At 74.6% G+C, this 54,733-nt stretch carries 53 protein-coding genes and 3 pseudogenes (2 of these 56 only partly in view); 31 read left to right on the top strand and 25 right to left on the bottom strand.

Translation table 11 applies throughout. From position 1 onward, the window contains the following. The 6 genes from IE332_RS18460 to IE332_RS18435 form a co-directional block, all read left to right on the top strand. Positions 1 to 134: the 3' portion of a YegP family protein gene (locus tag IE332_RS18460; RefSeq protein WP_189917543.1), read on the top strand. It extends 55 nt beyond the left edge of the window; only the last 134 of its 189 coding nucleotides appear in the window; the start codon falls outside the window, past its left edge; it ends in the stop codon at positions 132 to 134. Positions 135 to 254: 120 nt separating this feature from the next. After that, a complete protein-coding gene (locus tag IE332_RS18455) occupies positions 255 to 1,556 on the top strand; it encodes a glycosyltransferase family 4 protein (RefSeq protein ID WP_189917541.1) in 1,302 nt (433 codons plus the stop codon). Beyond that, positions 1,553 to 2,848: a glycosyltransferase gene (locus IE332_RS18450; RefSeq protein ID WP_189917539.1), complete on the top strand. Its 1,296-nt coding sequence runs from the start codon at positions 1,553 to 1,555 to the stop codon at positions 2,846 to 2,848. Before IE332_RS18455 ends, IE332_RS18450 begins: the two co-directional genes overlap by 4 nt. Further along, positions 2,823 to 3,707: an SGNH/GDSL hydrolase family protein gene (locus IE332_RS18445; protein ID WP_189917537.1), complete on the top strand. Its 885-nt coding sequence runs from the start codon at positions 2,823 to 2,825 to the stop codon at positions 3,705 to 3,707. Before IE332_RS18450 ends, IE332_RS18445 begins: the two co-directional genes overlap by 26 nt. Positions 3,708 to 3,900: 193 nt before the next feature. After that, a complete protein-coding gene (locus tag IE332_RS18440) occupies positions 3,901 to 5,013 on the top strand; it encodes an NUDIX domain-containing protein (RefSeq protein WP_189917535.1) in 1,113 nt (370 codons plus the stop codon). 120 nt (positions 5,014 to 5,133) lie between these two features. Next, a complete protein-coding gene (locus IE332_RS18435; RefSeq protein ID WP_189917533.1) occupies positions 5,134 to 5,559 on the top strand; it encodes a DUF6188 family protein in 426 nt (141 codons plus the stop codon). A 96-nt stretch (positions 5,560 to 5,655) separates the two neighbouring features. On the opposite strand, the gene IE332_RS18430 is transcribed toward IE332_RS18435, so the two are convergent. The 7 genes from IE332_RS18430 to IE332_RS18400 all read right to left on the bottom strand — a co-directional run bounded on the left by IE332_RS18430 (position 5,656) and on the right by IE332_RS18400 (position 12,166). Continuing rightward, positions 5,656 to 6,030, bottom strand: coding sequence for a hypothetical protein (locus IE332_RS18430; RefSeq protein WP_189917531.1), 375 nt, complete (start codon positions 6,028 to 6,030; stop codon positions 5,656 to 5,658). A gap of 107 nt (positions 6,031 to 6,137) precedes the next feature. Continuing rightward, positions 6,138 to 6,533 (bottom strand): roadblock/LC7 domain-containing protein, encoded by a 396-nt coding sequence (locus IE332_RS18425; RefSeq protein ID WP_308437579.1) that lies wholly within the window; start codon positions 6,531 to 6,533, stop codon positions 6,138 to 6,140. 82 nt (positions 6,534 to 6,615) lie between these two features. Further along, positions 6,616 to 7,743, bottom strand: a complete 1,128-nt coding sequence (locus tag IE332_RS18420) for an ADAM 12 protein (RefSeq protein WP_189917521.1) — start codon at positions 7,741 to 7,743, stop codon at positions 6,616 to 6,618. Between the two features lie 217 nt (positions 7,744 to 7,960). Continuing rightward, entirely contained in the window at positions 7,961 to 8,344 is a 384-nt protein-coding gene (locus tag IE332_RS18415) for a hypothetical protein (RefSeq protein ID WP_189917519.1), read from the bottom strand. Positions 8,345 to 8,938: 594 nt separating this feature from the next. After that, complete coding sequence (locus tag IE332_RS18410; protein WP_229928703.1) at positions 8,939 to 9,958, bottom strand: LLM class flavin-dependent oxidoreductase; 1,020 nt, start codon at positions 9,956 to 9,958, stop codon at positions 8,939 to 8,941. Between the two features lie 138 nt (positions 9,959 to 10,096). Then, complete coding sequence (locus tag IE332_RS18405; protein ID WP_229928702.1) at positions 10,097 to 10,795, bottom strand: DUF2269 domain-containing protein; 699 nt, start codon at positions 10,793 to 10,795, stop codon at positions 10,097 to 10,099. A gap of 171 nt (positions 10,796 to 10,966) precedes the next feature. Then, positions 10,967 to 12,166 (bottom strand): peptidoglycan-binding protein, encoded by a 1,200-nt coding sequence (locus IE332_RS18400; RefSeq protein WP_189917517.1) that lies wholly within the window; start codon positions 12,164 to 12,166, stop codon positions 10,967 to 10,969. A gap of 358 nt (positions 12,167 to 12,524) precedes the next feature. On the opposite strand from IE332_RS18400, the gene IE332_RS18395 reads away from it, so the two are divergent. The 4 genes from IE332_RS18395 (at position 12,525) to IE332_RS18380 (ending at position 17,396) form a co-directional block, all read left to right on the top strand. Continuing rightward, complete coding sequence (locus IE332_RS18395) at positions 12,525 to 13,892, top strand: DUF6271 family protein (RefSeq protein ID WP_189917515.1); 1,368 nt, start codon at positions 12,525 to 12,527, stop codon at positions 13,890 to 13,892. Next, complete coding sequence (locus IE332_RS18390; RefSeq protein ID WP_189917513.1) at positions 13,889 to 14,386, top strand: GNAT family N-acetyltransferase; 498 nt, start codon at positions 13,889 to 13,891, stop codon at positions 14,384 to 14,386. The genes IE332_RS18395 and IE332_RS18390 overlap by 4 nt, the downstream gene beginning before the upstream one ends. Positions 14,387 to 14,492: 106 nt before the next feature. Then, the gene (locus IE332_RS18385) at positions 14,493 to 15,833 is read left to right on the top strand and encodes a hypothetical protein (RefSeq protein ID WP_189917505.1); all 1,341 of its coding nucleotides are present in this window, start codon (positions 14,493 to 14,495) and stop codon (positions 15,831 to 15,833) included. 462 nt (positions 15,834 to 16,295) lie between these two features. Continuing rightward, positions 16,296 to 17,396: a hypothetical protein gene (locus IE332_RS18380; protein WP_189917503.1), complete on the top strand. Its 1,101-nt coding sequence runs from the start codon at positions 16,296 to 16,298 to the stop codon at positions 17,394 to 17,396. Positions 17,397 to 17,399: 3 nt separating this feature from the next. Here IE332_RS18380 and IE332_RS18375 read toward each other — a convergent pair whose 3' ends face one another. Together IE332_RS18375 and IE332_RS18370 are read right to left on the bottom strand one after the other, a co-directional pair. After that, positions 17,400 to 18,047, bottom strand: coding sequence for a response regulator transcription factor (locus IE332_RS18375; protein ID WP_189917501.1), 648 nt, complete (start codon positions 18,045 to 18,047; stop codon positions 17,400 to 17,402). Beyond that, a complete protein-coding gene (locus tag IE332_RS18370; RefSeq protein WP_189917915.1) occupies positions 18,032 to 19,336 on the bottom strand; it encodes a sensor histidine kinase in 1,305 nt (434 codons plus the stop codon). The genes IE332_RS18375 and IE332_RS18370 overlap by 16 nt, the downstream gene beginning before the upstream one ends. Positions 19,337 to 19,582: 246 nt before the next feature. On the opposite strand from IE332_RS18370, the pseudogene IE332_RS18365 reads away from it, so the two are divergent. The 9 genes and pseudogenes from IE332_RS18365 to IE332_RS18330 form a co-directional block, all read left to right on the top strand. After that, positions 19,583 to 21,193: pseudogene (locus IE332_RS18365) on the top strand (AMP-binding protein); the annotation flags it as partial. 15 nt (positions 21,194 to 21,208) lie between these two features. Further along, positions 21,209 to 21,610, top strand: coding sequence for an acyl-CoA thioesterase (locus tag IE332_RS41015; protein ID WP_229928719.1), 402 nt, complete (start codon positions 21,209 to 21,211; stop codon positions 21,608 to 21,610). Positions 21,611 to 21,683: 73 nt separating this feature from the next. Further along, positions 21,684 to 24,056 carry an oxidoreductase gene (locus IE332_RS18360; RefSeq protein ID WP_189917496.1) on the top strand — a complete coding sequence of 791 codons (2,373 nt, stop codon included), beginning with the start codon at positions 21,684 to 21,686 and terminating at the stop codon, positions 24,054 to 24,056. Positions 24,057 to 24,131: 75 nt separating this feature from the next. Continuing rightward, positions 24,132 to 25,112 (top strand): carbon-nitrogen hydrolase family protein, encoded by a 981-nt coding sequence (locus tag IE332_RS18355; protein WP_189917494.1) that lies wholly within the window; start codon positions 24,132 to 24,134, stop codon positions 25,110 to 25,112. Further along, entirely contained in the window at positions 25,109 to 26,230 is a 1,122-nt protein-coding gene (locus IE332_RS18350; protein WP_189917492.1) for a cupin domain-containing protein, read from the top strand. The genes IE332_RS18355 and IE332_RS18350 overlap by 4 nt, the downstream gene beginning before the upstream one ends. Before the next feature lie 65 nt (positions 26,231 to 26,295). Continuing rightward, the gene (locus tag IE332_RS18345; protein ID WP_189917490.1) at positions 26,296 to 27,189 is read left to right on the top strand and encodes a fumarylacetoacetate hydrolase family protein; all 894 of its coding nucleotides are present in this window, start codon (positions 26,296 to 26,298) and stop codon (positions 27,187 to 27,189) included. Positions 27,190 to 27,204: 15 nt separating this feature from the next. Continuing rightward, positions 27,205 to 27,963, top strand: coding sequence for a maleate cis-trans isomerase family protein (locus IE332_RS18340; RefSeq protein ID WP_308437578.1), 759 nt, complete (start codon positions 27,205 to 27,207; stop codon positions 27,961 to 27,963). Between the two features lie 149 nt (positions 27,964 to 28,112). After that, complete coding sequence (locus IE332_RS18335) at positions 28,113 to 29,054, top strand: PaaX family transcriptional regulator (protein WP_189917488.1); 942 nt, start codon at positions 28,113 to 28,115, stop codon at positions 29,052 to 29,054. Further along, on the top strand, positions 29,051 to 30,685 hold the full coding sequence (locus tag IE332_RS18330; RefSeq protein WP_189917486.1) for an amidohydrolase: 1,635 nt from the start codon (positions 29,051 to 29,053) through the stop codon (positions 30,683 to 30,685). Before IE332_RS18335 ends, IE332_RS18330 begins: the two co-directional genes overlap by 4 nt. A gap of 33 nt (positions 30,686 to 30,718) precedes the next feature. Here IE332_RS18330 and IE332_RS18325 read toward each other — a convergent pair whose 3' ends face one another. The 4 genes from IE332_RS18325 to IE332_RS18310 all read right to left on the bottom strand — a co-directional run bounded on the left by IE332_RS18325 (position 30,719) and on the right by IE332_RS18310 (position 33,539). Beyond that, entirely contained in the window at positions 30,719 to 31,237 is a 519-nt protein-coding gene (locus IE332_RS18325) for a universal stress protein (protein ID WP_189917484.1), read from the bottom strand. A gap of 105 nt (positions 31,238 to 31,342) precedes the next feature. Then, on the bottom strand, positions 31,343 to 31,960 hold the full coding sequence (locus tag IE332_RS18320) for a hypothetical protein (RefSeq protein WP_189917482.1): 618 nt from the start codon (positions 31,958 to 31,960) through the stop codon (positions 31,343 to 31,345). 51 nt (positions 31,961 to 32,011) lie between these two features. Next, positions 32,012 to 33,109 (bottom strand): LuxR C-terminal-related transcriptional regulator, encoded by a 1,098-nt coding sequence (locus IE332_RS18315; protein ID WP_189917480.1) that lies wholly within the window; start codon positions 33,107 to 33,109, stop codon positions 32,012 to 32,014. A gap of 10 nt (positions 33,110 to 33,119) precedes the next feature. Further along, positions 33,120 to 33,539, bottom strand: coding sequence for an ester cyclase (locus tag IE332_RS18310; RefSeq protein WP_189917471.1), 420 nt, complete (start codon positions 33,537 to 33,539; stop codon positions 33,120 to 33,122). Positions 33,540 to 33,716: 177 nt separating this feature from the next. Between IE332_RS18310 and IE332_RS18305 the strand changes: the two genes are divergently transcribed. Together IE332_RS18305 and IE332_RS18300 are read left to right on the top strand one after the other, a co-directional pair. Further along, on the top strand, positions 33,717 to 34,358 hold the full coding sequence (locus IE332_RS18305) for an alpha-ketoglutarate-dependent dioxygenase AlkB (protein WP_189917469.1): 642 nt from the start codon (positions 33,717 to 33,719) through the stop codon (positions 34,356 to 34,358). 126 nt (positions 34,359 to 34,484) lie between these two features. Continuing rightward, positions 34,485 to 35,243 (top strand): VOC family protein, encoded by a 759-nt coding sequence (locus IE332_RS18300; RefSeq protein WP_189917467.1) that lies wholly within the window; start codon positions 34,485 to 34,487, stop codon positions 35,241 to 35,243. 72 nt (positions 35,244 to 35,315) lie between these two features. Here IE332_RS18300 and IE332_RS18295 read toward each other — a convergent pair whose 3' ends face one another. The 3 genes from IE332_RS18295 to IE332_RS18285 form a co-directional block, all read right to left on the bottom strand. After that, the gene (locus tag IE332_RS18295; protein WP_373313762.1) at positions 35,316 to 36,215 is read right to left on the bottom strand and encodes a carbohydrate ABC transporter permease; all 900 of its coding nucleotides are present in this window, start codon (positions 36,213 to 36,215) and stop codon (positions 35,316 to 35,318) included. Between the two features lie 2 nt (positions 36,216 to 36,217). Beyond that, the gene (locus IE332_RS18290) at positions 36,218 to 37,141 is read right to left on the bottom strand and encodes a carbohydrate ABC transporter permease (RefSeq protein WP_189917465.1); all 924 of its coding nucleotides are present in this window, start codon (positions 37,139 to 37,141) and stop codon (positions 36,218 to 36,220) included. A gap of 145 nt (positions 37,142 to 37,286) precedes the next feature. Then, positions 37,287 to 38,642, bottom strand: a complete 1,356-nt coding sequence (locus IE332_RS18285; protein WP_189917463.1) for an extracellular solute-binding protein — start codon at positions 38,640 to 38,642, stop codon at positions 37,287 to 37,289. A gap of 386 nt (positions 38,643 to 39,028) precedes the next feature. Between IE332_RS18285 and IE332_RS18280 the strand changes: the two genes are divergently transcribed. After that, a complete protein-coding gene (locus tag IE332_RS18280; protein WP_189917461.1) occupies positions 39,029 to 39,835 on the top strand; it encodes an IclR family transcriptional regulator in 807 nt (268 codons plus the stop codon). A gap of 49 nt (positions 39,836 to 39,884) precedes the next feature. On the opposite strand, the gene IE332_RS18275 is transcribed toward IE332_RS18280, so the two are convergent. Next, on the bottom strand, positions 39,885 to 40,424 hold the full coding sequence (locus IE332_RS18275; protein ID WP_189917458.1) for an Lrp/AsnC family transcriptional regulator: 540 nt from the start codon (positions 40,422 to 40,424) through the stop codon (positions 39,885 to 39,887). Positions 40,425 to 40,469: 45 nt separating this feature from the next. Here IE332_RS18275 and IE332_RS18270 point away from each other — a divergent pair, with 45 nt between their 5' ends. The 3 genes from IE332_RS18270 (at position 40,470) to IE332_RS18260 (ending at position 43,196) form a co-directional block, all read left to right on the top strand. Then, positions 40,470 to 41,396: an NAD-dependent epimerase/dehydratase family protein gene (locus IE332_RS18270; RefSeq protein WP_189917456.1), complete on the top strand. Its 927-nt coding sequence runs from the start codon at positions 40,470 to 40,472 to the stop codon at positions 41,394 to 41,396. Next, a complete protein-coding gene (locus IE332_RS18265; RefSeq protein ID WP_189917454.1) occupies positions 41,393 to 42,307 on the top strand; it encodes an aldo/keto reductase in 915 nt (304 codons plus the stop codon). Before IE332_RS18270 ends, IE332_RS18265 begins: the two co-directional genes overlap by 4 nt. 178 nt (positions 42,308 to 42,485) lie before the next feature. Further along, positions 42,486 to 43,196 (top strand): alpha/beta hydrolase family protein, encoded by a 711-nt coding sequence (locus IE332_RS18260; RefSeq protein WP_189917452.1) that lies wholly within the window; start codon positions 42,486 to 42,488, stop codon positions 43,194 to 43,196. A gap of 57 nt (positions 43,197 to 43,253) precedes the next feature. Here the strand turns inward: IE332_RS18260 and IE332_RS18255 are convergent, their stop codons facing one another. Beyond that, complete coding sequence (locus IE332_RS18255) at positions 43,254 to 43,778, bottom strand: universal stress protein (RefSeq protein WP_189917450.1); 525 nt, start codon at positions 43,776 to 43,778, stop codon at positions 43,254 to 43,256. Positions 43,779 to 44,002: 224 nt separating this feature from the next. Further along, positions 44,003 to 44,683, bottom strand: coding sequence for a TetR/AcrR family transcriptional regulator (locus IE332_RS18250; protein ID WP_189917448.1), 681 nt, complete (start codon positions 44,681 to 44,683; stop codon positions 44,003 to 44,005). 156 nt (positions 44,684 to 44,839) lie between these two features. On the opposite strand from IE332_RS18250, the gene IE332_RS18245 reads away from it, so the two are divergent. Beyond that, positions 44,840 to 45,658 carry an MOSC domain-containing protein gene (locus tag IE332_RS18245; protein ID WP_189917446.1) on the top strand — a complete coding sequence of 273 codons (819 nt, stop codon included), beginning with the start codon at positions 44,840 to 44,842 and terminating at the stop codon, positions 45,656 to 45,658. 217 nt (positions 45,659 to 45,875) lie between these two features. Here the strand turns inward: IE332_RS18245 and IE332_RS18240 are convergent, their stop codons facing one another. Further along, positions 45,876 to 46,268: a ribonuclease gene (locus tag IE332_RS18240; protein ID WP_189917444.1), complete on the bottom strand. Its 393-nt coding sequence runs from the start codon at positions 46,266 to 46,268 to the stop codon at positions 45,876 to 45,878. Positions 46,269 to 46,562: 294 nt separating this feature from the next. On the opposite strand from IE332_RS18240, the gene IE332_RS18235 reads away from it, so the two are divergent. Both IE332_RS18235 and IE332_RS18230 read left to right on the top strand, forming a co-directional pair. Further along, positions 46,563 to 48,200 carry a carboxyl transferase domain-containing protein gene (locus IE332_RS18235; protein WP_189917441.1) on the top strand — a complete coding sequence of 546 codons (1,638 nt, stop codon included), beginning with the start codon at positions 46,563 to 46,565 and terminating at the stop codon, positions 48,198 to 48,200. A gap of 584 nt (positions 48,201 to 48,784) precedes the next feature. Then, complete coding sequence (locus IE332_RS18230) at positions 48,785 to 49,159, top strand: aggregation-promoting factor C-terminal-like domain-containing protein (RefSeq protein WP_229928701.1); 375 nt, start codon at positions 48,785 to 48,787, stop codon at positions 49,157 to 49,159. A 166-nt stretch (positions 49,160 to 49,325) separates the two neighbouring features. On the opposite strand, the gene IE332_RS18225 is transcribed toward IE332_RS18230, so the two are convergent. Beyond that, positions 49,326 to 49,769, bottom strand: a complete 444-nt coding sequence (locus tag IE332_RS18225; protein WP_189917908.1) for an HD domain-containing protein — start codon at positions 49,767 to 49,769, stop codon at positions 49,326 to 49,328. Between the two features lie 370 nt (positions 49,770 to 50,139). Between IE332_RS18225 and IE332_RS18220 the strand changes: the two genes are divergently transcribed. Further along, the gene (locus IE332_RS18220; protein WP_189917437.1) at positions 50,140 to 51,066 is read left to right on the top strand and encodes an AEC family transporter; all 927 of its coding nucleotides are present in this window, start codon (positions 50,140 to 50,142) and stop codon (positions 51,064 to 51,066) included. Positions 51,067 to 51,096: 30 nt separating this feature from the next. Here IE332_RS18220 and IE332_RS18215 read toward each other — a convergent pair whose 3' ends face one another. Further along, positions 51,097 to 51,561 (bottom strand): MarR family winged helix-turn-helix transcriptional regulator, encoded by a 465-nt coding sequence (locus IE332_RS18215; RefSeq protein WP_189917906.1) that lies wholly within the window; start codon positions 51,559 to 51,561, stop codon positions 51,097 to 51,099. A 171-nt stretch (positions 51,562 to 51,732) separates the two neighbouring features. Here IE332_RS18215 and IE332_RS18210 point away from each other — a divergent pair, with 171 nt between their 5' ends. Then, positions 51,733 to 52,587, top strand: coding sequence for an alpha/beta fold hydrolase (locus tag IE332_RS18210; RefSeq protein ID WP_189917435.1), 855 nt, complete (start codon positions 51,733 to 51,735; stop codon positions 52,585 to 52,587). A 36-nt stretch (positions 52,588 to 52,623) separates the two neighbouring features. Here IE332_RS18210 and IE332_RS42570 read toward each other — a convergent pair. The 3 genes and pseudogenes from IE332_RS42570 to IE332_RS18200 form a co-directional block, all read right to left on the bottom strand. Continuing rightward, positions 52,624 to 52,752 (bottom strand): annotated as a pseudogene (locus IE332_RS42570) (IS982 family transposase); the annotation flags it as partial. A gap of 88 nt (positions 52,753 to 52,840) precedes the next feature. Then, on the bottom strand, positions 52,841 to 53,392 hold the full coding sequence (locus IE332_RS18205) for a DUF1707 SHOCT-like domain-containing protein (protein ID WP_189917433.1): 552 nt from the start codon (positions 53,390 to 53,392) through the stop codon (positions 52,841 to 52,843). Positions 53,393 to 53,556: 164 nt separating this feature from the next. Further along, a complete protein-coding gene (locus IE332_RS18200) occupies positions 53,557 to 53,820 on the bottom strand; it encodes a dsRBD fold-containing protein (protein WP_189917431.1) in 264 nt (87 codons plus the stop codon). Between the two features lie 318 nt (positions 53,821 to 54,138). Between IE332_RS18200 and IE332_RS18195 the strand changes: the two are divergent. Beyond that, positions 54,139 to 54,733 (top strand): annotated as a pseudogene (locus tag IE332_RS18195) (DMT family transporter) (its annotated part continues 245 nt past the right edge of the window); the annotation flags it as partial.

Below are 54,733 nucleotides of genomic sequence, written 5' to 3'. Positions count from 1 at the left end.
TCAAGGCGAGCAACGGGTCGGTCGTGGTGACCGGGGACCCGGAGGAGAGCAAGGACGACTGCCTGAAGAGCATCGAGTCGATCCGCAAGCTCGCGCCGTACGCCGAGCTCAAGGAGGCCGCCGGCTCGCTGTGAGCCCGGAACGGCGGCAGGTGACGGGGGACGCGGGTCGGTGGTGCAAATCGCCGACCCGCGTTCGCTTGTACGACAGATCCCTTTGGCCGGGTGCACGCCGGGCAGGGACAGAACACTGGCATGCGCGTCGTCATCGTCACCGAATCCTTCCCTCCCGAGGTCAACGGGGTCGCCCACAGCGTGCTGCGGACGGCCGAGCATCTGGTCCGCCGCGGCCATCAGCCCCTCGTCGTCACCCCCGCGCCGGCGCGGGGCGCGGAGTGCCCGCCGGAGAGCTTCGGGAGCGCCGGGGCGGCCGCGATCCCCGTGGTCCGCATCCCGTCGATGCCGCTGCCGGGGTACCCGCAGGTGCGGATCGCCCTGCCGAGCCGGCAACTCGCGGCCGCGGTCGCCGGGCACCGGCCGGACATCGTGCACCTGGCCAGCCCGTTCGTGCTCGGCGCGCGCGGGATGCAGGTGGCCGCCCGGCTCGGGGTGCCCGCCGTGGCCGTCTACCAGACCGACCTCGCCGGGTACGCGCACGCCTACCGGGCCGGCCGGGGCCTCGGGGAGGCCGCCGCGTGGCGGCGGATCCGGGCCGTGCACCGGGCGGCCGCCCGGACGCTGGCGCCGTCCACACCGGCGGCGCAGGACCTGACCGCGCACGGGGTGCCCCGGGTGCAGCTGTGGCCGCGCGGGGTGGACTCGGTGCGGTTCCACCCCCGGCACCGGGACGAGGCACTGCACCGGGCTCTCGCGCCCGGCGGCGAGGTGCTGGTCGGCTACGTGGGGCGGCTGGCGCCGGAGAAGCGGGTCGACCTGCTGGCGGCCGCCTCGGCACTGCCCGGGGTGCGGGTGGTGATCGTCGGGGACGGACCCACGGCGCCCGGACTCAAGGCCTCGATGCCCGGCGCGGTCTTCCTGGGCCGCCGGACGGGTGAGGAACTGGCCCGCTGCTTCGCGACCCTGGACGTGTTCGTGCACACCGGCCCGCTGGAGACCTTCTGTCAGACCATCCAGGAGGCGATGGCGAGCGGGGTGCCGGTGATCGGCCCGGCGGCGGGCGGCCCGCTGGACCTGGTCGGGCACCACCGCACCGGCCTGCTGGTACCGCCCCGGGACGGCGCGGCCGTGGCCCGGGCGGTCGCCGAACTGGCCGCCGACCCGGCGCGGCGGGCCGCGTACGGCCGGGCCGGCCGGGCGGAGGTGACCGCCCGCACCTGGGAGGCGGTCGGCGACCTGCTGCTGCGGCACTACGCCGAGGTGCTGGCGGAGCACCGGGGGGTGCCGGTCGGGTCCCTCGCTCCGCTGCTCTCCCCCGCGGTCGCGGGGGTCGTCGCTTCTACGGACGGTGCGGTCTCGACCGCCGGGGGCGCTGGGATTGGTGCGGCCGCCGGGGGCGAGGCGGCCGGCAGCGCGCTGCCGGAGGAACTGCCGGCATGACCTCCGCCCCGAACCGCGAGGCGCTCACCATCGTGCGGCTCGCCAACTTCGTCACCCCGGTCTCCGGCGGCCTGCGCACCGCGCTGCGACACCTCGGCGCCGGGTACCGGGCCGCCGGGCACCGGCCGGTCCTGATCGTGCCCGGGGAGCGGCGCTCCGAGGAGGAGACCGAGCAGGGCCTGGTGGTCACCCTGCCCGGCCCGGTACTGCCGGCCAGCGGCGGCTACCGGCTGCTCACCGACCGCCGGGCGGTGGCCGCCGAGCTGACCAGGCTCACCCCCGACCGGCTGGAGGTGTCCGACCGCACCACGCTGCGCTGGACCGGCGCCTGGGCCCGGCGGCACGGGGTGCGCTCGGTGATGGTGTCCCACGAGAGCGCCACCGGGGTGCTGCGCACCTGGGGCGTTCCCGGACCGTTGGCCGGCACCGCCGCCGACCGGCTGAACGCGGCGACCGCCCGCGCGTACGACTCCGTGCTGTGCACCACCGACTGGGCGGCGGCCGAGTTCCGGCGGATCGGCACGCCGAACCTGGTCCGGGCACCGCTCGGGGTCGACCTGGACGCGATGCGGCCGCTGCCCCGGACCGAACGGGCCGTCGAACGGGCCCGGTACGCCGCGCCCGAGGAGGTGCTGCTGGTGCTCTGCTCGCGGCTCTCCGCGGAGAAGCGCCCCGAGCGGGCCGTCGAGGCGCTGGCCGCACTGCGGGCGCGCCGGGTGCCGGCCGTCCTCGTGGTCGCCGGAACCGGCCCGCTCCGGGAACGGCTGGCGGACCGGGCCGCGCGGCTGCGGGTCCCGGTGCGCTTCCTCGGCCACCTGAGCGGCCGCGAGGCGCTGGCCCGACTGCTGGGGTCCGCGGACGTGGCGCTCGCACCCGGGCCGGTGGAGACCTTCGGGCTCGCCGCGATGGAGGCCCTGGCCTGCGGCACACCGGTGGTGGTCAGCCGCTCCTCCGCGCTGCCCGGCCTGGTCGGGCTCGCCGGGGTGGCCGCCGTCGACACCGGCGCCGGGTTCGCCACCGCGGTACGGCAGTTGCTTGACCGGCCGGAGGGCGTACGCCGGTCCGCCGCCCGGACACAGGCGGAACGGTACGGCTGGCCGGCCGCGGTGACCGCGTTCCTGGCGGCGCACGGGGTGCGGAGCGGAGAGGGCGCGGGACCGCACGGCGCGCGGAGCGGAGACGGCACGGAACCGTACGGCGTGCCGAGCGGAGACGGCACGGAACCGTACGGCGTGCGGAACGGCGAGGCCGGGGAAGGGGGTCAGGATGAGCGTGCTCGGCACTGGACCTGACCGGGTCACCGGGGAGCGGTCACCGGCGGGCGAGTTGGCCCGGTTCGTCGCGCTCGGGGACTCGCTCACCGAAGGGGTCGGCGACTCGACGGGCGAGGGGTGGCGCGGCTGGGCGGCCGTCCTCGCCCATGCGCTGCTCCCCGAGGGCCGGGAGGCCGAGTTCACCAACCTCGCCTACAGCGGGGCGCTCACCAGTGATCTGACGACTCGCCAACTTCCCGACGCGCTGGCGGCCCGGCCGCAGCTGGCCGCCGTGGTGGTCGGCGGCAACGACACCCTCCGGGCCGGCTTCGACATCCGGCGCACCACCCTGGAACTGGACGCCACCCTGGGGGAACTCTCCGGCCACGGCGCCGTACTGCTCACCGCCTGCCTGCCCGACCCCGGCACCCTGCTCCGCCTCCCGGCCCCGCTCGCCCGGCCGTTGGCACGGCGGATGCGGGCCGTCAACACCGTGGTGCACGCCCTCACCGCGCGCCACCGGGCGGTGCACCTGCACCTCGCCGACCTGCCCTGGCTGGAGGAACGACGGCTCCTGAGCGTCGACCGTCTGCACCCCAGCGCCGAGGGCCACCACCTGATCGCCCACCGCTTCCACGGACTCCTCGCCGAGGCCGGACACCCCCTCGGGCCGCCGCCCTCCTCCGCACCGGCCGAGCCCCCGCCCGGACTGGCCGCCGACCTCTGGTGGATGGCCACCCGGGGCACCCGCTGGGTCGCCGCCCGCAGCACCGACCTGCTGCCCGGGCTGCTGGCACTGGCGGCCTCCGAGACCGTCGCCCGTCTGCGCGGCGCGAGCGGACGGCACGACGAGCAGATGGCCCGGGCGGCGGCTCAGGCACTGGCCTCCCTGGGGTAGCCCCGCGCGGGGGCGGTGGCCCGCACGGCGCCGCCCGGGGGCGCTCGTCCGTACGGCGTCACCCGGCGGTGGTGATCGGGGCGGCGGCCGGGTGGGAACCATGGGGGTGGCCGCGGTTGTCGTGACCGGGGAGAGCACGACCGGGAACGACATGACCCGGGAGGGCCGGGAGAGCGTGACGGAGGGAGCCGGGGTGGAGAACGCGGAAGCGGGCGGCCGGGGGATTCTGGCGGCGGCCGGGGTGCTGTTCCCGGACCGGGAGGGGCGGCTGCTCGTGGTGCGGCTGCCGTACGACGGGAAGCATCCGGTGGCGATCCCCGGCGGCGGCTGGGAACCGACGGACCGGTCGCCGCGGGAGACGGCGCGGCGGGAGATCGCCGAGGAGCTCGGGTTCACACCGCGGCTGGGGCCGCTGGCCTGCGTCGACTGGGCGCTCCGCGAGGACCGTCCGCCGATCGTCGCCTACCTGTACTGGGCGGAGCCGCTGACGGAGCAGCAGGCGGCGGTGATCCGGCCGGACGCGGCGGAGGTCGGCGGATGGACCTGGCTGACCACCGACCGGGCGGGCCAGGCCCTGCCGCCCCTGCTGTCGCGCCGGGTGACGGCCTGCCTGCGGACACCCCGGGCGGCCGGGCCGCTGGAACTGGAGGACAGCCGGCCGGTCGGGCACACCCTGCGGGAGCTGCCCGCCGACGGGCCGGTGCCCGAGTACCTCGGACTCGCCGCCGCCCCGGAACTGCACCCCGAGGTCGAACAGCGGCCGGAGCCCCCGCTCGACCGGGACACCTACTACGCCACCCGACCGAGGATCCGGGCGAAGGCCCGGGCCCTGTTCACCGACACCGCCGGGCGGGTGCTGCTGGTACGACTGCGGCCCTGGGACGGCCCGCGCGGCCAGGAACCGTACTGGACGCTGCCGGGCGGCGGCGTCGAGGCGGACCGGGAGACGCCCCGGACGGCGGCCCGGCGGGAGATCCACGAGGAGCTCGGCTGGGAGGTCGAGCCCGGCAAGCTGCTCGCCCTGGACTGGCAGCCGGGCGCCGCCGCCGATCCGGCGGCGAACCCCGCCACCGGCCGGGACACCGCCGTCCTGGTGTACGTGTACGACGGGGGCACGGTCACGGACGGGATGCTCGGCTCGATCGTGCTGCAGGAGGCGGAGCTGGTGGAGTGGCGGCTCTGCGATCCCGCCGAGGCGCGGACCCTGCTGACCGGGCCGTCCTGGGGCCGTACGGCCGCCGCACTGGCCGCCCGCGCGGGGACGGGCGGACCGGTCGAGCTGGTGGGCGGGCTGGCGGCGGACTAGCGGGAGGGGGGCCGGTCGGCGGGGGGACGGCCGGTCGGGGCGGGCCGGTGGCCGGTCGGGCGGTCGTTCGGTCGGGCGGCAGGAAGTGATGGCGGGGCCCGGGTGGGACAGACTGAGGGCATGCAGAACGCGATCACGGAGGTGCTGGCCGGCCGTCTGGTGGAGTCGGTCAGCGGGGGCGGACGGCTGGACCTGCGGCTGGCGGGCGGGGTGACCGTCCGGGTGGCGCACGAATTCCGCTTCGCGGCGCCGTCGTTCACCGCGCCGGAGGAGGTCGGGCACTTCTTCCCGGCACTGACCGTCCAGCCGAGCGCCCCGCTGCTGGCGCTGGTCGGGCGGACCGTCGACACCGCGCTGATCACCCTGGCCGGCGGCCTGGAGCTGGGCTTCGCCGGGGGCGGTGCGCTGTCCGTCCCGCCGCACGCTCAGCTGGCGCCGTGGAGCGTACTGACCGCCGGGGGCGTGGCGTGCGCGGGGCTGCCGGGCGGCGAGGTCCGCTGGGAGGAGCAGGGAGCGGAGCACGCGTCCGGGCCGGGGACGGGGTGAGGGGCGGGGTGCGGGAGGGGTGCGGGTCCGGGCCCGCGGGGGAGCCCGGCGGGGCGTGAGCCGCCGCCGGGGACTCCTCCGGCGCCCGGGCGGGCGTCAGACCTCCAGGTCCGCCTCGATCTTGACCAGCTGGTGGCGGGCCATCGCCAGGTTGGCCCGGGCCTTGTCCAGCGCGAGGTAGAGGAACAGGCCCTTGCCGGTGCGGCCGGTCAGCGGGCGGATCAGGTGGTACTGGCTGGACAGCGTGATCAGGATGTCCTCGATCCCGTCCTGCAGGCCGAGCATGTCCATCGTGCGCATCTTGGCGCGGACCACGTCGGTGTTCCCGGCCGCGGCCACGTTGAGGTCCAGGCCGCCGGGGCCGTCGAGGGTGGCGAGCGCCATGCCGCTGTTGTAGTCCACCAGGGCGGCGCCGATGGCGCCCTCGATGCTGGTCATGGCCTGCTTGAGTGCGCCGGCTGCGTCGGTCATCTGGTAACTCCCGTTCGGTGGTTGGGTTGTCGGGTTCTTGGGTGCTGGGCTTCTGGGGTTCTGCGGTGGTGAGGTGGTCAGTCGGGGTCGGTCGGGGTCGGTCCGGGTCAGCCCGCGTCGCGCGGGTCCTTGGGCAGGAGGCTGTCGTTGAGCAGCCCGGCGATGCGCTGGGCGCTGCGGCGGGCCTCCAGGTGCAGGCGGCCCACGTTGACGTCCGGGTGCGCCAGCAGGGTCAGCACACAGCTGCCGCCGGCCGCGTAGGTCGCGACGTAGCCGTTCTCGCCGCGCACCAGGGACTCCCGGAACTCCCCCTGGCCGGTGGTGTCGGCCAGCCGTTGGGCCAGCGAGAGCGAGGCCGCCGTCATCGCGGCCAGTCCGGAGGGCTCCGTCCCGTGGGTGTCGTGCGCGACCAGCAGACCGTCCACGCTGGCCACCAGACCGCCCGCCAGGTGCGGGACGCGGTGCTTGCAGGCGCGCAGTTCGGCGAGCAGCTCGGTCTCCAAGGCGATCAGTTGTCTCCTTCCGACTCGCTGCTTGAGTGCCCGCCTCATGGCCGGAACGACGGGGTCGCGGGCGGGGAGTGGGTCAAAGTCGGGCCTCCAGAAGGTCTCGGACCCGGGTCAGCAGCGCGATGTCCGGGTCGGGGACGGTCAGCGGGTGGGCCGCTGCCGGGGTGGGCTGGCGTTCGGGGCGGGCGGACGTTCCGGCGGCTGGTCCCGGGGCGACGGGTCCCGGGACTGCGGGTCCCGGGGCGGCGGCTCGTGCGGCGGCGGCCGGCGCCGCGACCACCGGGCCCACCTGCACGGTGCCGACGATCACCGCTCCGGACTGCGCGGCGCCGCGCAGGCTGGCGCCGGGGATCCGGCGGTGCAGGCCGCCGAGGGTGCGTCCGGCGGCGGCCGCACGGGCGACCGGCGGCGGCACGGCGGCCTGGGAGGCCGCGACGGGAGGTTCGGTGGCCGACGGCACCGCGCTGGACGGCAGGGTGGTCGACGGCACGGTGGCCGACGGCGCGTCGAGCAGTCCGGCGGCCGCCAGGCGGCGGACGTCCGCCGTCACGCCGAAGCCGGAGCGGCCGAGCAGGCGGGCCAGGTCCGCCGGGGTTCTTCGGCCGTCGGCGTGGTCGAGCAGTTCGCGGCGCCGGCGGCCGGGCGGGCGGTGGGACGGCCGGCGGCTGTGCTCCACCGGGCGGACCGGCGCGGTGTCCAGCTGCGCCCAGGGCCAGATCCGGTCGAGGAGTCGGCGCCGGCGTTCGACCTCACGGCACAGCCGCTCCGGGTCGACCGTCGCGACCGGCCCGAGCCAGTGCCGGGTGTCGGACTCGAACCGCCAGAAGCCGCCGCCGTGATCGGCCAGGACGAAGAAGGCGGCGTCGAACAGCGTCCCCAGGTGGCCGAGTTCGAGCTCTCCCCGGGTGATCAGCCGCCGCTCGACCAGCACCTCGCCGACCCGCGCCCGCGGGCCGTGGACGTGGACGAGCTCCGACCAGTGCTCGGGGGTGATCCGGCCGCAGCCGGTGAGCAGGTCGGCGAGACCGGGCGCCCGGGGGGACTCGGCGCCGACCACCTCGCCGTCGACGAGGTGCAGGGTGCCGAGCGGACCGTACAGGGCGCCGGTGGCGCGGCGGTCGGCGAGCAGGGCGAGGGCTTCGCCCGGCGTCCTCGGCGCGGCGTACTCGGCCGGGGGCGGGACGGTACCGGTGGCGGTGGTCATACGGCCCACCGCCGGAGGCCGGTGGTACGGCGGGTGCCGGAACCGGTCACGCGCTTCGCGAGATGGCCCGTGCGGCCCGTACGGCCAGTACTGGCAGTACTGGCAGTACTGGCAGTACTGCCAGTACTGGCCGTACGGGCAGTACTGCCGGCACGGCGGGCCGGCGGCCGAAAAGCGACGGGCGGCAGGGACGGAGCGGAGGGCATCGGCGTCGTCTTCACCCCAGCACCAGCTCCTCGGCCAGCGCCTGGAGGCGGAAGCGTGCGGCGGCGAGGTTGCCCTCGGCGCGGTCCAGCCAGAGGTGCAGGACGAGCCTGCTGTCGAAGACGGTGTCGATGAAGCGGATCAGGTGGTAACTGCGGCCGGCAGTGACGATGATGTCCTCCAGCGGGGACCGCCGGTCCTCCGCCGCCGTGAAGGTCTGGCTCTCAACAGCCGCTCGCACCAGGTCCGTTGCCTCGGCGGCGGAGGTCTCGTGTTCGCCCGTGGGGCCGTCCCCGAGGCTGCCGAGGGCGAGCCCGCTGCCCCAGTCGACCAGGCTCGCGGCGCGGGCTCCGGCGATCGCCATCGCTCCGGAGAGACATTCGTCAATACCCGGCACACCGGCTCCTTCGCGGGGTCTGGGGCGGCCGGAGCGCCGCGCGGCACCGGCCGGGTCGCCACCAGCAGTGGCAGATCCGACACGGAAGGCTACTGCCGGATCCCATACGACGAACATTCCAATGGCATATTCACACCAGAAGCAGCTAGTTCCGGCCAAGGTATGACGATGCGTCAGCCATGCCGGAGGGGCAAATCCGCTGGCCGGTGGACCGTTCGGGAACGGCGTTCATCGGCCACCTGGAACGGGACCTTGGCCGATACCCGGCCGCGCCGGAGGGTTTCGAGCCCGCGAGTGCGATAGAGGGACGTTTCCGCGAGGGTCGAACACCTGACGCCACGCCGTGGGCGGAAGACCTCCGGAGCGCATGACGAAGGGGCCCGTTCCGTTGGACGGAACGAGCCCCTTCGGGTGGAGCGCCAGGCCCGGGTTGCACGGACTCTTCCCACTGAAAGTGGGACGTGCTCTGGTAGCACCGCTGACGCCTGCTCGAGAAGATCTCCGTTTCGGAAGATCATTTCCTCTCGACGGAATGAACAGTAGCAGGTCAGCGGCCCCGGCAAGAAATCGGGACCGGGGCCGGGCCACCCCGGTTCAGGCCTGGCCGACCGCCTCGGCGAGCAGCCGGTAGGAGTCGAGAAGAGCGGTGCGGTCGTAGGTGCTGGTGGTGACCAGGAACTCGTCCGCACCGCTGCGCTCCACCAGCGCGGTCAGCTCGGCGGCCGCCCGCTCCGGGGTGCCCGCGATGTGGCCCTTGAGCGAGGCCTCGTACGCGGCCCGCTCCCGCTCGGTCATCGACCGGGCGTGGATCTCGGCGACAGGGGCCAGCGGCGGGAACTCGCCGTGGGTGCGGGAGTAGGCGCCGGACCAGGCCTCCGGGACGAGCAGTTCCTGGGCCTGCTCGGCGGTGTCGGCGACCGCGACCGTCCCCGAGACCACCACGTACGGCTCGGCGGCCTGCGCCGAGGGGCGGAAGCGGGCGCGGTAGCGGTCGATCGCCGCGAGCATCCGCTCCTCGCCGCGGGCGGCCGCGATGACCAGGGGCAGGCCGGCGTCGGCGGCCAGGTCGGCGCCCGCGCCGGTGGCCAGGACGAAGGCCGGCACGTGCAGGCCCTCGGCCGGACGGGCGTGGACCCCGCGGTGCGCGTCCTGCGAGCCGTCGAAGTAGCCGAGCAGCTCGGCAAGCTGGGCGCCGAAGTCGTCCGCCGCGTCCTTCTCCCGCCCGAGCGCCCGCCGGACACCGTCGGTGAACCCGACCGACCGGCCGAGGCCCATGTCGATGCGGCCCGGGAAGAGCGCCGCGAGCACCCCGAACTGCTCGGCCACCACCATCGGCCGGTGGTTGGGCAGCATCACCCCGCCGGTGCCGACCCGGATCCGCGAGGTGGCCGATGCCACCGCCGCGGCGAGCACGGTGGGCGCCGAACCGGCCACCCCCGGCACCCCGTGGTGCTCGGAGACCCAGAACCGGTGGTACCCGAGCCGCTCGGCCTCACGGGCGAAGTCCACCGTGTCCCGCAGCGCCCGGGCCGGCTCCTCCCCCTGCCGGGTACGGGAGCGGTCGAGCACGGAGAGCCTGACGGTGGGCGTAGCGCTGATCACGTGGGTGGACAACGCCCACCGGACGCGCGGCCATTCCCCCGGTCAGGGGTTCGGGCCCGGGGCCTGCGACGCCCGAGATTCGGCGCCCCGAGATTCGGCACCACGGGGTTCGGCGCACCTGGGCAGCGCCCCGGGCCGACGGCTGTCGGCTCAGGCGCCGCCCGCCTCCGGTATTCGGCGCCGGCGCGCGGTGGCCGTGCCGCGGCGGCCCCAGGGCTTGTACACCGAGAGGGCCACGTTGAAGAGGTAGAGCGACAGGGCGACCGCCGGGACGATGACCGTGTTGTAGCGGACGAAGCCGAGCTCCGCCACCGGGATCGGGCCGCTCGGGTGCACGTCCGCCACGCGCACCGCGTCGTGCAGCCGGGCGGTGAGGGCGAAGACCGAGGCGGCCATCGCCGCGAGCGTCAGCCAGAACTTGGTGCTCACCCAGTAGTACCGGAACAGCCCCCAGGAGGTGCCGAGCCCGAGCGCCACCCCGCTCAGGAAGGTGAGCAGGCTCAGCGGCAGGACCAGCGCGTCGCCGAGCATGCCCATCGCCCGGTAGGCGGCGCGCAGCCGGTCGGCGTCCGCGGTCGTCAGCGCCGTCACCGCCAGGGTGAGGAGGCAGAGCATCAGCGCCAGCCAGCTCACCGAGGCGACGACGTGCAGGACGACCAGGGGCTTGCGCACCCCCGGCGGCAGGCGGCGGTCCGCCGATCGCCGTCTGCCGCCGGGGGCCGGGCCGGGCGTCGCGACGGCACCGACCGCACCGGCGGCGTCCGCGGCACCGACCGCGTCGGCGGCACCGGCGGCACCGACCGCACCGGCGACACCGGCAGCGTCCGAGGCTCCGATGGACGGGCGCACGGGGTACCTCCTTCGAGTCGGGGTCACGAGGACGGCCCCAGACTCTCCCCTCCGCCCCCCATCGGACATCTGCCGACGGAAGTAACTCCGTCTACTCCCCCGCGAGTAGGCGCCCCCGCCCGAACGGGTCGACACACCTTCAGGAGGAGTACCACCGGAGGGCGGCACCGCTCAGTCGGTCACCGTGAAGCCCTGCGCCGCACCCAGCCGGTGGAGCGAGGACGGCCCCGGGATGCCGTCCGCCGCCCCGGCCTCGTACCCGCAGCGCCGCTGCCAGGCGGCGTACGCGGCGACCGTACGGGTGCCGAACGAGCCGTCCGCCCACTGCTGTTCGAGCAGCCCCTCGTCCACCAGCGCCTGCTCCACGATCGCCACCTCGGAACCGTACGTCCGGTGCCCCTGCTCCGCGCCCGGGTCGGTCCGCGCGGCGGAGACCACGTGGGAGACCGACACCGACCGCTGCCCGGGGATGTAGCCGAGCAGCCGGTTGAGCGAGCCCTCGCCGGGGACGCCGTCCGCCGCCGGCCCGGAGTAGCCCAGACTCCCCTGGTAGTCGGCGTAGTTCTCGGTGTCCGCGTCCGTCCAGTTCGGCCCGGGGCCGGAGTGGTAGTGGGAGCCGAAGCCACGCGCGACGAGCGCCCGCCCGACGGCCGTCACCTGGTAGCCCCGGGCGCCGTAACCGTACGGCAGGCCGTTGATGGAGACCTGGTACCGGGCGGGCGTCCGGTCCGCCGGGGGCACCGGGTGCTGCTGCGAGGGCGGGTCGTCCGGGGAGCCGGGGCCGGCCGTGAAGTCGGGCCAGGAGCCGGGGTCGGTGTGGTCGTTGAACGGCACGTCGGCGTGCGCGTACCAGCCGCCGCGGGTCTCCCAGACGTGCTCGTCGCGGCGGCCGGAGAAGCCGGCCGGCCGGCCCATCGGCCACACGTCGGGCACGCCCCAGGAGGCGGTCCAGGCGTGGATCCGGTCCCAGCCCGCGCACGGGGTGTCGACCAGTCGCGGGTAGACCCGACCCCGGTAGCGGCAGTAGGGGAAGAACACCGCCTCGATCTGGATCACCACGCGCCCGGCCCGGTTGGTGCGGGTCGGGCTCTCGGGCGGGCTGAGCACGCTCTTCGAGCGGGAGTCGGCCGGGAACAGCTGCGTCGTCCGGCCGCTGAACGGGTCCCAGACGAGGTGCGGCGCGTTGCCGGCGCCGCTGCCGGTGAAGTAGTTCACCAGGTCCTCGTAGCTGCACCAATCCTGCGGGGCGGCGGCGGTCGCGTTGCGGTCCCAGGTGATGTGGGCGATGGCCTTCGGCGGGTACTGCTGGTCGGTCGGCGCGTGGTCGCCGAGGTCGTGGATCTCGGCACCGGGCAGCCACAGTTCGGGCATTGCTGGCTCCTCCGAACGGTGTGAGGGCATCACCTCCGGTATCGGCAGGTACGGGTCACGGATTGACCCCGACGGCGCAAATGCCCGGTACTGAACCCCCCGTATCCGTCCGGCCGTTCGACTCGGCGGGGGCCATTCGCCCCCGCGTGCGATTCGGGCGCCCGTGCGGGTGCGGTCGATCGCGCGGAAGGGGGCGCATTCCACCCCGTCGGGGCGCCGCTGTCAATCGTTGACATCAAAAGTGGTCTAGTCCACGGTGGTCCGGCGGACCGCCGAAAGCCTCGCACCCGGGCATTCCCGTGCGTCCAACTGACCGCCGTGGAACCGAACCTGACGATCCGATGGAGAGACCCGCACCATGCAAAGAGTCTGCCTCGCCCTGCCCACCATGCGGCCCTGCCCCGACACCATCGCGGAACTCGCCGAGGAGGCGGCCTACGCCGTCGCGAACTTCGGGGTCGAGGTGCACCTCCTCGTCGTCGACACCACCGACGCCGCCGGGTTCGCGGAGAACGCGGAGGCCGTGGCCGCGCTGGAGCCCACCCCCGGCGTGGTCGTCCACCACCTCGGCGAGGCGCGGCAGCGGGACTTCCTGCGCCGGGTGACCGAGCGCTCCGGCGCCGCCGACCCCGGGCTGCTGCTCGACCTGATGCTCCCGCGGGCCGTCGCGTACGGCTCCTGCGTCAACCGCCTCTTCCTGGGCGCGGCGGCCCTGGGCTGCACCTCGGCGCACCTGCGCAACGACGACGCCGACTTCCAGGTGGTCGACGGCCGGAAGGTCTTCCCGATCCACCACGAGCTGCTCTCGATCGGCCGCCCGGCCGGCGAGGCGGCGGCCGGCGTGTCCCGCTCCGAGCTCGACCCGGCCGACGCGGACAAGCCGGTGATGCTGGTCAGCGGCTCCTTCATCGGCGAACTCAACGTGGACATCAGCGAGATCCACGAACTGGACCCGGCCGTCTACCGCGACGTGGTGCGGCTGTGGACCCCGCCGGTCTGGTCGGAGGAGGAGCGGGACGCGATGGTGGACGTCTCCTTCAAGGGCGCCGGCTCCGAGCCGTTCACCACCGACGAATCCGTCCTCGGCGTGCCCGACATCTGGGACGTCTACATGTGCAACATCGCCCTGGACCACCGGGCCTACGAGGTGCTGCCGCTGCTGCCCTCGGTCGAGACCATCGGCAGCGACTACGCCCTGCTGCACGCCCTGGTCCACTCCCGGCTGCCCGGCGTCACCCACAACCGCCACATCGTCAACTACTACACGCCCGAGCGCCGCACCGGCGCCGGCTTCATCGCCTACCAGCTGCGGTTCGTCAAGTTCCTGCTCTCGATGCTGTACCTGTACCCGGTCTACGGCGGGATGATCGACCTCGGCCGCGGACTGCTGGACGAGCGGCACGGGCTGAAGGTCGAGCCGATCCTCGACCTGGTGCGGGGCAGCGTCGACTGGGACCGGGCCGGGAACGAGCACTGCCTGGACGTCCTGGACCGCTCCTACCGCAAGCTGGGCGGCAAGTACGCCGAGCTCGCGGACGCGGTGGCCGGGCGGCGGCAGCAGCTCCTGGACGAGGCACGGCAGGACGCCGAACGCTGGGCGGTGCTGGTGGAGGCCTGGGCCGCGCTGGTGGCCACCGCCCGCACGGAGGGGCTCGGCACCGCGACGGAGGGGCTCGGCGCCGCGACGGAAGGGCTCGACGCCGCGACGGAGGAGCCGTCCCGGTGAGCGGGGACCTCCGGATCCGGCTGCTGGCCGACGGGGACTGGGACGCCGTGGTCGCGCTGGAACACGAGGCCTACGCGGCCGACGGCCTGTCGGAGGGCCGGGAGGCGCTGCAGTCCCGCGCGCTCGGCTCACCGGAGACCTGCTTCGTCCTGGAACAGGGCGGCACGGTCCGCGGCTACCTGCTGAGCCTCCCGTACCCGCCGCTGCGCTGCCCCGACCTCACCCGGCCGGAGGACGCGCGGTACGAGTCGGACAACCTGCACGTGCACGACCTGGTGATCGCCGAGGACCTGCGCGGCCGGGAGGTCGCCCTGGGGTTCATGCGGCACTTCCGGGAGCGGGCGGAGGAGCTGGGCTTCGAGCGGATCTCGATGGTCGCGGTGCGCGGCGCGGAGATCCTGCTGCGGCTGATCGGCTACCGCGCGCACCGGGAGGTGGCGGTGCCGGCCTGTTACGGGCGGCGCGCGGTCTACATGTCGACGACCGTGCGCTGACCCGTCGGCGGGCCCGGTCCGGTCGGTCGGTCCGGTCGGCAGACCCAGTCGGTCGGTCGGCGGAATTCGGGGGCGCGCCCGGCCGGGCGGCGGGCACAATGCCCGGATGCCGTCCCTGCTGTACGCCGTCGCCCTCAACCCCGCGCTGCCGCCCGAGCTCCTCGGCCGACTGATCGAAGCCGCCGACGCCGACGGGGACCTGGCCGAGGCGCTGGCCGACCGGCCGGACCTCGGGCCCGAGCAGGTGTGCCGGCTCGCCGGGCGCGACGAGGAGACGGCCGTCCGGCTCGCCTACGGCGGCCTGCTGCGCGCGGCGGACGTCGACCCGGTCACCCGGCCCCTCGTCGCGCTCGCCCTCCTGGACGAGGGGCGCGGGGACCCGGCCTGGGCCCGCCAGCTGGCCCGGGACCCGGACCCGTACGTCCGGATGCGGCTCGGCTCCTGCCCCGGGCTGCCGGACGAGACCGCCGACCTCCTCGCGGTGGACGAATCCGTCGACGTGGTGTCCGAACTCGGCCTCTACAGCGAGCGCCCTGACCTGCTGGTGCGGCTCGCCGCCCACCCGGAGGCCGAGGTGCGGCGGTGGGTCGCGGCGAACGAGGCCGCGCCGCCCGGTCTGCTGACCGCGCTGCTGGCCGACCGGGACGTCCTGGTCCGGCGCCAGGCGGCGGGCAACCCCGCGACCCCCGGCACGGCGGCCGCCCGGCACGTCGACGACGAGCCGACGGTCCGCCACCAGCTCTCCGAGCACCCCGGGCTGCCCGCGGCGGTCTACCACCGGCTCGCCGAGGACCCCGCCCCCTGGGTCCGGGGCAACCTCGCCGACAACCCGGGGATCGACCTGCCGTTGATGCACCGGCTCGCCGCCGACGACGATCCGGACGTCCGGCGCCGGCTCGCGCACCATCCGGCCATCCCGCTCGACCTGGTCGAACGGCTCGCCGTCACCGTCCGGATCGGGGCCGCCCTGCTCCCCCGGGTCGCCGCCGCCGGGCCGGCCGAAGTCACCCGGCTGGCGGCGTCCTCGGAGCCCCGGGTGCGGATGCTCGTCGCCCGCCGCCGTGACCTGCCCGCCGCCGTCCGGGACGCGCTCGCCGCCGACCCGGACGCCGCGGTGGCCAACTCCGTCGCCCCGCACCCCGGCCTGACCTCCGCGCGACTCACCGCCCTGCTGGACCGGTTCGCCGCCAAGGTCGCCACCGGCCTCGCCGCCAACCCGGACGCCCCGACCGCACTGCTCGACCGGATCGCCGCCACCGAACCGGTGCCGGTCAAGGCCCTGCGCGCCATCGCGGCCCACCCCCACGCCGGGCCCGCGGCCCTCGCCCGGTGCCTCGCCTCCCCGGACGAACGCACCGCCGAAGCCGCCGCGGCCAACCCGGCCCTGCCGGCGGAGGTCATCGCCGCGCTCACCGAGGAGGCGGCAGCGGCCGAGCCCGACCGGTAGCGGCCCCGGGAGGCCCCGCACGACCCCGAAGAACCGCTGTGACCTGCGAGCGGGGTCGCGTCGGCGGTACTCCTGCTGCGCGAGCGCCCGGCGCCTGCTCGACCTCGCCGTTCACCGGGGCGAGCGTTCACCGGGACGAGCGTTCACGGGACGCGGGCCTGACGGTCCGCGCCTCGCCGCGGGCCCTCACCCTGGCGGAGGCGCAGCGGACGACCGCGGCCGTCCCGAGAGTCGCGCTCGGCCCCGAGGCCCCGTACCGGCCGGAGTCCCACCGGGAGGTGCGGGGCACGGTGGCCGCCGGCGGCGGAACCGTCCCGCCCCACCCGTCCCTCACGCCCCTCCCCCACCGGCAACGTCCGGAGCCGGTTGCGGTTGAGTCTCCGTTCCGTTTCGACGGGCGTACGAAGTACCGGCCGGTCCGGGATCGTGGAGACGACGACTGGTCCGGCAAGGGGAGTTGCCATGGGGGACGGCCGCGGGACGGTACCCGGCGTGGTGGAGGCGCTGCTGGTCGGCGGCCCGCACCAGGCCGTGGCGGACGTGGTGCGGGCGCGGCTGCGGCTGGTGCCGGAGGGCGCGCGGGCGCTCGCGGCGGCCGAGGCGAGCCCGGAGGACCCGCGGGCCCGGGACCGGCTGTCCCTCGCGGTCGAGCACCTGCTGGCCTCCGACCAGGCGTTCGCCGGCTACCTGGCGACCACCGCGCTCGGCCGGCCGGCCGATCCGCCGACGGTCCACCTGCGGACCGACCCCGGCACCGTCCAGCTGCGGACGGGCCCGGCCGGCACGCCACCGAAGGGCCCCTCGACCGTCCAATTGCGGACCGGCCCGCCCACTACGCCGCCGAAGGGCCCCTCGACCGTCCAGCTGCGGGTCGACCCGGTGGAGGCCGCCCGTGCCCAGGCCCTCGCGGCCCGCCGGGGCGCGACGCCGATCGTGCTGGCCCTCGTGCTGGTCCTGCTCGCCGCGCTGGTCGCCATCGGCATCCACCTGGGCTCGCGCCCGCTGCTGAGGCCGGGCGGGCCGGGCCTGGCGCACGCCGCGCCGCTGAGCGACCCGGCGCTGGTGCGGGGCGTGCTGCCCGACGCGGGGGCCATGCCGGGCGGCTGGCAGGTGCGGCGCGCACCGCAGTCGGGGACGGGCACGGACGGCGACGTGCCATGCCTGCTGCCGGACTCCTGCGAGCAGCAACTCGCCTATGCCACAGTCAGTTTCAGCGCGGCCGACATCCAGACGGTGGAGTTCGAGGTGGTCACCTTCGCCTCGGCCGAGGCGGCCGCCCGGGCCTTCGACACCACGCTCGACCGCACCGCGGGCGAGGACTCGGGGGCGGTGGCCCTCCCCCGGATCGGCGACCAGAGCGCCGTCCGCACCCGTGGCGCCTCCTCGGCGGTGGCGCTGGTGCGGGTCGGCGGTGTGGTGCTCCTGGTGCACGACGACGGGCCGGGGGCGGCCGTCACCGCGCCCTGGCTCACCGTGTTCGCCCGGCTGCTCGCCGAGCGCGCCCGGCAGGCCCAGGACGGCCGCACCCCCGACGCCGCCGCGAACACCCCATCGACACCCTGACGGTCAGGGCTTGTTGAGGTAGGCGAGGACCGCGAGGACCCGCCGGTTGCCGTTCTCGTCGTCGGTGAGCCCGAGCTTGCCGAACATCGAGGTGGTGTACTTGCTGATCGCGCTGTCGCTGAGGAACAGCCGCTGCGCGATGGCCTGGTTGGACAGCCCCTCCGCCATCAGGCCGAGCACCTCCAGCTCGCGCTCGGTGAGCCGGTCGAGCCGGCGGTTCGAGGGGGCGGAGGAGACCAGCGCGGCGATCACGGCCGGGTCCATGGCCGTTCCGCCCTTGGCGACGCGTTCCAGGGCGTCGACGAACTGCTCGCCGTCGAACACGCTCTCCTTGAGGAAGTACCCGATGCCGCCCGCGCCGTCGGCCAGCAGCTCCCGGGCGTACAGCTGCTCCACGTGCTGGGAGAGGATCAGCACCGGCAGTCCGGGCACCTGGCGGCGGGCGGCGAGGGCGGCCTGCAGGCCCTCGTCCGACTGGGTCGGCGGCATCCGGACGTCGACGACGGCGGCGTCCGGACGGTGGGTCAGCAGGGCGTTCAGGGTCTCCGGGCCGGTGGCCGCGGTGGCGACCACTTCGTGCCCGTAGGCCTCCAGGAGGTGGACCATGCCGTCCCGGAGCAGGTAGAGGTCCTCGGCTACGACGATTCGCATGGCACCATCATCGTCGCCCGGGTCGGTCCGCCGTCGGGGCTGCTGATCTCCAGGGTGCCGTCGAACACCGCCAGCCGGCGGCGCAGGCCCGCGAGCCCGCCCTCGGCGCCGGTCACCGCGCCTCCCGTCGCCACGCCACCCGTCACCGCATCGCCCGTCACCGCGCCTCCGCGGCCGTCGTCCTCGACCTCCACCACGATGCCGGTCTCGCCGCGGCGGACGGTGATCCGCACCCGGCTCGCCCCGGCGTGCTTGGTGGCGTTGGTGAGCAGTTCGGCGACCCCGAAGTACACGGCGGACTCGATCGGCGGCTCCAGCCGGAACCCCCCGTCGGCGGTGACGGTCACGTCGAGCGGGCTGTTCAGGGCGAGCGCCCGGACGGCGTCCACCAGGCCGCGCTCGGTCAGCACCGGCGGGTTGATCCCCCGGACCAGGTCCCGCAGTTCGGCCAGCGAGCCGGCCGCGCCGGCCCGCGCCGAGCGCATCAGTGCGCGGGCCCGCTCCGGATCGGACTCCATCAGCTTCTCGGCCGTGGCCAGCGAGAGCCCGAGCGCGACCAGGCCCGCCTGCGCGCCGTCGTGCAGATCGCGTTCGATCCGGCGGAGCTCGGCGGCCTGGGCGACGGTCACGTCCGCGCGCTGGGCGGTCAGTTCGTCCACCCGCTCGGCCAGCAGCATGGCGCGCGAAGGGCCGAGGGAGCGGACGGCCACCGGCTCCAGCAGCCGCCAGGCGTACGGCGCGGAGGCGGCGGCCGGCGCCGCGAAGAGGGCCCCGACCAGCCGGGAGAGCGGCGACGGCCCGGCCAGTGCGAGGACCGCGGCGGCCAGCGCGGCCGGCGGGACGGCCGCGGCCAGGCCCGCCGTGAACGGGGCGGTCCCGGCGAACCGCAGGTCCCGCCAGGTCGCCGGGTCGCCCCACCAGGTGCGCCAGGCCTGGTCCCGCACTGCGTCCCGGCGGCTGCGCTCGTAGGAGTGGCCGTTCCACCAGTAGCCGGTGGACATCCGGGTGACCGGCCCGGGCTCCCGGTATCCGGGCGGGACGACCGTGCCGGTCCACCGCTCGACCAGGAAGCGCACGGCCCGGCAGACCGGACGGGCGAGGGTGAGCGTGCCGGTGCCCACCAGCACCACCGGCAGCAGCCAGGACCACGGGTTCGCCGGCCCCCAGAGGATCCCCAGCGCGACCGCGCCGGCCCACACCACCGGGATCAGCAGGGTGACGACCGCCACCGCGCAGGCCCGGAGGAACCCCACTCCGACGCGCGCGCCCCACGAAGCCAGCTGTCTCATCATCCCCGCTCCTCGGCCTCCGTTCGATGCCCCCACTCTGCACCAGCCGGAGCCGGCCGACGCCCTGATCAGCGGAGGAGTGTGGCCAGCCCCACCCTTCCGTGTGCCCTGGCCCCGGTACCGCCCGCCGGGCCGGAGCGGGGCGCCGCGACGGCCGTCGCCCGAATGCATGTATCGCTCTCTTGACTGGCGTCACGAGCACGCCATACTGGCCTCACTCCCGCTCGCACGATGAGGTGCCCGCCCATGGAGCTCTCCCCCTCGGCGCATGTGGACACGTTCTGCCGAGACCACCTCCCGCCCTTCGAGCAGTGGCCAGAACTCCTCTTCGACCTACCGGAGTTGGCCTACCCCGACCGACTGAACTGCGCCGCCGCCCTACTCGACGACACCATCGACCGCCTCGGACCGGACCGCCGCTGCCTGCTCACCCCCACCGAGCAGTGGTCCTACGGAGAACTGCGCGACCACGCCGACCGGATCGCCCGCCTGCTGACCGAGCAGCTCGGCCTCGCCACCGGCAACCGGGTACTGCTGCGCGGCCCCAACACCCCATGGCTGGCTGCCTGTTGGCTCGGCGTACTGAAGGCCGGCGGGGTCGTCGTCACCACCATGCCGCTGCTGCGCGCCACCGAACTGACCGAGCTGACCTCCGTCGCCAGGCCCGTCCTCGCCCTGTGCGACCACCGCTTCCTGGACGAACTGCGGCGGGCCCGCACCCCGGGCCTGCGGATCCTCCCCTACGGCGGCAGCGGTCCGGAGGACCTCACCGCCCGCTGCGCCGCCGTACCGCCCGGCTTCACCGCCGTCCCGACCGCCGCCGACGACGTCGCGCTGATCGCCTTCACCTCCGGCACCACCGGCCGCCCCAAGGCCACCCTGCACTTCCACCGCGACGTGCTCGCCAACGCCGACACCTTCTCCCGCCACCTGCTCCGCCCCACCCCCGACGACCTGTTCGCCGGCACCCCGCCGCTCGGCTTCACCTTCGGCCTCGGCGGCCTGCTGGTCTTCCCGCTGCGGGCCGGCGCCGCCAGCCTGCTGCTGGAACAGGCCACCCCCGAGCAGCTGGCCGAGCGGGTCCGGGAGCACCGGGTGAGCGTGCTGTTCACCGCGCCGACCGCCTACCGGGCGATCCTGGCCGCCGGACTGGCCGACCGGCTGGCCGGCGTACGGCGCTGCGTCTCGGCGGGCGAACCGCTGCCCGCCGCCGTCTGGCGGGCCTTCCACGCGGCCACCGGACAGCGGCTGATCGACGGCATCGGCGCCACCGAGCTGCTGCACGTGTTCATCTCGGCCGCCGACGAGGCCGTCCGCCCCGGCTCCACCGGCAAGCCCGTGCCCGGCTACCGCGCCGCAGTCCTGGACGGCCGGGGCCGCCCGGTGCCGGACGGCGAACCCGGGCTGCTCGCCGTCAAGGGCCCGACCGGCTGCCGCTACCTGGACGACGAGCGCCAGCTCAGCTACGTCCGGGACGGCTGGAACCTCACCGGCGACACCTACGTCCGCGACCCGGAGGGCTACTTCTGGTACCAGGCGCGCAACGACGACATGATCGTCTCGGCCGGCTACAACATCGCCGGACCCGAGGTGGAGCAGGCGCTCGCCGCCCACCCCGACGTGGCCGACTGCGCGGTGGTCGGCGCGCCGGACGAGCGGCGCGGCACCGTGGTCAAGGCGTACGTGGTGCCGCGCCCGGGCATCCCGGCCGGGCCGGAGACGGCACGCGCCCTCCAGGAGCACGTCAAACGCGCCATCGCCCCGTACAAGTACCCGCGGGTGGTCGAGTTCGTCACCGAGCTGCCGCGCACCGCCACCGGCAAGCTGCACCGCGCCGAGCTGCGGCGACGGGCCTCGCTGGCCCCGGCCAGCGTGACGATCGAGCGCCGGGTCGAGTGGTCCGACACCGACGCGGCCGGGCACTACCACTTCTCCGCCGTGCAGCGCTGGGCCGAGGCGGCGGAGGCGGCGCTGCTGCGCCGGCTCGGGCTGGCGGAGCTGTTCGGGCGGATCCCCCGGGTGCACTTCGAGGCCGACTACCGCGAGCGGCTCTGGTTCGGCGACGTGGTCCGCACCGAGCTGCGGGTGGACCGGGTCGGCGGCTCCTCGCTGCACTACGCCTTCGAGGTGCACGGCCCGCACGGCCTGGCCGCGAGCGGCCGGATGTCGGTGGTGCACGCCGCACCGCACGCCGAGGGTGCCGAGCCCTGGCCCGCGCGGGTGCGCCGGGCGCTGAGCGAGGCCGGGCCGCAGCAGCCGGAGGTGGTGACGTGAGCAAGCGCAGCGAGCACACCATCGAAAGGTGCGTATGGGCGAATGCCCCTGCCGAGCGCTGCGAGGCGGGCGCATGAGTACCGCGCCGGGCGGCGCTCCGGCCCGTCGCATCGCGGTGATCGGCGCCGGCCCCGGCGGGCTCTACTTCGCCGCCCTGGCCAAGCAGCTGGCGCCGGACCGGGAGCTCACCGTCTTCGAACGGGACGGCCGGGACGACGAGTTCGGCTTCGGCGTGGTCTTCTCCGACGAGACCCTGGACGGCATCGCCGAGGCCGACCCGCGGGTCTTCGCCGCGATCAGCGCCGAGTTCGCCCACTGGAGCGACATCGACGTCCGCTACGCGGGCGGGGTCCGCACCAGCGGCGGCCACGGCTTCGCCGCCCTGGACCGCAACCGGCTGCGCGCCGTCCTGCGGCAGCGCTGCGAGGAACTGGCGGTGGACGTGCGCTACCGCACCCCCGCGCCGCCCGTCGAGCGGCTCGCCGCCGAGTACGACCTGGTGGTGGCCGCCGACGGCATCCACTCCGGCACCCGGGCGGCCTGGTCGCAGGCGTTCCGTCCCACCACGGACGAACGGCACTGCCGCTACATCTGGCTCGCCACCGACAGGGTCTTCGAGGCCTTCACCTTCATCGTCGAGCGGTTCGACTTCGGCGTGCTGCAGGTGCACGCCTACCCGTACAGCACCACCCGCTCCACCTTCATCGTCGAGATCGCCGAGGACGCCTGGCGCCGGGCGGGCTTCGAGGCCTTCGCCGCACGGGAGTTCGCGCGCGGCGAGAGCGACGGGCAGAGCGTGCGGCGCTGCGCCGAACTGCTCGCCGGCCACCTGGACGGGCACCGGCTGATCCCGAACGCCTCCCGCTGGATCCGCTTCACCACGGTACGGAACGCGAGTTGGCACCACCGCAACGTGGTGCTGCTCGGCGACGCCGCGCACTCCGCGCACTTCTCGATCGGCTCCGGCACCAAGCTGGCCCTGGAGGACGCCCTCGCCCTGGCCGCCGCACTGAGCGAACAGCCCACCACCGCCGAGGCGTTGGCCGCCTACGAGGCCGAGCGGCGCCCGGTGGTGGAGTCCACCCAGCGGGCCGCGCAGGCCAGCCTGGAGTGGTTCGAGACCGTCGACCGGCGCACCGGGCAGGACATCGACCGGTTCGCCTTCAACCTGCTGACCCGCAGCCGGCGGGTCACCTACGACAACCTGCGGGCCCGCGACGCCGGCTTCGTGGACGCGGTGGACACCGCCTTCGGCGGCTCGCCCGGGGTGCCGCCGATGTTCCGGCCGCTGAAGCTGGGCGCGCTGGAGCTGCGCAACCGCGTCGTGGTGCCGCCGCTCGCGACCTTCACCTCCCCGGACGCGCTGCCCAGCGCCTTCGACCGGGCCCAGCTCACCGGGCACGCGCTCGGCGGCGCCGGGCTGGTCCTCGCCGGAATGACCGCCGTCACCCCCGAGGGCCGGGCCACCGACCACTGCCCGGGCCTGTGGAGCGACCACCAGGAGGCCGCCTGGCGCGAACTCGTCCGGTCCGTACGAGCGGTGAGCGACACCCCGCTCGGCATCCAGCTGACCCACGCCGGGCGCCGGGGCGCCACCGCCGTCCCCGGGCCGGACGGCATCGGGCGCCCGCTCGCCGAGGGCTGGCCGCTGCTCGCCCCCTCGGCGATCCCCTGGGACGCCGGCAGTCCGGTGCCGCACGAGGCCAACCACATCCAGCTGGCCGCCGTCACCGCCGACTTCGCGGCCGCCGCCGAGCGGGCGGCGCGGGCCGGTTTCGACGTGCTGGAGCTGCAGTTCGGCCACGGGCACCTCGTCTCCTCCTTCCTCTCCCCGCTGACCAACCGCCGCACCGACCAGTACGGCGGCCCGCTCGCCCACCGGCTGCGGCTGCCGCTGGAGGTGCTGGCGGCGGTGCGTGCCGCCTGGCCGGCCGGCAAGCCGCTGCTGGTGCGGATCTCGGCCTGCGACTGGGCGCCCGGCGGTACCACCGAGGCCGAGGCGGTGGCGGTCTGCCGGGCGCTCGGCGAGGCCGGGGCGGACGCGGTGGACGTCTCCACCGGCGAGGTGGTGGCGCACCAGCGGCCGCCGTACGGGCGCGGCTACCAGACGCCCTTCGCCGAGCTGGTCCGCACCGCCACCGGACTGCCGACCGTCGCGGTCGGCGCGATCTCCGGGGCCGACGACGCCGACTCCGTGCTGCTGGCCGGGCGGGCCGACCTGGTCGCGGTCGGCCGGGCCCAGCTGTACGACCCGCTCTGGACCCTGCACGCGGCCGCCGAGCGGGGCTACACCGGGCCGGGCATCCACTGGCCCGAACCCTGGCGGGCGGGCAGCCGCAAGCCGCCCGGCCCGGGCACCGACCGGGTCGCCCCACGGCTGCACCTGCTGCGCGAGCCGCCCGCCCCCGTCCACCGCCGCTGGTCGGCGACCCCGCCCGAGGAGTGACGAGGACCGAGGACCGACGCGGACCGAGGAGAGACGAGAACCGAGCAGTGACGAGCACCGAGGAGTGCTGAGCACATGCCCCACCTGCGCCGCTTCACCGCCGCCGCCGTCCAGGCCGCCCCCGTCTACCTGGACCCGGCCGCCACCGTCGACAAGGCCGTCGCGCTGATCCAGGAGGCGGCCGGGCACGGCGCCGAACTGGTGGTCTTCCCCGAGGTCTTCGTGCCCGGCTACCCGTACTGGAACTGGACGATGACCCCGCTGCAGGGCTCGCCCTGGTACGAGCGCCTCTACCGGGCCGCCGTGGACGTGCCCGGTCCGTACGTCGACACCCTGCGCGCCGCCGCCCGGCAGGCCGGCGTGGTGCTGGTGATCGGCGTCAACGAGCGCGGCCGGCACAGCCTCGGGGTGCTCCACAACACCCTGCTGATCATCGACTCGGACGGCGAACTGCTGAGCGTCCACCGCAAGTTGGTGCCGACCTGGGCCGAGAAGCTGACCTGGACCCAGGGCGACGGCAGCACCCTCAAGGTGCACCGCACCAAGGTCGGGCCGCTCGGCGCGCTCGCCTGCGGCGAGAACACCAACACGCTGGCCCGCTTCACCCTGCTGGCCCAGGGCGAACTCGTCCACGCCGCCGCCTACATCGCCCTGCCGGTGGCCCCGGAGGACTACGACATGGCCGAGGCCATCGCCCTGCGCGCCGCCGCCCACTGCTTCGAGGGCAAGCTGTTCACCGTCGTCTCCTGCTCCACCATCTCGCCCGAGATCGTGGACGAGATCGCCGGCGACGACCCGCAGATCCGCAAGCAGCTCTCCCGCCCCCGCAACGCCCTCTCCGGGATCTTCGGCCCCGACGGCCGCGCCGTCACCGAGCCACTGGTGGACGAGGAGGGCATCGTCTACGCCGAGATCGACCTCGGCCGCTGCATCCAGCCCAAGCAGATGCACGACATCGTCGGCCACTACAACCGCTTCGACGTCTTCCGGCTGCACGTGAACGACCGCCCGCTGCGGCCCCTGGTGTTCCCCGAGGAAGAGGAGGAGGAGTCATGACCGACAGCAGTCACGACGACGACCGGATCGGCCGGGCCCGCGTCCCCGACAGCCCCGAACTGCTCGCCTACTACGAGGAGTTGGCCAAGCACGAGGCCGGTGCGCTGTGGACCGTGGCGAACGAGATCGAGCCCTGGTACCCGCGGCCCAAGTCCGTGCCGGTGCTCTGGCGCTACACGGAGCTGCGCCCGCTGGTGCGCAAGGCGCTGCCCCTGGTGAAGGCCGATGACGCCGGCCGCCGGGTGGTGATGCTGGTGAACCCCGGCCGCCGCGAACTGAGCGCAGCGGTCGGCCTGTTGTACACCGGTCTGCAGATCATGGGCCCCGGCGAGGCGATGACCGCGCACCGCCACCAGGCCTCCGCGCTGCGCTTCGTCCACGAGGGCAACGGCGCCTGGACCGTCGTGGACGGCCAGCGGCTCAAGGTCGGCCCGCGCGACTTCGCGATCACCCCCAACAACACCTGGCACGAACACGGGAACGAGTCCGACGACGCCCCGGTGATCTGGCAGGACGGCCTGGACATCCCGCTGGTCAACACGCTTGACGCCAACTTCTACGAGGTCCACCCGGAGCTGTACCAGCGCCCCGGCCCGGTGGTGAACTCCTCGCTGCTCAGCTACGGCGGCAACCTGCTGCCGTACGGCTCCGAGAAGTGGAGCCGGCCGTACTCGCCGCTGTTCGGCTGGCCCTGGGAGCCCAGCTACCACGCGCTGTGCCGACTGGCCCGCGCCACCGAGGGATCACCGTACGACGGCGTCATCATGGAGTACACCAACCCGGTCACCGGCGGCTCGGTGATGCCGACCATGGCCGCCCACCTGCAACTGCTGCGCCCGGGCCAGGCCACCCGCGCCCACCGGCACACCGGCTCGGTGGTCTACACGGCGGCCAAAGGGCGGGGCGTCTCGGTGATCGCCGGGCAGCGCTTCGAGTGGCAGCAGGGGGACATCTTCGTCGTCCCGTCCTGGGCCTGGCACGAGCACGCGAACCTCGACCAGGGCGAGGACGCCTGCCTGTTCTCCTTCAACGACTTCCCGGTGACGCACTCGCTCGGCCTGTACCGCGAGGAGGCCTACCAGGACCACGACGGGCACCAGCCCACCACCACCGGCTGACCGCCCAACCCCTCGACCGCCTACCCGCCTGCCCGCCGAACCGCCCGACCAGGAGACCCACCGCCATGCACCTCTTGACCTACTGCGCCGACGGCGACGACACCCCGCGCCTCGGCGCGCTGCTCGCCGGGGACCGGGTCGCCGACCTCACCGCCCTCGCCACCGCCGCAGGGGCCGAACTGCCGGGCGACCTCCTCGGATTGATCAGCGCCGGGGCGCCCGCCCTGGCCACGGCACGCGAACTGACCGCCGGGGCGCCGGCCACCCGGCCGCTCGCCGAGGTGACGCTGCGCGCGCCGCTGCGTCCCGGCAAGATCGTCGGCGTCGGTCTCAACTACGTGGAGCACGTGGCCGAGTCGCACCGCACCCTGGACACCGAGCGCGAACTGCCGGACCGCCCGGTGCTGTTCGGCAAGCCGTCCACCGCCGTCACCGGCCCGGGCCAGCCCATCCGGCACAACGCGAACCTCACCAAGCAGCTCGACTGGGAGTGCGAACTCGCCGTGGTGATCGGCGAACCCGCCTTCCAGGTCGACGAACGGGACGCCCTGCGGCACGTGTTCGGCTACAGCATCGTCAACGACGTCAGCGCCCGCGACCAGCGCCGCTCCGGGCAGTGGTTCTTCTCCAAGGGGCAGGACAGCTACGCGCCCTTCGGCCCGGTCGTGGTGACCGCCGACGAGATCCCCGACCCGCAGCGGCTCGACCTCTCGCTGCGGGTCAACGGCGAACCGCGGCAGGACTCCAACACCCGCCACATGCTGTTCGGCGTCGCCCGGCTGATCGCCGACATCTCCTCCGGCGTCACCCTGGAACCGGGCGACGTGATCTCCACCGGCTCCCCCTCGGGCGTCGGCGCCGGCATGGTCCCGCCCCAGTTCCTGCAGCCCGGCGACCTGGTCGAGGCCACCATCGAACGGATCGGCACGCTCGCCAACCCCGTGATCGACGCCCGCTGAAGGGAGCACCCGCTGATGCCGCCGTACCGGATCGGCCAGATCGTCCCGAGCTCCAACGTCACCATGGAGACCGAGGTGCCCGCCCTGCTGCGGGCCCGTGAGGCGGTCGCCCCCGAGCGGTTCACCTTCCACTCCAGCCGGATGCGGATGACCAGGGTCACCCCCGAGCAACTGCGGGCCATGGACGGCGAGTCCGACCGCTGCGCCGCCGAACTCTCGGACGCCCGGGTGGACGTGATCGGCTACGCCTGCCTGGTCGCCGTGATGGCCACCGGCCCCGGCTACCACCGCGAGGCCGAACGGCGGCTGCACCGGCGCACCGTGGAGAACGGCGCGCCGGCGCCCGTGGTCACCAGCGCCGGGGCCCTGGTCGCCGGGCTGCGGACGCTCGGCGCCAAGAAGGTCGCGATGGTCACCCCGTACCTGCGGCCCCTGGCCCGGACGGTCGTCGACTACCTCGCCGAGGAGGGCATCGAGGTGCTCGACCACGCCGCCCTGGAGATCGCCGACAACCTCGACGTGGCCGCCCACGACCCGGCCCGGCTGCCCGCGATCGCCCGCGGCCTCGCCCACGCCGACGCGGACGCGGTGGTGCTCTCCGCGTGCGTGCAGATGCCCTCGCTGTCCGCCGTCGAGGAGGCCGAGCAGCAGCTGGGCAAACCGGTGGTCTCGGCCGCGATCTGCACCACCCACCAGCTGCTGCGCGCGCTCGGCCTGCCCGCCGTCGCGCCCGGGGCCGGGCACCTGCTCTCCGGCGCCTACGCGGAGGCCTGAACCTCCGGGACCGAGGCTATGATCACCAGCGGTCACCGGGGCACCGGTTCACGCGCCGGTTCAGTCGCCCGGTCACGCGCCGGTTCACGGGGGCACCCCGCCACCGGACCGCCGGGGCACCACCATTCGCCGGGGAGGAGCGCCCACGCATGTCGGAGAGCACGCCCCGGCCGAGTTCGCTGATCCACACCGTCTACGGGGAGTTCGTCCGCCGCCTCGGCGGCTGGATATCGATCGCCGACCTGATCGCGCTGATGGCCGAACTGGACGTCGACGGCCCGGCGGTCCGCTCGGCGACGTCCCGGCTGAAGAAGGCCGGCACCCTCCTCCAGGAGCGCCGGGCGGGGACCGGCTACCGGCTCGCCCCGGCGATGGAGCCGGTGTTCGAGGAGGGCGACCGGCGGATCTTCCACAGCCTGGAGCCCGCCGGGCTCGCCGACGGCTGGGCGGTGGCGGTCTTCTCGGTCCCCGAGTCCGAGCGCGCCCACCGCCACCAGCTGCGGTCCCGGCTGAGCTGGCTCGGCTTCGGCAACGCCGCGCCCGGCGTCTGGCTGGCCCCCGCCCGGCTGCTGCCGGACGCCCGCCGGCTGCTGGAGCGCCTCGGGCTGAGCGCCTACGTGCACCTCTTCCTCTCCGCCGAGTACGCGGGCTTCGCCGACCTCCGTACGGCGGTGGCGGGTTGGTGGGACCTCCCGGCGATCGAGGCGCAGTACGCGGCCTTCACCGACGCCTGGCGCCCGGTGGCCGACCAGCTCAGGGAGCCCGGCGAGCCCAGGGCGACCGGTGAGCCCGGGGCGACCGGTGAGCCCAGGGCGACCGGTGAGCGCCGGGAACCCGGTGAGCGACGACCGCCCCGGCCCGACCCCGCCGAGGCGTTCCGCGCCTACGTCCCGATGCTCACCCAGTGGCGCCGCCTGCCCTACCTGGACCCGGGGCTGCCCGCGCAGCTGCTGCCCGCCGACTGGAACGCCGTCCCGGCCCGCGCGGTCTTCACCGAGTTGCACGGACTGCTCGCCGAGCCCAGTCTGCGGTACGTCGAGAAGGTCACCGGTCTGTCCCGCCCCCAGGAGCACCCCCAGGAGCCGTCATGACCCCCCAGCCCCCCGCCGGCCAGCCCCCCGCCGACCTGCTGATCCGCGCCGCCGCCGTGCACATGCTGGTGCCCGGCGAGCCGCCGCGGCGCGCGATCGCCGTCACCGACGGCCGGGTCACCGCGCTCTCCCCCGCGCCCGACGGCCTGGACGCCCTGATCGGCCCGGACACCGAGGTCGTGGACGCCCCCGGCTCGACCGTGCTGCCCGCCTTCGACGACACCCACACCCACCTGGTCCTGGCCGCCCACAGCGTGCACGGGGTGCCCGTCCACCGGGCCCGCGACCTCGCCGGGTTCCTCGCGCTGATCCGCGAGCGCGCCGCCCGGACCCCGGCCGGGGAGTGGATCCGGACCACGATCAACTGGCAGGAGGTGCTGCTGGCGGAGCAGCGGATGCCCACCACCGAGGAGCTGGACGCCGCCACCACCGACCACCCCGTACTGGTGCGCCGCGGCGCGTACAACATGGTGCTCAACTCGGCCGCGCTGCGGCTGGCCGGGATCACCGACGCCAGCGAGGCCCCGCCCGGGGGCGTGATCGAGCGCGACGAGCGGGGGCGGCTCACCGGGCGGCTGATCAACCGGGCGGTCGAGCCGGTCGAGCGGGTGCTGCCGAGCCCCACCCTCGCCGAGCGGATCGACGGGCTGCGCGCAGCCTCCGCCGACTACGCCGCCACCGGGATCGGCACCGTCCGCGACTGTCTGGTCCCGGTCGAGGACCTCGACGTGCTGGACGCGGCCCGGGCCGAGGGCGCGCTCGCCGTCCGGGTCCGGGCGCTGGTGTCCGGCTTCGCGGCCCGCACGCCCGAGCAGGTGGACGCCCTGCTGGACCGGATGGACGCCTGGCGCGCGGACGGCCGCGACGACGACCGACTGCGGCTGTGGGGCGTCAAGTTCGGCATCGACGGCGGCTTCGAGGCGGGCGCGCTGGAGGAGCCGTACCAGGGGCAGCCGTGCTACCACGGCCGACTGCTCTGGGAGCCGGACGAGCTGCTCGAAGCGGTGGACCGGGTGGTCCGGCGCGGCTGGCGGGTCGGCGTGCACGCGTGGGGCGACCGCGGTCTGCGCGTCCTGCTGGACGTCTTCGAGCGGGTGCTCAAGCGGCACCCCGGCCTCGCGCCCGGCACGCTGGTGGTGGAGCACGGCGGCCTGGCCCGCCCGGACCAGCGGGCCCGGGCGGTGGCGCTCGGCATCCCGGTGACCGTCCAGCACCCGCTGCTGCACGACGGTGCGCTCGCCCAGCAGCGGGCCTGGGGCGAGGAGCGCACGGCCGCGCTGTTCCCGCTGCGCGAGTGGCTGGACGAGGGCGCGCTGCTGACCGGCGGCTCGGACTTCCCGGTCGGCCCGTACGGCGCGATGGTCTCGGTGTGGGGCATGACGACCCGGGGCACCACGGCCGGGGTGGTCGGCCCCGAGCACCGGATCGACCGGGCCGAGGCGATCGCGCTGCACACCGTCAACGCGGCCCGGCTGACCGGCGAGGACACCGTCCGCGGCAGCCTGCGGCCGGGGGCGTTCGCCGACCTCACGGTGTGGCCGCTCGACCCGCTGGACTGCCCGGTGGACGCGCTGCGCGACCTCCTCCCCAGCCGTACGGTGGTCAACGGCCGGACTGTTCACAACTCCTGACTGCCAGTCAGACAGAAGGGGAGGGTCGCAGGGTCAGGCGGCGACCAGTTCCCGCAGGTCGATGCCGCGGTGCAGCGCGCGCAGGTCCTCGTGCAGCGTGGACGGCGGGACGACGAGCACCCCGGCGCGGGCGTGGTCGAGGCAGTGGCGGGTGACCGAGCGGCGCGTCAGCCGGCGCAGCCGGGCGCGCAGGCCGCCCTGCTCGCCGGTGCTGATCACCAGCAGGTCGCCCGGGCGGTCGGCCAGCTCGGTCAGCACCGGCCCGGCCTCGCCGCGCACGACCAGCGGCCGCACCGGCACGCCGATCGGGAGCCCGCCGAAGGCCTGCTCCAGGGCGCGCTCCATCCGCGCGTCGGCGAGGTCCTGCCAGGCACGGAGCAGCGGCGGGCACGGCCGGGCCCGGTAGTTGCGCTCGCCGCCGACCGGCGTCCAGGCCAGCACCGGGACCAGGACGGCCTGCCGGATCCGGGCCTCCTCGGCAGCCCGGTGCAGGGCGGTCAGGCTGTGCAGTGAACCGGTTACTCCGACGATGACGCGAGCGCCGTCCGACATGATCCTTCGCTTTCCGATGTCAGGCTTTCAAGGTGACTGCGATTATGCTGCCATGCTTCCTTTATTGCCTGCAAATCGAAGGCATTAACTGAATATCTCCTTGCATCACTCGACCCCTCCCGCGCCGTGGCCAGGCGTACCGTCCACCGGCCGAACCTCCTGGAGCAGCCCCCAGGTGAAGTCCGCCGTCCACCGGCCCACCCGCCCGGCGCCGTCCGGCGCCCCGAAGTCCAGCTGGAACCGGGTCGGCGCACTCCCCTCGCGCGGCACCGCGGCCGGGAACGCCGCACCCACATCCCCCACCACACAGCTCCACGGCCGCAGATCGGCGAGCGTGCGCAGCGCGGGCAGCGGCACCCCGGCCGCCCGCACCAGCCACTCGTTCAGCACCGGCGAGCCGATCTCCGCCGGGCCCAGCAGGACCTCGAACCTCAGCTCGGGCCAGAGCGGCAGCTCCCACTGGCGCGCGGTGCACGCGAGGTCCCCGATCCGCCGCGGCACACTCGCCCCGGCCGGCCCGAGCACGGCGGTGAACCGGGCCGCCCCGCGCGGGAACCGGGGCGCCCTGACCATCGCCTGCCACCGCTTGTTCGCCTCCCGCATCGAGCCCCTGGTCGCCCCGAGCCGCCGCACCGCCTCCTCCACCAGCCCGGGCTGGTAGTCGGCCATCCGGCGCAGCAGCACCAGCTGGAACTCGGTCATCCCGAAGCCGTTGATCGCCATACCGGCAGGCTAGGGCCTGCCTTCAGGCCCCCGCCCGCGACGCCCACCCGGTCAGGCCGGGCCGCCCCCTGCCAAGGCGAGCGCGACCAGCTCCCGGCGGCTGCGGACGCCGAGCCGGTCGAAGACGGCGGTGAGGTGCTCCTGCACGGTGTTCGTCGAGATGCACAGTTCGTCCGTGATCTCGCGGGTCGAACGGCCGCGCAGGACGAGGGTGGCGACCCGGGTCTGCGCCGGGCTCAGCCCGTACGCGCTGAGCAGGAGGGAGTACCGCTGTTGCGGCGGCGCGGGCTCGACGACCACCGCGGTCTGCGGCCGGGGCGGGCCGGTGAGCCGGGTGGCGTGGACGCTCCACCACTCGCCGAAGCGGTCACGCACCCGGACCGACGGCGGCGGCACCCGGTCGGGCGGCTCGTGGTCGAGCCGTGCCAGCCTCGCGGCCACTGCGCTGACGGCGAAGGGGAGTTGGGCGCCGGGCGGGAAGTCCGCCGGGTCGAGTCGGGCGAGCCACTCGCGGGCCTCCCCGCTGGCGGAGAGCAGCGCCGGTCCGACGCCGAGCAGCAGGACTCCGGGGACCTCCGGCCGGGGCGGCGCCGGCCCCGCGCCGGCCGGACCGAGGGCGGCCGGACCGAGGGCGACCGAGCGCCGGATCCCCTCGGCCAGGTGCGGCGCGACGGCCCGCAGCACCGTGAGGTCCCCGTCGTCGAAACCGGTGTCCGCCCGTTCCCGGTGCAGGCACAGCACGCCCCAGCAGCACCCGCCGTACCGCAGGGCCACCCGGAGCTCGTCACCGAGACCGAGCGGCGCCATGATCTCCCGGTAGCGGGGGCTGGCCGTGAGGTCGCCCCGGGTCGCCCGGCCGAGCGTGGCCACCGGGTCGGCGGCCCCCGCCAGCTCGGAGAACTTGTTGGCGTCGGCCCGGCCGAACTCGTTCTCGAGGAAGCGGGCGGTCTCGGCTGCCAGCGGGTCCTCCGCGACGGCGGAGGTGAACAGCAGGGAGGCGGGGTCCACGGTGGCGAAGAACACCGCCTCGGCCGAGACCAGTCGCCGCAGGCGCGGCACCACGTCCGCCCGGAAGCGGACCGGGTCCGACCCGGCGTAGCAGCGTTCGACGAGCCCGGCCGTCCGGCGTTCCACCAGTGATGCCGCCATGGGACCGACGTTACTCCTGCGCCAGGCCCAGCTGCCTCAGCAGTCCGAGCTCGTCGAGGCGGCCCCACCGCTCGACGATCCGCCCGTCGCGGACCCGGAAGATGTTGATCCCGGGCAGACTGAGCGGTCGGCCGCTGGGAGCCACACCGAACAGCTCGCCCCGGTGCGTGCCGCTCGCGGTGAAGTGCTCGACCACCAGGTCACCCTCCCCGATGACCAGGTCCTGGTCGCTGTGCCAGTCGGGGCACGCGGCCTGGAACAGCGCTCCGGCCCGGCGCATCCCCTCACGGTCGGCGCCGCCGCCCAACGGCGGGTCGTGGTTGACGAAGTCCTCGGCGAGGTATTCGTCGACGGCCCCCAGGTCACCCTTGCTGAAGAGCGCGTCGATGAACGCGGTGACCGTGCTCTTGTTCCGTTCGATGGTGTCCATACCCGCAGTCTTCGACCCGCCGGGCCCGGCCGGTACCCCAGAAGTCTGGGGTCTTCGGGAGCCCCGGCGGTTGCCCCGGCCGCACCCCGGCCGTACCCCGGCCGTACCCCGGCCGTACGCTGCCGATCGCGACGAGATTTTCGAGCAGGTGTTCGAATGAGGGCGTACGCTGGCCCCATGCACGGCACCCTCCACCTCCAGCCCTCGCTGTTCGACGACGCGGAGCAGGACGGCGTCCGCCTCGGCCCGCTCGTCGGCCTGCGCCGGCAGGAGCTCGGTGACGGCGCCTGGCTGGACGTCCTGCCCGGGTGGCTGCACGGCGCCGACGAGCTGTTCGAACAGCTGGCCACGACCGTGCCCTGGCGGGCCGAGCGCCGCGAGATGTACGAGCGGACGGTCGACGTCCCCCGCCTGCTGGCCTCCTACCCGGCGGACACCGAACCGCCGCACCCGGTGCTCGGGCAGGCCCGCACGGCACTGAGCCGGCACTACGCGGACGAGCTGGGCGAACCGTTCCGCACCCTCGGGCTCTGCTACTACCGGGACGGCCGGGACAGCGTCGCCTGGCACGGCGACCGGATCGGGCGCGGCGCCCGCGAGGACACCATGGTGGCGATCCTCTCCGTCGGCGAGCCCCGCACCCTCGCGCTGCGGCCGCGGTTCGGCGGCGGGACGGTCGTCCGGCGGCCGCTCGGGCACGGCGACCTGGTGGTGATGGGCGGCTCCTGCCAGCGCACCTGGGAGCACGCGATCCCCAAGACCGCCCGCCCGGTGGGGCCGCGGATCAGCATCCAGTTCCGGCCGCACGGCGTGGCCTGAGCCCCGGACCGGCTCGGCCGCCGCGCCACTCGCTGCCCCGCCCCCGGTTGCCGCGCCCCCGCCCGGCGCGGAGGCTGGCGGGTGGGGGCCGGTGGCTGTGGCCAGTGGCAGCAGGAGGGCGGCGGCATGCCGAAGCCGGGCAGGTACCACGAGGGCGTCCCCTGCTGGGTCGTGCTCACGACCCCGGACGGCCCCGGGGCGCAGCGCTTCTACGGCGCCCTGTTCGACTGGGAGTTCGTCCCGACCGGCCCCGCCGAGGCGGTCGCCACCCGGTACGGCGCCCAGGTCGCGGCCGTCGGACCACCCCCGGACCCCGCGCTGCCCGTCGGCTGGACCACCCACCTCGCCTGCGCCGACCTCCGCCGCACCGCCACGCTGATCCGCGCCGCGGACGGCCGGATCACCCGCGAACCGTACGAGGTCCCCGACCAGGGGCGGGCCGCGCTCGCCGTGGACCCGCTCGGCGCGCCCTTCGGCCTCTGGCAGGCGGGCGCCATCGACGGGGCCGGCCTGGTGGACGAGCCCGGTGCGCTCACCTGGAACGAGCACCTCTCCCCCGAGCCCGACGCCGCCCGCGCCTTCTACCGCCGCGTCTTCGGCTACACCTACGACCGGCCACGGGCCGGCCACTCCCTCGCCCGGGCCGGCGGCCTCCCGGCCTGCAGCCTCGGCCCGTCCGGTGCCGGTGACGAAGCGCGCTGGCTGGCCCACTTCGGCACCGCCGACACCGACCGCGCCGCCGACCTGCTGCGCGCCCTCGGCGGCACCGTCCTCACCGGGCCCGGGCCGACGCCGTTCGGCCGCGCCGCACTGGTCCGGGACGACGCCGGGGCGGTGTTCGTCCTGGTCGCCGTCCCGTCCCGGGAGTCCGCGCGGGCGGCCTGAGCCGACCGGGTACCGGTCCTCCGGTCAGTCCGTCACCGCCTCGGTCTTCCACCGCGCCGGGCCTTCACCGCGTCAGTCCTTCACCGCGCCCGCCAGTCCGGACACCAGCTTGCGCTGCACCGCGACGAAGAAGATCAGCACCGGCACCGTCATCAGCGTGGACGCCGCCATGATGCCGCCCCAGTCGTTCTCGTCCGGTTTGAAGAAGACCAGCAGCGCCGAGGGCAGCGTCTGGTTGTCGGTGGCGCTGATGATGAAGGTCTTGGCGAAGACGAAGTCGTTCCACGCCGCGATGAAGGAGAACACGCTGGTCGCGGCGAGGCCGGGGGCCACCAGCGGCAGCAGGATCCGCCACAGGATGCGGGTCCGGCTCGCGCCGTCGATCTGCGCGGCCTCCTCGATCGACACCGGGACGGCGGCGACGAAGCCGCGCATCATCCAGATCCCGAACGGCAGCGAGAACGCCAACTGCACCAGGACCAGCGAGGCCAGGGTGTTCAGCCCGACGCCCGGGACGAACCGCCCGGCGTCGCGGAACATGAAGAACAGCGGGATGGTCAGCGCCTCGACCGGGATCATCTGGGCGATCAGGAACATCACCATGATCGTGGTGCGGAACCGGAACCTGAACCTGGTCACCGCCACCGCGGCCAGGAACACCACGACCGCCGAGAGCACCACCACCGACAGCGCGACCACCAGGCTGTTCAGGAAGTACCGGCCGAAGCCGTCCACGCTCAGCACCTGGCGGAAGCTCTCCAGCGTGGGGTGGGCCGTCCAGGGCTTCGGGTCCAGCGACTGCACCTCGCCCTTGGGCTTGAAGGCCGAGAGCACCATCCAGAAAACCGGGAAGGCGGTGACCAGCGCCACCACGACCGCGCCGGTGTCGGCCGCGAGCCGCCACCGGCCGCGGCTGTTGCGGCTGTTGCGGCTGTTGCGGCTGTTGCGGCTGTTGCGGCTGTTGCGGAGGATGTTCACAGCTCGTTCCCCGTCCGTCGCAGGCCGCGGATGTACAGGACCGTCGGGACCACCAGGATCAGCAGCATGATCACGCCGATCGCCGCGCCCAGCCCGTACTGCGAGGAGGCGAAGGCCTTCTGGTACGCGTACACGTTGAGCACCAGGTTCTGGCCGGCGATGCCGCCGCCCTCGGTCATCACGTAGATCTGGGTGAAGACCTTGAAGTCCCAGATCACCGACTGGATCACCACGATGGTCAGGATCGGCCGCAGCATCGGCGCGGTGATCCGGCGGAAGGTGGTCCAGGTGCCGGCGCCGTCCAGCGCGGCCGCCTCCATGACCTCCTCCGGGATGGCGCGGATGCCCGCGTACAGGGTGACCATCACGAACGGGAAGGAGTGCCACACCACCACGGCGCCGACGATCAGGAACGCCGTCCACTTGTCGTAGAACCAGTTGAACTCGTGGAAGCCGGAGAGCCCGATCCGCTCCAGGGTGTGGTTGACCAGGCCGAGGTTGGTGTCGAACAGGAAGCTCCACACCGTCGAACCGGTCATCGCCGGCGCCGCCCAGGCCGCGACGGCCGCGGTGGTCAGCAGCAGCCGCGGCCATCGGCCGACCTTGGTGAGCAGCACCGCGAGGGTGGCGCCGACGGCCAGGGTGGCGACCACGCAGAACGCGGCGAAGCCGACGGTCTGCAGCAGCACCGTCCAGAACTGCTCGTCCGCCAGGATCGTGGCGTAGTTGCCGAACCCGACGAAGGAGGTCGGCACGCCGCCGGACGCCTGGGCCTGCCCGAAGTCCAGGACGGACAGCAGGCCGAGCTGGTAGATCGGGTAGGCGACCAGCGGGATCAGGACGAGTGCGGCCGGCAGGAGCAGCAGCAACGGGGGCCGACGGCGCCGGCCGCCCGGGGGTGCCGTGGTGGATGCGGACACGTGCGGGACCTGCTCTCTGTGACGAACCGGGACTGGGAGCGTCAGGCGCGGGGCCGTCAGGTGGGTGGCCGTCAGGCGCGGGACCGTCAGGCGCGTGAGCGTCGGACACACGACGGTGCGGGGCACGCCCGACCGCCAGCCGTCGTCAGTGCCCGGCGAAGGCCGCGTCGATCTGCGCCGCGGCGTCGCCGGAGGCCTTGGCCACGTCCGCCTTGCCGGTGACGACCTGCTGCAGCATCGTCGGGATCACCGCTTGGGCGTCGATCTGCGCCCAGGCCTGGTGGAGCGGGACGAACCTGGTGCCGGCCGCGATGGTGTCGGTGAACGGCTTCAGGAACGGGTCCTTCGCCGCGACCTTGCCGCTGACGGACCTGAGCGTCGGCAGGTTGCCCATCGCGTCGTACATCTGCTCCTGGTACGCCGGGCTCGCCAGCAGCTCGGCGAACTCGACGGCCAGCGTGCGGTGCCTGGCCGCCTTCATGACGCCCAGGTTGTTGCCGCCGGCGAAGGCCGGGGCGACCGAGCCGGGCTTCTCGCCGGGCAGCGGCACCACGCCGTACCTGCCCTTGGCCGCGCCCGCCTCCACCTTGCCGCGGTTGGAGTTGAGCAGGATCGCCATCGCCGACTTCCCGGCGGCGAACAGGTCGACGGTCTTCCCGCCGGTCAGGTCCGCGCACTGCTGGGCGGGACAGCCGTCGGCGCCGAAGAGGTCGGTGTAGCGCCTGATCCCGGCCTGCGAGGCGGGCGAGTCGAGGGCCGCCTTGAACGCGGCACCGTCCTTGGCGGCACCGTCCTTGGCGGCACCGTCCTTCGTCGCGCCGTCCTTCGCCGCGATGTCGCCGCCCGCGTCCCAGACGAAGGGCAGCGCGCCGAAGGTGTACTTGCCGCCGACCGCGATGCCGAAGGTGTCCGGGTGCGCGGCGTGGATCTTCCGGGTGGCGGTGACCAGTTCGGCGTACGAGGTCGGCGGGGTGAGCCCGGCCTCGGCGAACAGGTCGGTGCGGTAGTAGAGCGCGCGTACGCCGACCCACCAGGGCAGGCCGTAGGTCCTGCCGTCCACCACGGCGGTCCTGGCGATCGCCGGGTCGAGGTCGCCCTTGTCCTTCCAGGCGTCCAGGTCGGCGCCGATCTCGGCGAGGCCGCCGGCGGCGACGTAGCCGGGCAGGTCGGTGTTGCCGAACTCGACCAGGTCCGGGGCGCTGTTGGGGTCGTTGAAGGCGCCCTTCATCTTGGCCGCGCGGGCCGAGGCGTCGGTGTCGATGTAGCTGACGTTGACGGTGACGCCCTGGTGGGAGGAGTGGAACTCGCTGACGGCCTTGGCGATCACGGCCTCCTTGGCCGCGTTGCCCGCCTCGTTGTACAGCCAGACCTGCAGCGTGCCGGTCCGGTCGTCACCGGCCCTGCCGCCCGCCGACGAGGCGGTGCCCGGGGCGCAGGCGGTGGCGGCCAGGCAGCCGGCGGCGAGCACCGCGGCCACCGCGGTCCGTCCGATGGGTCGCATGGTGGAGACCTCCCCTCCCGACAGCTGCCGCCGGGACGCGCGCCGCCGGGGGCGGGCGCGTCGAAGCAGGCCCTGACCGGGGCCGATGGTGGGTGAAGTGGTGGGGTGGGGGCAGGCCGCAGCGCTCGGGTGGGCGACGTCGCCTGCTCGATGGCAGGGACGTTAGGCGGGGGCGATCGGCGCCAACAAGAGGGGGTTGACGAAAGTTTTGCAATGCACAACGTTGTATCGAAGACGCGGTGCCACGGCCTCGAACGGGTACGTTCTGACAACCGCCGCCGACGCGCGGGGGAACACCCGCGGAACACCACCGGGGAACACGGCACCGGCACGCACCACCGGGAAACACCACCGGGGAACACACCACCAGGGAACGGACCCGACCCATGACGGAGACGGCACCCAAGAAGCCCGCGACCGAACGCAACCAGTCCTCCTCGCTGCGCCGCGCGCTCGCCGTCCTCGGCTACGTCCGCGACCACGCCGACGGGCGCGGCGTCCCGCTCGCCCAACTCGCCGAGGCCCTCGACCTCAACAAGAGCACCGTGCTGCGGCTCGCCGGACCACTGCTCGACGAGCACCTGCTCGACCGCGACCGCGAGACCGGGTGGTTCCGGCTCGGCCACGGCTCGCTGCGCCTCGGCCAGGCCTACCTGACCACCCTCGACCTGCGCAGCGTCGCCGCCGAACACCTGCGCCGGCTCCAGCGCGAGGCCGGCGAGACCGTCCACCTGACCGTCTGGCAGGCCCCCGGCATCGTCTACCTGGACAAGGTCGAGGACGAGACCAACGTCCGGATGGCCTCCCGGGTCGGCAGCCGCGCCCCCGCCTACTGCACCGCCACCGGGAAGGCCATCCTCGCCTGGCTCCCCGACGAGGCCGTCACCGAGGTCGTCGCGGCCGGCCTGCGCCCGGTGACCGCCTGGACCATCGCGGACGAGACCCGGCTGCGCGCCGACCTCGCCCGGATCCGCGCCCGCGGCTACTCCATCGACGACCGGGAGAACGAGCCCGAGGTGCGCTGCGTCGCCGCGCCGATCTTCGACCACACCGGCGAGGTGACGGCGGCGCTCTCCGTCTCCGGACTCACCTCGCGGATGACGGCCGCCCGGGTGCGCGCCCTCGGTCCGGTCGTGGCCCAGGCCGGGCTGCGGATCTCGCGCGAACTGGGCTCGGACCGGCAACCGTCCTGAGCCCCCGGGCCCGTCTTCGAACCCCCGTCAGTCCGGCCGGGGCGCCCCGTCAGTCCGAGGGCAGCAGCACCCGCTGGTCCACCGGCGAGGAGAGGATCACCGAGGTCGTCGTCCGTCCCAGCAGCGAGATCACCTCGATCAGCTCCTCCAGGTGCGCGGTGTCCCGCGCCGCGACCTTGAACACCCAGCAGTCCTCACCGATCACGTGGTGCACCTCCAGCACCTCCGGCCGGTGCAGCAGGTCCTGGCTGCGCAGGTACTTCACCGTCATCCGGGCGTGCGGCGAGACCCGGACGAAGGCCCGGATGCCGTACCCCAGCCGCTCCGGCGCGACCTGCGCCGCGTACCCGGTGATCGTGCCGCCCGCCTCCAGCCGGCGCACCCGCTCCCCGACCGCGGCCGGGCTGAGGTTCACCCGCCGGCCCAGCTCGCTGAGCGTGATCCGGCCCTCCGACTGGAGCAGCTCCAGCAGCCGCAGGTCGACCGCGTCCAGACCCCCGCCGGCACCGCCCCGGGCACCCACCGACGAATCGTCGGCCGAACCGCCCGACTGCCGTTGGTCTTTCGGTCGCAGCGCCTGAACTCCCATGATCACCCCTTCATCGAACCGCGCCGCACCATAACACTTGTGGGTATGGAAAACGTGCTCGTCATCGGGGGAAACCGGTACTTCGGACGGCAGTTGGTCAGCCGACTGCGCGACTCCGGAGTCCGGGTCAGCGTGCTCAACCGGGGCTCGACGCCGCCACCCCCCGGCGTCACCGCACTCGTCGCCGACCGGGCGGACGAGAAGGCGCTGACCGCCGCACTCGCCGGCCGGGACTTCGACACGGTGATCGACCAGGTCTGCTACACCCCGCGCCAGGCCGAACTCGCCGTCCGCGCCTTCACCGGGCGGACCGGCCGCTACCTGATGACCTCCACCATCGAGGTCTACGACACCGGTGGGACCGGTGGCACCGGTGAACCGCACCCCGTCGGCCGGCCCCTGGCCGAGTCCGCCGTCGACCCGGCCGGATGGCCGGTCAGGATGGAACTCCCCTGGACCGACCGGGAGTTCCTCGACACCTCGTACGGCGAGGGCAAGCGCCAGGCCGAGGCCGTGCTGACCCGCAGCGGGGCGTTCCCGTTCGTCTCCGTCCGGCTCGGACACGTCCTGGGCGCCGGCGACTTCACCGGCCGGCTCGCCCACTACACCGAGCGGATCGAGACCGGCGCGCCCGTCCTGGTGCACCCCGGGAACCTGCCCTCCTCCTACACCCACGAGGCCGAAGCCGCGGCCTTCCTGGCCTGGGCCGCCGCCGAGGAGTTCACCGGCCCGGTCAACCTCTCCTCGCACGGCGAACTGACCGCCACCGACCTCTGCGACCTCATCGCGGCCGGCCGCCCCTACCGCACGGCCGCACCCGGCCCCGGCGAAGAGGCCTCGCCGTTCTCCTTCGACCGCTACTACGGCATGGACAATTCCCGCGCCCAGCGGCTCGGCCACCCCCTCTCGCACACCCGTGACTGGCTCCCCGGCCTGCTCGCCGCCACCCGTGGACAGGAGCTCCCCGCATGACCACCGACCCGGCCATCCGCCCGACCACCAACCCCGCCACCCGCCTCCTCGGCACCGTCCGGACCAGCGCGATCGGCCTCGGCGCCATGCCGCTCTCCGTCGAGGGCCGCCCGGACGAGGCCCGCGCCGTCGCCACCGTCCACGCCGCCCTCGACGCGGGCATCACCCTGATCGACACCGCCGACTCCTACCACTGGCACGCCGACGAGTACGGCCACAACGAGGACCTGATCGCCCGGGCCCTCACCGCCTACGGCCCGGACGCCGACCGCGTCCTGATCGCCACCAAGGGCGGCCGCGGCCGCCCCGGCGACGGCACCTGGACCGTCAACGGCGACCCGGCCCACCTCGAGCGCGCCTGCGAGGGCTCACTGCGCCGCCTCGGCGTCGAGGCGATCGGCCTCTACCAGCTGCACCACCCGGACCGGCACATCCCGTACGCCGACTCGCTCGGCGCGATCCGGGACCTCCACCAGGCGGGAAAGATCCGCGCGGCCGGCATCTCCAACGTCGACGTCGCCCAGGTCCGGCTCGCCCGCGAGATCCTCGGCGACGCCCTGGTCTCGGTCCAGAACGAGTACTCCCCCGCCGTCCGCACACACCAGCCGGTGCTCGACCTGTGCACCGAACTGGGCCTGGCCTTCCTCCCCTGGAGCCCCCTCGGCGGCATCGGCCACTCCGCCGGACTCGGCGGAGCCGGCGAAGCGTTCGCCGCCGTCGCCGCCGAACGCGGAGTCAGCCCGCAACGCGTCGCCCTCGCCTGGCTGCTGGCCACCTCCCCGGTGACCATCCCGATCCCGGGCTCCAGTCGCCCGGAGACCATCCGCGATTCCGCCGCCGCCGGCGAATTGACACTCACCGAGGACGAACTGTCCCGCCTGACGAACGCGAACAGGGCCCGGCACCTGTGAAAGGCACCGGACCCTGTCCGACAGTAGAGCGCCAGGCCCGGATCGCACGGACTCTTCCTACTGAAAGTAGGACGTGCTCTGGTAGCACCGCTGACGCCTGACGAGGAATCATCTCCCTCGCGACAAGAAGTACAGTACCAGTTCAGTGATCAGTCACCGAATCGGAGGCGAACCCCGTATGACCCGCCCTGAACCCGAGGTCGTTCCGTATACCGACGGTCGTTTTCTGGACGTCCACCGGCCGGTCGGCGCTGCCGGTGGGCCGGCTCCGGTCGTCCTGTTGTGGCACGGCAGCGGGGCGGACGAGCGGGATGTGCTGCGGCCGTTGGCCCAGGAGGCCGCCGGGCTGGGACTGCTGGTGCTCGTCCCGGACTTCGACCCGCAGGGGGCGGACGGCGGCGCCGCCGAGCTGTTCGCCTCCCTCGCCACGGCACGCCGCATCGCCTCCGGGTTCGGCGGGGACCCGGCCCGTTTCGTACTGGCCGGCTGGTCCTGGGGCGGCCGGGAGGCCGTCGCGGTGGCCACCCACCCGAGCACGCCCGCCGAACTCCGGCCCACCGCCGCCGTCGGCATCGCCTCGCGCTACGCCGACCCGGCCGTCACCACCGGCGACGCCCCGCTCGACCACCTGGCGGCGAGTCCCTCCCCCGTCCCGCTCTGGCTGGTGCACGGCACGGCCGACGACATCGTGGACGTCGAGCACACCCGCGAGCTGGGCGACGCCGTACCGGCCGCCGCCGTACTCGAACTCCCCACCGACCACGCGGGCGTGGTGATGACCCGCTACAGCCCCGAGGCCCGACGCTGCGTGCCCGCGACCGACGCCGGCACCGTGGCGGCCGGGCGCCGCACGGCCGCCGTCCTCGCCGAGGCGGCGGGACTGGCCTAGCGACGCCGCCGGTCCGGGCGGGGCCGGTCCGGGCGGGGCCGGTCCGGGCGCGGCCGGTCAGTTCCGTGCCGCCGGCGCCCGCAGGCCGTGGCCGCGTTCGAGGGCGTCGAGGTCGCGTTGCAGCGGCGGGCGCGGGACGGCCAGCACGGGGCAGCTCGCGTGCCGGACGCAGTAGGCGGTGACCGAGGGGTGGACCAGCCGGGCGAGGCGGCCGCGTTCGCGGCCGGCGCCGAGGACGAGCAGGTCGCCGGGGCGGTCGGCGCAGCGCACCAGGGAGTGGCCGGTGTCGCCACGGACGGCCTGGCAGCTCAGCCGCACGCCCGCGTACCGGCCGGCGAAGGCCTCGTCGAGGGCCTGGCGCAGCCGGGCCACGGCGGCGTCGCGGCCGGCGGTGACCACCGGCGGGCAGGGTGTGCGGCGGTAGCCGAGTTCGTCGCCGGGCGGGGTCCAGCAGAGTACGGCGAGCACCTCGGTGTCGGTCCTGCGGGCCTCGGCGACGGCGTGGTGGAGGGCGGCGAGGCTGCCCAGCGAGCCGCTGATGCCGACCACGATCCGGCTCCCGTCCGCACCGCTGCCCGCCATGCTCCGCCCCTCCCGCTGCTGTCGCCGCTGTCGCGGCCCGCCGAACCTCAGACCGCCGAACCGCGGACCGTCGGGCCCAGCAAAGCGCCCCACGGCCGGGCGGCCACCGCTCGTTGACGGGGCTCTGACGCGGGGCCGGGTGTTCCGTACGCGTCCCTGATGCCGGGAGGCCGCCGCTCTCAGCCCTGCTCAGCCTTTCTCTGCTCGGCCCTTCGCAGCCCTGCTCAGCCCTCGGGGGTCGCCGGTGTCTCCGCTTCCCAGAGGTCCGCGAACATCCGGTCGAGGTGTTCCTCGCCGATCGGCGGGACCGGCAGCGGGTGGGCGGCCCGGGCGCGGAAGCCGTCCAGGAGGAGGGCGAGGTAGCGGCGCCAGAGGTCGGGGCGGATTTCGGTGGCGGCGGGCAGGGCGCGGCAGAGCGGGCCGAGGAGGAACAGCAGGTCCATGGTGACCACGTCGCGCCGCATGGTGCCCTGGTCCTGGGCGCGGGCGATGAGGGTGCCGACGGTGGTGGCGTGCTGCCGGCTGATCTCCAGCATGCCGGGGATGGCCGGGATGGCCTGGGTGACCAGGTCGTTGACGCCCCGGTCGGCGGCGACGAGTTCGAAGATCCGGCCGAAGTACCGTTCGAGGCCGGTCCAGGCGTCGTCGGTGGCGAGGGCCTCTTCTCCCGCGGCGGCCAGGCCGGCTCCGGCGTCCGCGAACACTTCGCCGATGAGTGCCTCGCGGGTCGGGAAGTGCCGGTAGAGGGTGGCGTTGCCGACGCCGGCCTCCTTGGCGATCTGGTCCAGCGGCACGTCCAGGCCGTTCCGGGAGAACATGTCGCGGGCGGCGGCGAGCAGCAGGTCCCGGTTGCGCTGCGCGTCTCGCCGGAGCCGTCCCGGAGGGTTCGCGCTGCTCGGTGCCATGCGTCCGACCCTAGCAAGCGCGGGGCGGGTGGACCGCCGACGACCTGACCGGCCCGGTCGCGGTGGTCGAGCGGGGTCCCGCGCGGGGCGAGTGGACCGCTCAACTACCCTACGGATCGATCGGGTCCGGAAAGATCGACGGGGGCGGGGGAATTCATGGCCACGGTGACGGAGCTGCGGTACTACCCGGTGAAGGGGTGCGGCGGGGTGTCGGCGGCGCGGGCGGAGCTGACGCCGGCGGGGCTGGCCCATGACCGGGAGTTCATGGTGGTGGACGAGCTCGGCGTGTTCCGTTCCCAGCGCCGGGACCCGCTGCTGGCCGCCGTCCGCCCGGTGGTGCTGGAGGGCGGCCAGGTGCTGGCGCTGGCCGCCGCGGGGGTGGAGCCGCTGACGGTCGCGGTGGACACCGAGGGTCCGCGCCGCGAGGTGCGGCTGTTCGGCGCACCGTTCCTGGGCATCGACCAGGGGAAGGAGGCGGCGGACTGGTTCTCGGAGGTGCTGGGCGTGCCCAGTCGGCTGGTCCGGGTGCCCCCGGAGCACGACCGGGTGACCGACGGTCTGACCCCGGGCACCTCCGGCTACGCCGACAGCAGCGCCGTGCACCTGCTGTCGCGTGCCACGCTGGACCGCTTCAACGAGCTGTCGGGTGCCGCCGCGCTGTCCGTGGACCGGTTCCGCCCGAACCTGGTGGTGGACGGCTGGCCGGAGCCGCACACCGAGGACCTGGTCCGGCGCCTCACGGTGGGCGGCGCCGAACTGGGCTACACCAAGCTGGCGATCCGCTGCGCGGTGACGATGGTGGACCAGTCCAGCGGGGCCAAGGCCGGGCCGGAGCCGCTGCGCACGCTGGCCCGGTACCGCCGGGCCGCGGCGGGCGGGGTCGCGTTCGGCAGCAAGTTCTCCGTGCTGCGGCCGGGCTCGCTGCGGGTCGGGGACGAGCTGTCGGTGAGCGCCTGGGGGCCGTCCGAGCTGTGAGCCCGCCGGCCCGTCGACTGGTCGGCGGGTCAGCGGGTGCGGTGGATCGGCGGGTGCGGTGGATCGAACCGTCGACGGGTCGGCGGGTCAGCGGGTGCGGTGGATCGGCGGGTGCGGTGGATCGAACCGTCGACGGGTCGGCGGGTGCGACGGGTCGACGGGGGCGGTGGCGGCCCCGGTGGGGAAGTGTGCCGGGGCCGCCGTCGTGCCGGGGTGGTCAGCAGCCCTGGTCGATCAGGGAGAACGTGGCGTAGTGGTCGCCGGTGTAGTAGTCCTCCTGGTTGCCCTGACCGGTCACGATCCGGCGGGCCCCGCGGGTCCGGGAGCCCGGGGTGACGACGGTGTACTCGTGGTAGTACCCGGAGAACTGGCTGGGCAGGACGCGCTCGCTGTTCCGGAACACCACGCCGTCCTGGGAGTAGGGGAACGGCCCGTCGGAGGCGATGAGGTCGAGGGTGTCGCCGGCCTCCGGCGGGAGCGCGGAGAGGCAGACCGTTCCGCTCACGGTGGCGTGCGCCTCCGTGGTGACGGCGAGCGGCGCGAGGGTCATCAGGGCGACGGCGGTGACGGCGGCAGCGCGGGACTTCCACGCGCGTAGAGTGCGAGACATGTCCCCAGTCTGGCGAGACACGGTCAAATCCGGAAGCCCTCCATCCAAATGTTAACCAGTGAGTAACTCCCCTTTACCTAGCAGGACTTGGCGCGTACTTCGACCCCCGCCGCCCCTCCCCGCCCACTCGCCGACGCCGTCCACGAACCGTCCGGACGACACAAGGATCGACCGTCGTCGAACTAGCCTCGGAGCCGCCCTCCTCCGCCCCTCAGGCCCTCGCCGCGCCCGGAGCGCGCCGCATAGAGTGACGGATCATGATGGGCCGGAACGAGCTCTGACGGGGTGGACGACATGGCTGCGAACGACGACGACGGCGCACGGACGGCACCGACCGCGACACCGCACCCCACGGCCCGGAAAGCCCCCGAGGCCGCCGGGACCGCCGGAGTCGCCAGGCCCTCCACCGCGCTGACCGCGCACCAGCTGATCGGCCTGCTCGTCGACCCCGGCAGCTTCCACGGCTGGGACGAGCCGACCCCGGGCCCGCCCGCCGACCCCGGCTACCGCGCCTCGCTCGACCGGGCCCGCGCCCGCACCGGCCTGGACGAGGCCGTCCTCACCGGCCGCGGCCTGATCGACGGCCGGCCGGTCGCCCTGGTCGCCTCCGAGTTCGGCTTCCTCGGCGGCTCGATCGGCGTCGCGACCGCCGAACGGATCACCCGGGCCGTCGAGCGCGCCACCGCCGAACGCCTGCCGCTGCTCGCCCTGCCGGTCTCGGGCGGCACCCGGATGCAGGAGGGCTCCGCGGCCTTCCTCTGCATGCTGCGCATCACCGCCGCCGTCCAGGCCCACCGCGCGGCCGGTCTCCCCTACCTCACCTATCTGCGCAACCCCACCATGGGCGGGGTCTTCGCCTCCTGGGGCACCCTCGGCCAACTGGTCCTCGCCGAGCCGGGCGCCCGGCTCGGCTTCCTCGGCCCGCGCGTGTACGAGGAGTTGCGCGGCGTGGAGCTGCCGCCGGACGTCCAGCGGGCCGAGACGCTGGCCGAGCAGGGACTGGTGGACGCCGTCGTACCGCCGCAGGAGCTGCGCGAGCTGGTCCGCCGCACGCTCGCCGTCCTCGGCACGACGCCACCGGCCGACGCTCCGACGGCAGCCCCTGTCACCGACACCCCTTCCACGTCCTCCACCTCTGTCAGCGCCCCCTCCACCGAGCCGGCCGCCCCCGACGCCTGGGACTCCGTGCTCCGCACCCGCCGTCCGGACCGTCCGGGCACCCGCGAGTTCCTGCGGCACACCGCCGAAGAGCTGGTCTTGCTGGACGCCCCCGGCGGACGCGGCGGTGCCCTGGTCCGCGCGCTCGCCGTGCTCGGCGGCCGGCCCGTCCTGGTCGTCGGCCAGCAGCGGCAGACCCCGGAGCACGAGCGCCCCTTCACCGCCGCCGACCTGCGGGCGGTCCGGCGCTCCGCCGGCCTGGCCGAGCAGCTCGGACTGCCGCTGGTCACCGTGGTGGACACGGCCGGCGCCGAGCTGTCCGCCGGGGCCGAGCGGGAGGGCGTCGCGGTGGAGATCGCGCACTGCCTGACCACCCTGCTCGCGCTGCGCACCCCCGTGCTGGCGGTGCTGCTCGGCCAGGGTTCGGGAGGGGGCGCGCTCGCGCTGCTGCCGGCCGACCGGGTGCTCGCCGCCGGACACGCCTGGCTGGCGCCGCTGCCGCCCGAGGGGGCCTCGGCGATCGTCCACCGGGACGGCGGGCACGCCGCCGAGCTGGCCCGGGCGCAGGGCATCGGGGCGCACCACCTGGCGGAGGTCGGCCTCGTGGACGAGGTGATCCCGGAGCTGCCGGACGCCGCCGACGAACCGGAGGCCTTCTGCGCCCGGCTCGGCCGGGCGGTCGGTGCGGCGCTCGGCGCCCTCACCGCGACGCCCGACGCGGACCGGCTCGCCGCCAGGGCCGTCCGCCACCGGCGGCTGGGCGACCTCCGCTGACCGGCCACTGACCGGCCACCGGCCGCCTGCCGACCGCTCGCCGACCGACACCCGGCCGTCCACCGGCTGTCCACCGGTCGACCACTCCCCCGAGGGGTCGCAGGGCGTGGCCCCGGTCTCACCCACCGCGTTGATCGTCTGTACCCAAAGTTCCTCCCCCGGACCGGCGGGTGACGGCCCGAACGGCTCAAACGGTGAGTGCGCTCACACGGAATCGGCGTCCACGACGGTCCGTAGTAGTCCCCGCCGCGCGGTGCGGGGCCGCCCCTGGCCCCCCGTAGCCCATGTTCGCGCAGGTCAGAACGGGTCGGCGCGCTTCGCGCGACCGGCCCTTCGAATCCACGGCGACCGCGCGCCGTACGACCGCCGGTCGTAACGAGGGGGTCTTGGCGACGGCCGATCCGGTCTGGCAACAATGGCTCAGTCGTCAGCCGCACCGGCTCCTGTCCCGCCGGTGAACGGCTTACTGCCGAGTCGCACCCCGTGACCGCATTGGCCCCTGTCCGGCCGTGGGTCCTGGGCGGGGCGCGACCCGGCCCAACCTGATTGAGGTCTTGTTCTTCATGCCCGCTTTCAAGCTCCGTATGCGTACTTCGGCCGCGATTCTCGCCGGCGCCGCCGGTCTGACCGCCCTGGGCGCCGGTGTCCTGCCCGCCACCGCGAACGCCGCCACCGCCTCCCCGCAGGCGATCGCCGCCCAGATCGTCCCGGCGAACCAGCTGGCCTCGTTCAGCCAGATCATCTCGCACGAGTCCAGCTGGAACGTGACCGCGACCAACCCGAGCTCGGGCGCGTACGGCCTGGCCCAGGCGCTGCCGGGCTCCAAGATGGCCTCGGCCGGCGCGGACTGGCAGACCAACCCCAGCACCCAGATCAAGTGGGCGCTGGACTACATGAACTCCCGCTACGGCAGCCCGAACGCCGCCTGGGCCTTCTGGCAGAACCACCACTGGTACTAAGCCGGCCCCGTCGGCCCACGTATCCCCTCCCGCCCCCTGACCACTCCCCCTCACCCCGGGGTCGGACAGGGACCACCGGGGTGCCCGAGAGGGCCCGGACCCGCGCGATCCGCGTGGCCCGGGCCCTCTCGTGGTTTCCACCGCCGACCCGCCCGCACCTCCCGGCCTACGGCTCGCCCGTCAGCCCCAGCAGCTCGCGCATCCGCGCGTACTTCGCGGCCAGCCGCTCGGCGGTCGCCCGGTCCAGCACGGCCAGCCGGGCCGGGTCGGAGTTGTGGGCCAGGTCGGCGCGCTTGACCAGCAGGGCGCCGGGCGTGGCCAGGATGCGCGCCGCGTACTCCTCGACCGGTTCCCCGGAGCGCCGGGTGAGCGCGTCCACGATCGCCTTGGTCTCCTCGGGCAGCGCGGCCGCCGCCAGCCACTCCCGGCTCAGCCGGTCGTCCTCGACGGTGTCGTGCAGCCAGCCCGCCGCGATCTGCGCCGCGCTGCCGCCCCGCGCGGCCGTCCCGTGCGCGACCGCCGCGATGTGCTCGCCGTACGGGTGGCCGTTCTTGTCCACCTGTCCCCGGTGGGCGCGGCGGGCGATCGCCTCCACCTCGGACAGGCTCAGGAACCCGTCCGCCGTCGGCCCGCCGCCCGGCTCGTCCCGCTGCTCCCGCTGCTCCCGCTGCTCCCGCTGCTCCCGCTGCTCCCGCGCCGGATCGTCCACCGGCCCACCCCTCGGTTCGTCCATCGGTTCGTCCATCGGTTCGTCCATCGGTTGATCCATCACCTGGTCCAGCGGTCCGACCACGGGCTTCCCCCGGTTCGTCCGTCGCCTCCCCCTCGGCTCATCGTAGGCCCGTGATCAGCGCGTGGACGGTCACTGGTTTACTGCCCCGGGGGTTCACGGCTTCGAGGGTTCACCAGCCAGGGAGTTGACGCCCCCGGCGGAAACCCCTGCCGCACCCGGCAGACTCGTCCGAGCGATCCGAGGAACCATGCCATCCCTGCATCCTCTGCTGTCCGGCTTCGCCCCGATCTGGGCGCTCACCGGAGTCGGTTACGTCGTCGGCCGCACCGGGCTGCTCGGGCCGCACGCCGAGGCGGTGCTCAACCGGTTCGTCTTCCACGTGGCGATGCCGGCCGCGCTCTTCCTGATGATCTCCCGCACCCCGCTGGACCGGTTCGCCAACCCCTCGATCGCGGCCTTCGCCGCCGGCACCGCGATAGCGACCGGACTCGGACTGCTCGCCGGACGCGTGTTCTTCGACCGCAAGCGCGGCGAACTGGCCATCGGCGCGATGGCCTCGGGGTACGTCAACTCCGCGAACCTGGGCATCCCGGTGACCATGCAGGTGCTCGGTGACGCCTCCTTCGTGGCCCCCGTGGTGCTGTTCCAGATGCTGCTGGTCACGCCCGCCGTCCTCGCCGTGCTGGACAGCGGCGCGGCCGGCCGCCGGGCCCTGCTCACCCTGCCGGTGCGCAACCCGATCCTGCTCGCCACCGCGCTCGGCGCCGTCGTCTCCGCGACCGGGGTGCACCTGCCCACCGAGCTGAATCGTTCCTGCGAGCTGCTCGGCGGTGCCGGCGTGCCGACCGCCCTGATCGCCCTCGGCATCTCGCTGCACAACCGCCCGCCGGCGGACGGCCGTTCGCGCCGCGCCGAGGTCGGCCTGACCGTCGCCCTCAAGACCCTGGTCCAGCCGCTCGCCGCCTTCGCCGTCGCCGGCCCGCTGCTCCACCTGCCGGCCCACCAGCTCCTCACCGTCGTCCTGTTCTCCGCACTGCCCACCGCGCAGAACGTGTACACCTACGCCCGCGAGTACGCGCAGGGCACACTGCTCGCCCGGGACGCGGTGCTCTGGTCGACGCTGGTGTCGATGGCGACGCTGTCGGTGATCAGCTGGACCCTCGGGCCGGCGTAGCCCCTCGCCCGCTTCCCGCCTGCTTCTCGCCTACTTCTTGCCAGCTTCCGCCCCCGCTCGCTCCTGCTGCCGGGCGGTGGCCACCACCTCGGCCATCGCCTCCAGGAAGCGCCGGGCCACGGCCAGCTCCCCCGGCTCGAACCGCCCCATCGCCGCCAGCAGGTCCCCGATCAGCCCGCCGAAGAAGCCCTGGCCCAGTTCCATCGCCCGCTCCTCGACCAGCAGCCGCACCCGGCGCCGGTCCTGCGGGTCGCGCTCGCGACGGATCAGCCCGAGCCGCTCCAGCCGGTCCACCAGGCCGGTGGTGCCGGCCGAGTTCAGGTGCAGCGCCTCGCCGAGCCGCCCCGGGGTGACCACCTCGCCCGCTCGGGCGGCGTCCAGCAGATGGATCAGCGCCCGCAGATCGGTCGGGTGCAGACCGTTGCGGGACGCGAACTCGGCCCCGAACAGATCCAGTTCGACCGTCAGCCCGCGCAGCAGGTGCACCAGCCGCATCGGCTCCTCAACCTCGGACACCCGTCGGCCCTCCTCGATGGCTTCCTCGATGGCGCTTCCTCGATCACGCCCGTCCCGTTATTCTCTCGTTCAGCGAGATACTTGCCGAACGAGATGCATGGTGGGCGAGTGTTTCCGCGCGCCATCACACCACACCCGCGGAGGCCCGTCATGTCCGCCCGCACCGCCCCCTTCCTGGCCGCCTACGACGCCCTGCTGGCGCGCTGGCCCGTCCCGGTCGAGGCCCTCACCGTCCGCACCGACCACGGCACCACCCGGATCAACGCCTGCGGCCCACGGGACGGACGCCCCCTCGTCCTCCTCCACGGCGGCGGCGCCACCTCCACCATGTGGGCCGCCAACGCCGCCGCCCTTGCCGGGGCCGGACACCGCGTCCTCGCCGTCGACCTGATCGGCGACCCCGGGCGCAGCGTCCACGACGGCGCCGCACTCGACGGCGTCCCCGGGCTGCTCGGCTGGTTGGACGCCGTCCTCGACGGACTGTCCGTCACCGAGGCCGACCTCTGCGGCCACTCGTACGGCGGCTGGATCGCCCTGGAGTACGCCCTGCACGCCCCCGGCCGGGTCCGCCGGCTCGCCCTGCTCGACCCCACCCAGTGCTTCGCCGGCTTCCGCCCCGGCTACCTGCTGCGCGCGCTCCCGCTCTTCCTCCCCGGCCGCACCCCGGCCCGCGCCCGCGCCTACCTCGACTGGGAGACCGGCGGCGGACACCACCTCGACCCCGACTGGCGCGAGCTCTACGCCCTCGGCTACGCCGACTTCCCCGCCTCCCGCGTCGTCACCGGCCCCCGCCCCACCCCCGCCCGCCTCCGCACCCTCACCGCCCCCGTCCTCACCCTCCTCGCCGCCCGCAGCCGCACCCACGACCCCGCCCGGATCGCCGACGCCGCCCGCCGCGCCCTCCCCTCCGCCGAGGTCGCCGTCCTCCCGGACGCCACCCACCACGACCTGCCGACGGCCGCCGCCCCCGAGGTCAACCGGCGCCTCGTCGACTTCCTCGCGTAGGGCCCGAGCCCCCTCGTCGCCTGCACCTGACCCGGCCACGGCCAGGCAGAGCAGTTCGGCGTCGGTCGACCGGGGCGAGCGCCCCGACCAGCGCGTTCGAGGCAGGTGATCATCGATCTGCTCGTAGAGTGACGTCAGGAGGGTGTCCGGCCCTTCGGTCGTCATAACCCGGTGCCGGACACCCTTCCGGCAGGCTCGAAGCAGAACCGGCGATCCCAGCCGGTATCGGAACCGCCCGTCCAGGTGTGGCTGTTCAGCGCCAGGCGTGGCGGATCCGTACCCGGCCGAACCCGATGGCGCCGCTGAACCGGATCGTCGGTCCGCCGGGGCGGGTGGGGTGCCGGGGACGGTAGAGCGTGGTCTTCCAGCCCGTCGTCAGGCCCTCGATGTCCACGACGGCGTCGCGTGGCACCGTGATGGCGGCCCCGCCGGTGCCCAGGCTCAGCTCGATGTCGATCACCGGATGCTCGATGACCGCCCGGGACAGGTCCAGCCGTACCCGCCCCATCGCGGACTCGATCCTGAGCGTCCGGGGGACCGTCCAGGCCCCGCCGCGCCGGATCCGTCCGGTGGCGGCGGAGATCACGGACGTCGGGCCCGGTTCCTCCTCCGGCAGGGTGTCCAGGACCCGCGCCAGGTCGCCGCGCGTGCCGGCGGTCAGCAGCTCGTGCAGCCGGAGCTCCATCTCCTCGTGCGTGATGTGCCCTTCGGCGTAGGCCTGCTGAAGGCGCGTCACGGCAGCCTCGCGCTCCCCCTCGGCGATCGGGCGCGGCTGGCGCGGCGGGCGTTTCGACGGAGAGGTCATCACCCCACTGTACGGGCGCGGTCGGCGCCGCAGAACACCCGGGCGCCGCGCCCGGTACGGCCCAACTGCCCGCCCCCGCCCGGCAGTACGACGCGGCGACCGGCCCGGCCTGGCCCGGCCTGTGCCGGTGGAGGCGGAGGTGGAGTCGGAGGCGGATCCGTCCGTCAGTAGACCAGGTAGCCCGGGCGGCGCCCTTCGTCGTCGATCTCCCCGGTGGCCTGGGCCCGCAGCTTGCGGGACAGCTCCTCCAGGGCGCGGGAGGCCGCGACCTCCTCGCCGATCCTGGCGAGCGGACGGTCCTCGGCGCTCTTCACGGCCTCGCCGTGCGCGCTCAGGCCCGGCGCCCGCGCGCCGGTCAACCTGGCGTCGCACGCCGTGTGCACGCCGTCCTCGTTGAATGTCAGCTCCACGTCCCACTGGTTGTGCATGCCACACCTCCTGGCGCCGGCCCCCGTCGCGCCTTGTCCGGACCGGCACGGACGGTGACCCGTGGCGGCCGCTCACACCAGCGTGCGCCTGCCCCGCCCGTGGCGGCAAGCGCGGCGGACGGCACCCGGCGGGGCGGCCCGGGTCCGCCCCTGGCGAAGGTCCGGCCAAGGTCCGGCCGAGCTCCGGCCGAGCTCCGGCCGTCCCGTCCGATCGGCCCGGGCGCCGCCCCGGCGGTACGCTGACGGGAGCGGCCGCGACCGCCGCCCACCTCGGACTCGTCGGCGCGGCGCGGGCAGCGACAACCTGGTGGTCCCTCCGTGGTGGTCTTCCTCCTCGCCCTCAGCGCGGCCTGCTGTCTGGGACTCGGCTTCGTCCTCCAGCAGCACGCGGCGCAGCGGGCCCCCCGTGCCGATCTGCTGCACTGGCGCCTGCTGCTGGACCTGATGCGGATGCCGCAGTGGCTGCTCGGCACCGGGTTCATGGTGAGCGGTCTGATCCTCTCCGCGCTCGCCCTGAACAAGGGTGAGGTGTCCCTGGTCGAACCGCTGCTGGCCACCAACCTGCTCTTCGCGATGGCCCTCTCCCGGGTGCTGACCCGCCAGACCCTGGGCCGCTCCGGCTGGGCCGGGGTGCTGTTGCTGGGGCTCGGGGTGACGGCGTTCATCGTGGCCGGGAAGCCGACCGGGGGCGGGGCCCCCGCCGGGGAACTGCGGCACTGGCTGGTGGTCGGCACGGTGGTCGGACTGGTCGTGCTGCTGGTCTCGCTGGCGCGACGGCTGCCGCTGTTCGAGGAGGCCACCCTGCTGGCGCTCGCCGCCGGACTGCTCTACGGCCTCCAGGACGCGCTCACCCGGACCACCACCCTGCGGCTGGACCACGAGGGGCTGGGGCCGGTGCTGCGCAGCTGGCAGC

Origin of the sequence: Kitasatospora xanthocidica, from assembly GCF_014656195.1 — a bacterium.
GTDB classification, from domain to species: Bacteria; Actinomycetota; Actinomycetes; order Streptomycetales; family Streptomycetaceae; genus Kitasatospora; species Kitasatospora xanthocidica.
Note: the sequence above shows the minus strand (reverse complement) of the source record. Positions and strands in the feature narration are given on the sequence as shown.

Bases quoted from the DNA above. Each gene is read 5' to 3' on its own strand.
- IE332_RS18455 (WP_189917541.1), top strand. From the start codon at position 255: ATGCGCGTCGTCATCGTCACCGAATCCTTCCCTCCCGAGGTCAACGGG.
- IE332_RS18450 (WP_189917539.1), top strand. From the start codon at position 1,553: ATGACCTCCGCCCCGAACCGCGAGGCGCTCACCATCGTGCGGCTCGCC.
- IE332_RS18445 (WP_189917537.1), top strand. From the start codon at position 2,823: ATGAGCGTGCTCGGCACTGGACCTGACCGGGTCACCGGGGAGCGGTCA.
- IE332_RS18435 (WP_189917533.1), top strand. From the start codon at position 5,134: ATGCAGAACGCGATCACGGAGGTGCTGGCCGGCCGTCTGGTGGAGTCG.
- IE332_RS18430 (WP_189917531.1), bottom strand. From the start codon at position 6,030: ATGACCGACGCAGCCGGCGCACTCAAGCAGGCCATGACCAGCATCGAG.
- IE332_RS18420 (WP_189917521.1), bottom strand. From the start codon at position 7,743: ATGACCACCGCCACCGGTACCGTCCCGCCCCCGGCCGAGTACGCCGCG.
- IE332_RS18400 (WP_189917517.1), bottom strand. From the start codon at position 12,166: ATGCCCGAACTGTGGCTGCCCGGTGCCGAGATCCACGACCTCGGCGAC.
- IE332_RS18395 (WP_189917515.1), top strand. From the start codon at position 12,525: ATGCAAAGAGTCTGCCTCGCCCTGCCCACCATGCGGCCCTGCCCCGAC.
- IE332_RS18385 (WP_189917505.1), top strand. From the start codon at position 14,493: ATGCCGTCCCTGCTGTACGCCGTCGCCCTCAACCCCGCGCTGCCGCCC.
- IE332_RS18380 (WP_189917503.1), top strand. From the start codon at position 16,296: ATGGGGGACGGCCGCGGGACGGTACCCGGCGTGGTGGAGGCGCTGCTG.
- IE332_RS18375 (WP_189917501.1), bottom strand. From the start codon at position 18,047: ATGCGAATCGTCGTAGCCGAGGACCTCTACCTGCTCCGGGACGGCATG.
- IE332_RS18370 (WP_189917915.1), bottom strand. From the start codon at position 19,336: ATGAGACAGCTGGCTTCGTGGGGCGCGCGCGTCGGAGTGGGGTTCCTC.
- IE332_RS18360 (WP_189917496.1), top strand. From the start codon at position 21,684: ATGAGTACCGCGCCGGGCGGCGCTCCGGCCCGTCGCATCGCGGTGATC.
- IE332_RS18355 (WP_189917494.1), top strand. From the start codon at position 24,132: ATGCCCCACCTGCGCCGCTTCACCGCCGCCGCCGTCCAGGCCGCCCCC.
- IE332_RS18350 (WP_189917492.1), top strand. From the start codon at position 25,109: ATGACCGACAGCAGTCACGACGACGACCGGATCGGCCGGGCCCGCGTC.
- IE332_RS18345 (WP_189917490.1), top strand. From the start codon at position 26,296: ATGCACCTCTTGACCTACTGCGCCGACGGCGACGACACCCCGCGCCTC.
- IE332_RS18340 (WP_308437578.1), top strand. From the start codon at position 27,205: ATGCCGCCGTACCGGATCGGCCAGATCGTCCCGAGCTCCAACGTCACC.
- IE332_RS18335 (WP_189917488.1), top strand. From the start codon at position 28,113: ATGTCGGAGAGCACGCCCCGGCCGAGTTCGCTGATCCACACCGTCTAC.
- IE332_RS18330 (WP_189917486.1), top strand. From the start codon at position 29,051: ATGACCCCCCAGCCCCCCGCCGGCCAGCCCCCCGCCGACCTGCTGATC.
- IE332_RS18325 (WP_189917484.1), bottom strand. From the start codon at position 31,237: ATGTCGGACGGCGCTCGCGTCATCGTCGGAGTAACCGGTTCACTGCAC.
- IE332_RS18320 (WP_189917482.1), bottom strand. From the start codon at position 31,960: ATGGCGATCAACGGCTTCGGGATGACCGAGTTCCAGCTGGTGCTGCTG.
- IE332_RS18315 (WP_189917480.1), bottom strand. From the start codon at position 33,109: ATGGCGGCATCACTGGTGGAACGCCGGACGGCCGGGCTCGTCGAACGC.
- IE332_RS18310 (WP_189917471.1), bottom strand. From the start codon at position 33,539: ATGGACACCATCGAACGGAACAAGAGCACGGTCACCGCGTTCATCGAC.
- IE332_RS18305 (WP_189917469.1), top strand. From the start codon at position 33,717: ATGCACGGCACCCTCCACCTCCAGCCCTCGCTGTTCGACGACGCGGAG.
- IE332_RS18300 (WP_189917467.1), top strand. From the start codon at position 34,485: ATGCCGAAGCCGGGCAGGTACCACGAGGGCGTCCCCTGCTGGGTCGTG.
- IE332_RS18285 (WP_189917463.1), bottom strand. From the start codon at position 38,642: ATGCGACCCATCGGACGGACCGCGGTGGCCGCGGTGCTCGCCGCCGGC.
- IE332_RS18280 (WP_189917461.1), top strand. From the start codon at position 39,029: ATGACGGAGACGGCACCCAAGAAGCCCGCGACCGAACGCAACCAGTCC.
- IE332_RS18275 (WP_189917458.1), bottom strand. From the start codon at position 40,424: ATGGGAGTTCAGGCGCTGCGACCGAAAGACCAACGGCAGTCGGGCGGT.
- IE332_RS18270 (WP_189917456.1), top strand. From the start codon at position 40,470: ATGGAAAACGTGCTCGTCATCGGGGGAAACCGGTACTTCGGACGGCAG.
- IE332_RS18265 (WP_189917454.1), top strand. From the start codon at position 41,393: ATGACCACCGACCCGGCCATCCGCCCGACCACCAACCCCGCCACCCGC.
- IE332_RS18260 (WP_189917452.1), top strand. From the start codon at position 42,486: ATGACCCGCCCTGAACCCGAGGTCGTTCCGTATACCGACGGTCGTTTT.
- IE332_RS18255 (WP_189917450.1), bottom strand. From the start codon at position 43,778: ATGGCGGGCAGCGGTGCGGACGGGAGCCGGATCGTGGTCGGCATCAGC.
- IE332_RS18250 (WP_189917448.1), bottom strand. From the start codon at position 44,683: ATGGCACCGAGCAGCGCGAACCCTCCGGGACGGCTCCGGCGAGACGCG.
- IE332_RS18245 (WP_189917446.1), top strand. From the start codon at position 44,840: ATGGCCACGGTGACGGAGCTGCGGTACTACCCGGTGAAGGGGTGCGGC.
- IE332_RS18240 (WP_189917444.1), bottom strand. From the start codon at position 46,268: ATGTCTCGCACTCTACGCGCGTGGAAGTCCCGCGCTGCCGCCGTCACC.
- IE332_RS18235 (WP_189917441.1), top strand. From the start codon at position 46,563: ATGGCTGCGAACGACGACGACGGCGCACGGACGGCACCGACCGCGACA.
- IE332_RS18230 (WP_229928701.1), top strand. From the start codon at position 48,785: ATGCGTACTTCGGCCGCGATTCTCGCCGGCGCCGCCGGTCTGACCGCC.
- IE332_RS18220 (WP_189917437.1), top strand. From the start codon at position 50,140: ATGCCATCCCTGCATCCTCTGCTGTCCGGCTTCGCCCCGATCTGGGCG.
- IE332_RS18215 (WP_189917906.1), bottom strand. From the start codon at position 51,561: ATGCGGCTGGTGCACCTGCTGCGCGGGCTGACGGTCGAACTGGATCTG.
- IE332_RS18210 (WP_189917435.1), top strand. From the start codon at position 51,733: ATGTCCGCCCGCACCGCCCCCTTCCTGGCCGCCTACGACGCCCTGCTG.
- IE332_RS18205 (WP_189917433.1), bottom strand. From the start codon at position 53,392: ATGACCTCTCCGTCGAAACGCCCGCCGCGCCAGCCGCGCCCGATCGCC.
- IE332_RS18200 (WP_189917431.1), bottom strand. From the start codon at position 53,820: ATGCACAACCAGTGGGACGTGGAGCTGACATTCAACGAGGACGGCGTG.